Source organism: Rhizobium sp. SRI_017, assembly GCF_057586295.1.
Genome location: NZ_JBYCZP010000003.1, coordinates 55967 through 112290 on the forward strand (window position 1 = coordinate 55967; position 56324 = coordinate 112290).

Below are 56324 nucleotides of genomic sequence, written 5' to 3' on the forward strand. Positions count from 1 at the left end.
TGCAAGCGTGCCGTAATAAGCACGCGCATAGGGATCGGCGAGCAGCTTGTTGGGATTGAAACGATGGCCGTTTTCGGGATCGAAGGGGCCATAGGCGCGGAAGCCATAGAGCGCACCGGCCGAGAGGCCGGGGACGAAGCCGTGGAAAATCTCATGCGTATTTTCCGGCAAGGTGATCCGTTGCATCTCGATCGTGCCGGATGGGTCGAACAGGCAGAGTTCGATGCGCTCCGCATGCGCTGAGAAGACCGCGAAATTGACCCCACCATCGACAAGCGTCGCGCCGAGCGGGCCTGATTGACCGGCTTGAACTGAATATTGCGACACCTTGGCGTCCATCTGCATCCCCTGGAATATTGCGCTGCGCAATAACGGCGGGGTGGGCCAGCTGGTTCCAGGGCATCGCTCGATAACAGACTGAGGACGGGAGCTAGCGCCCATCCTGTAGCCGAGTCTTCTGCCGGCGCAGGCGCTGCGCCGGGTAGGGTTCCGATATCGCCGCGATCAGCGATCGCCGTGATATTTTTTGTCGACGTCATTGATGGCGTTGACGTTTCCTGCCGATCGTCCGTTCTCGTCGAAGGTCTGAGCGAGAAAGGCATCGGCGATCGCCTTGGCGAGTTCCGGGCCGATGACCCGCGAGCCCATGGTGATGATCTGCGCGTTGTTCGACAGGGCCGCTCGCTCGGCCGAATAGGTGTCGTGGGTCAGCGCCGCTCGGATGCCCGGCACCTTGTTGGCCGAGATGCAGACGCCGATGCCGGTCCCGCAGACCAGGATCGCCCGGTCGTATTCGCCCTTGAGGACAGCCGAGCCGACGCGGTCCGAGATATTGGCATAGAAGGCGTCCGGTCCGGCATCGGTGCGCGAGACTTCATGCACTTCGTGGCGGTCCTTGAGGTGATCGGCGAGGATTTTGGCCAGGCCTTCGCCTGCACTGTCTCCGGCTACAGCGAGTTTCATTGTCGTGTCCTTTCAAATCGTTGCGGCGCAGCGCGCCAGGATGTCCAGATAGCCTTCGACCTTCCAGGCCGAACGACCGATGAAGAGCCCGTCGATATGATCGCAGGCGATGAGTTCTTCGCAGTTTTGCGGATTGACCGAGCCACCATAGAGAATGGGGATGCGGCGGCCGAGTATGTCTTCCGCTACCTTGGCGATCTCGGCGTGGCGGGCATCGGCATAGTCGGACTTCGCCGGGATGCCGCGTTCTCCGATCGCCCAGACCGGCTCATAGGCGAGCAGGATGGGTGCTTGTTTTTGATCTCCGGTCAGCTTGCCGAGCGCACCGCGGACCCCCCTGGCCAGCACCTCGTCCGCCCGTCCGCTCTCGCGGTCTTCCAGGGTTTCGCCGATGCAGATCAGCGGCACGAGGCCATGGCGGACAGCGGCTTCGGTCTTGAGGCCGACGGTCTCGTCTGTCTCGCCGAAGAACTCGCGGCGCTCCGAATGACCGAGTTCGACGAGATCGAGGTTGCAATCCCTGAGCATCAGCGGCGAGACCTCACCAGTCCAGGCGCCTTCGTCGGCCCAGTGCATGTTTTGGGCACCGACCTTGACGGATGTGTCCTGCAACATCGCCTTCACTTCCCGGACGGCAGTGAACGGCGGAACAACGAAGCGCTGGATGCGGGGATCGCGTTTGCCATCGGCCGCCTTTAGTCCCTCGGCGAAGGCCTTCGCCTCTGCGAGGGTCTTGTTCATCTTCCAGCTGGTACCGATCCAGACGTGGCGCTTGGTGGTCATGTCGTTTCCTCGTTCGATGCAATTCTTATCAGGGTGCCGTCGTCCCTGATCTCCACGGATGTCTCATGCGGCAGCGGCCTGTCGGAGATAACGGTGTCGAACTCCTTGAGATCCGCGAGAACATGCAGCGCCGTGTGGCCGAACCGCCGGCTGTTGATGAGCAGGCAGCTCTGGCGGCACGACGCCATCATCGCCCGCTTGGTCCGCACCACCGCTTCGTCCATGTGATAGGCGAGGCGGCCGGAGACGGCAGGCGCCGAGATGAAGGCGATGTCGGCGCGCAGGCGAGACAGGGCCCCTTCGGTGACGATACCGAAATAGGCATTGAACTTCGACGAATAGAGGCCGCCGAGGCCGATCAACGTCACGCCGCTCTCGCCCTTGCTGCGTTCAAGGATCGCCGCATTGTTGGTGATGACGGTGACATGTTTGCGGCGCGCCAGCACATCACCCAGCACCGATGCCATCGAGCCGTCATTGATCATCACGGTCATTCCCGGCTCAACGAGCTCGGCCGCAGCCTCGGCGATGGCGCGTTTGACATCGGCCTCCTGCAATTCGCGGAAGCGGAAATCGCTCTCGAACTGCGTGCCGGCGTCGATCGTCGCGCCACCGCGCACCTTGCGCAGCACGCCGGCCTGTTCGAGATCGTCGAGATCGCGATGGATGGTCATCCGGGACACCGCGAAACGCGTGGCGAGATCGTCGAGATCGACGGCGCGGCTCTCGATGAGGAGATTTATGATGGCCTGTCTGCGGTCTTCGCGCTTCATCGGTGCGCCCATGGCGGGTCGGGTCGGATGCTCCTATAACAACAATCGATCGCGAATGTAACATGAATCATGTGATATTGTGATTTTCTTCTGCTCGATCGGCGGCGTTGACAACTTTGTCGATATTGCTTCTTCTGGCCCGGAGCAGCGTTGCCGTGGAGGGCGAGCCGCCGGTGGAGGAGTGGGATGACCAAGATCGTCGACGATCCGGAAACATTTGCGTCTTCGGCGCTTGCGGGCTTCGCGCGGGTCTATGAGCGCTATGTCCGGCTGGTGAAGGGCGGCGTGGTGCGGTCGACGAAAGTGCCTGGTGGCAAGGTCTCTGTCATCGTCGGCGGCGGTTCGGGTCACTACCCGGCCTTCGCCGGTTATGTCGGTCCTGGAATGGCGGACGCGGCGGTGGCGGGAGAGATTTTTGCCTCGCCCTCAACGGCGGCTGTGGCGCGGGTTTGCCGCAATGCCAGCTATGGCGGCGGCATCATTCTCGGCTTCGGTAACTATGCCGGCGACGTGCTGAATTTCGGCGTGGCGGCGGAGCGGCTGCGCGCGGAGGGCATAGACGTCCGCATCGTGACGGTGACAGACGATGTCGCGAGCGGCCCGGCGGACAAGCATTTGCAGCGCCGCGGCATTGCCGGCGATTTCGTCGTCTTCAAGGTGGCGGGGGCTGCGGCCGAGGCTGGTCTTGCGATCGACGATGTCGAGCGGCTGACCCGGCATGCGAACGACCGGACTTTCTCCTTTGGCGTGGCCTTCGGCGGCTGCACGCTGCCGGGTTCGACAGAACCGCTCTTCACGGTTCCCAAGGGCATGATGGCGCTCGGCCTCGGCATCCACGGTGAGCCGGGCATTCGCGATACGGAAATCGCAACGGCAAGCGAGCTTGCGAAGCTCCTGGTTGACACGGTGCTCGCCGAACGCCCGGACGGCGCACGCCGTGCCGGTGTGCTGCTCAATGGCCTGGGTACCACGAAGTATGAAGAGCTCTTCGTGCTCTGGGGTGCAGTCGAGAAACAATTGCAGGCGGCGGGCGTCGATCTCGTGGCGCCGGAATGCGGGGAGTATGTCACCAGCCTCGACATGCAGGGCTGCTCGCTGACGGTCATGTGGCTCGACGAGGAATTGGAACGATTCTGGCTTGCGCCTTGCGATACGCCGGTCTTCCGGCGAGGGGCGACGTTCGCAACCGAGCCCACGGGCTTTGTGCCTGGACCCGATGACGCGGAGCCAACCTTCGGACCAGCATCTCAGGGCTCGCGCAAGGGTGCCCAATGCCTGTCCGGTGTGATTGACGCCCTCGTCGAGACTCTTTCCAAGGCGGAGACCGAACTCGGCCACATCGACGCCTTTGCAGGCGACGGCGACCATGGCCAGGGCATGCGCCGCGGCGCCACCGCCGCGCGTGAGGCGATCCATCAGGCTGTGTCAAAGGGGGCCGGTGCCCGAAGCGCGTTGGCCGCGGCGGGTGATGCCTGGGCCGATCGCGCAGGAGGTACATCCGGTGCCATCTGGGGCCTGATGCTGCGTTCCTGGAGTTCGGCCTTCTCGGATGAAGCGCCGATCGAGGATGCCGATATCGTCCGAGGCGCACGGTTGGCGCTCGATGATGTCATGCGCCTCGGCGGCGCAAAGCCAGGCGACAAGACGCTGGTCGATTCCTTCGTGCCCTTCGTCGAAGCACTGGAGAAGGAACTGGGCGAGGGTGCACCGATCGCGAAGGCTTGGTCGAAGGCGGCCGAGGTCTGCGAAGAGGCGGCACGGGCCACGGCGCCGCTCAGGCCACAACTCGGCCGGGCGCGCCCTCTTGCAGACCGGAGCGTTGGCCATCCTGACGCGGGCGCGACGTCGCTGGGCATGATTGCTAAGACGATCGCCGGGCTGCTCTGAGATCTGTGTTGCCAAGCTGAACACTGCCCCTCATCCGCCTGCGTTTCCGCATTTCCAAGCAATCATGATTTTCAACCGTCCGATCCATCGGGTCGGATCGATATCGCGCGATCCTCTGTGATAATCACATTGGATATCACATAACTACAGAAATAGTCATTGACATGTTATACCAGTTGCGTTTTATGACGACCCCATGAATGATGATACTCTCCGTCTGCGGCGCTTGGCGCCGGGGACGGATATAGGGAGGTCTTAGATGACATCGATCGCGCTGTTCGGCGCCGGCGGCAAGATGGGCTGCCGGCTGGCCAAGAACCTCAAGGGCTCGCGCTACGACGTGCGCCATGTCGAGGTCAGCGACGCGGGCAAGGCTCGCCTTCAGAACGAACTCGGCATTTCCACCGTCGATGTCGACACGGCGCTCAACGGCGCCGATGTCGTCGTTCTCGCGGTGCCAGATACGGCGATCGGCAAGGTTGCGGCGTCGATCAATGACAAGCTGAAGGCCGGCATGATGCTCGTGGCGCTCGATGCAGCCGCGCCCTTCGCAGGCCACTTTCCGGATCGACCGGACCTCACCTATTTCGTGACCCATCCCTGCCACCCGCCGATCTTCAACGACGAGACCGACATGGCGGCGAAGAAGGATCACTTCGGCGGCATCCATGCCAAGCAGCACATCGTCTCCGCCCTGATGCAGGGTCCGGAAGAGGCCTATGCCGTCGGCGAGGAGATCGCCAAGACGATCTGGGCGCCGGTCATGCGCTCGCATCGCGTCACCGTTGAACAGATGGCGCTGCTCGAGCCGGGCCTCTCCGAAACCGTCTGCGCGTCGCTGCTCGTCGTCATGCGCGAAGCCATGGACGAATGCGTGCGCCGCGGCGTGCCGAAGGAGGCCGCCCGCGACTTCCTGCTCGGCCATATGAACGTGCTCGGCGCCGTGATTTTCGAGGAAGTCCAGGGTGTGTTTTCGGATGCCTGCAACAAGGCGATCGAGTTCGGCAAGCCCGTTCTGATGAAGGACGACTGGAAGCGCGTCTTCGAACCCGAAGAAATCGCCGCCAGCATCCAGCGCATCACCTGATTGCATGGTGGCGAAGGCCGCCCATCCCGGGTCCTGACCCGCACATTTCGAATTGCACCGGATCGGTCGTTTCAGTGGAGAGGCGCCCGGAGGGTTCCTGTGCCTTACAAGGAGGAGAAAAGCATGAACATTACTCGTAGACTGACGATCGCCGGTTTCGCCGCCATCATGGCCGCCAGCGTCGCGATGCCGGCCTTTGCCGCCGACCTTATCGCCATCATCACGCCGAGCCACGACAACCCGTTCTTCAAGGCCGAGGCTGTCGGCGCCGAGCAGAAGGCCAAGGAACTCGGCTACGAAGTTCTGGTCCTCGTTCACGATGACGATGCCAACAAGCAGAGCCAGCTGATCGACACCGCGATCGGCCGCGGCGCCAAGGCCATCATCCTCGACAATGCCGGCGCTGACGCGTCCGTCGCTGCCGTGCAGAAGGCCAAGGACGCCGGCATTCCGTCCTTCCTGATCGACCGCGAAATCAATGCCAGCGGCGTCGCGGTTTCCCAGATCGTCTCGAACAACTACCAGGGTGCGCAGCTCGGTGCCGAAGAATTCGTCAAGCTGATGGGCGAGAAGGGCAATTATGTCGAGCTCGTCGGCAAGGAATCCGACACCAATGCCGGCATCCGCTCCAAGGGCTATCACGACGTTATCGACGAATATCCTGATCTGAAGATGGTCGCGCAGCAGTCGGCCAACTGGAGCCAGACCGAGGCCTATTCGAAGATGGAAACTATCCTCCAGGCCAATCCCGACATCAAGGGCGTGATCGCCGGCAATGACACGATGGCCATGGGCGCGATCGCGGCACTCCAGGCCGCCGGCAAGAAGGACGTGATCGTCGTCGGCTTCGACGGTTCCAATGACGTTCGCGACTCGATCAAGGCGGGCGGCATCAAGGCGACCGTCCTGCAGCCGGCATTCGCCCAGGCGCAGATGGCAGTGCAGCAGGCCCATGACTTCATCACCACGGGCAAGAAGCCGGCCGAAGAGAAGCAGCTAATGGATTGCGTGCTCGTCAATGCCGACAATGCCGGCAAGCTCGAGACCTTCGCGCTGAGCGAATAATCCTCCCGAGGGATGGCGCGAGGCAGGGTCAAACCCGGCCTCGCGTTTGACTGGTGTCGATGGAGACTGGAATGCCTCACTTCAAGGCCGCCGCCGCGGTCGCGCTCGCGAGCCTGCTTGGCCTGTCCGGTTGCAAGTTCATCAAGACTGCCGACCAGGAAAAGGAAGCGGCCGCGGGCGCATTTGATCCCGACAAGCGGGTCGCCGAGATTTGGGACGCCAAGGTTGTGGCCTATCTTGACCAGCGCGCCGGGGCTTTCAAGGATGTCGCGGCCCTCGTCGCCTCCGACGTCGACGCGGCGGGTGCGAAATACGGCCACAAGGAAAAGGAAGGCAATGCGCCCTGGACCTTCGTCGCCAAGGTCGATGGCACAATCGTTGCCGAGGAGACCAAGTCGCGCGCCGCTTATGTCGATGTGGATGTCGACGGTGACAGTAAAGCCGATGTCCGCGTCTCGATCGGCCCCGCGATCCGCGGCACGGCGTTGCGGGATAGCCTCGACTTCGTGACTTTCAACGAGTTCAAGAACCAGATCGAGTGGGCGCAGTTCGGCAAGTCGTTCAACACGCATGTCAACAAAACGCTGCTCGAGAAGCTACCGCGCGAGGGCCTGACCGGCAAGAAGCTCACGGCGACCGGGGCCTATCCGTTGCCATCGAAGGGCCAGCTGCCGCAATTCGTCCCAGCCACGATCACGATCGGGGGATGACCATGGCGGAGACCGACGACAGCGACGTCATTCTCGAACTCAAGGATATCACCAAGGCCTATTCCGGCATTGTGGCGCTGAAGAAGGCCGACCTCAAGCTCAGGCGCGGCGCGGTCAATGTGCTGGTCGGCGAGAATGGCGCCGGCAAGTCGACGATGATGCGCCTCATCGCCGGTGTCGAACAGCCGACGTTGGGCGAAATCTGGATGGAGGGCGAGCGCATTCATCTCGACAGCCCGGCGGATGCGGTGCGCCATGGCATCGGCATCGTCTTCCAGGAGCTCAACCTGTTCGGCAATCTCTCGGTCGCCGAGAACATTTTTGCGACGCGCGAGATCACCCGTGGCATCAGGGGCATCGACCACAAGGCCCAGGTCGAGAAGGCCAATGAATTTCTCAATCGTCTCGAAGCGGGCATCTCGGCCGACACGCTGGCCGAGGACCTGCCGATCGGCCAGCAGCAGCTCGTCGAGATCGCGCGTGCTGTGTCCCTCGACACGAAGATACTGATAATGGACGAGCCGACTTCGGCGCTATCGGCGGCCGAGGTCGATATCCTGTTCCGCGTCATCGCCGATCTCAAGGCGAGGGGAGTCGCCATCGTCTATATCTCGCATCGCCTGGAAGAGCTGATGCGGATCGGCGACTACATAACGGTGTTGAAGGATGGCCAGATCACCGGTCATGCCAAGGTGAAGGACATCGACACGCGCTGGATCGTGCGCTCGATGATCGGTTCCGACGCCAAGGATTTCGCCAAGCAGGGTGAACACGCGGTGGGCGAAGAGGTGTTCCGCAGCGAGGATATCTCCTTGCCGCGCGCCCAGGGCGGCTACGCGGTCGATCACGTGTCGCTCTCGGTCCGCAAGGGCGAGATCCTCGGCATCTATGGCCTGATGGGCGCCGGGCGTTCCGAATTCTTCGAATGCGTGATGGGCCGGCACGAGCATTCCACAGGCAAGGTCTTCGTCGAAGGCAAGGAACTGAAGGGGCGCGAGACGACGCGGCGGATCCGCGAAGGCCTGTCGCTGATCCCCGAGGACCGGCAGCGCGAGGGTTTGGTGCAGTCCATGTCGATATCGAGCAATCTGTCCATGGCGAGCCTTGGCCAGTTCGTGAAGGCCGGTTTCCATATCGATCTCTCCCGCGAAAAGCAGGCGGTCGCCGATGCGATCAAAAACCTGTCGATCAAGGCGAGGAACCCGGAGCTCGACGTCACCTCCATGTCCGGCGGCAACCAGCAGAAGGTGGTGATCGGCAAGGCGTTGATGACCGGGCCGAAGGTGCTGCTGATGGACGAGCCGAGCCGCGGCATCGATGTCGGCGCCAAGGCCGACGTCTTCCGCACCATGCGCCGGCTTGCGGGCGAGGGGCTCGCAATCCTGTTTTCCACATCCGACCTCGAGGAGGTCATGGCGCTCTCCGACCGCATCGCCGTGATGAGCAACGGCAGGCTGGTCATAACAGTCGACCGGAAGGATGCCACCGAAGAGATGATCGTCTCGGCCTCGGCCGAAGGCCACAAGACCAGAAGGATATCCGCGTGATGACGACAGCAACACAAACTGTTGGCCCCGAGCGCCTCAATAGTGGATCGATCCTCCTTACGCTGATGAAGCTTCGCACCTTCATCGCGCTTTTCGCCGTCATCATCTTCTTTTCGATCTTCGCGCCGAATTTCCTCTCCACGGCGAACATGATCCTGATGTCGAAGCACGCGACGCAGAATGCGTTCCTCGCGATCGGCATGACCTTCGTCATCATCACCGGCGGCATCGACCTCTCGGTCGGCTCGATCGTCGGCCTCTGTGGCATGATCGCCGGCGGGCTCATCATGTACGGCATTGCATTGCCGATCGGCTACACGGTTTATTTCAACATCGTCGAGGTCGCGGTCATCGTCGCCATCGTCGGCATCGTCATTGGCGCCATCAACGGGCTGCTCATCACCCGTCTCAACGTCGCGCCCTTCATCGCCACGCTCGGAACGCTCTATGTCGCCCGCGGTGCGGCGCTGCTCTATTCCGACGGCCAGACGCTGCCCAATCTCACAGGTCGGGAAGACTATGGCAATCAGGGCTTTGCCTGGTTTGGCTCGGGTACGATCCTCGGCCTGCCGGTCTCGGTGTGGATGCTGGTCGTCGTGGCACTCGGTGCAGCCTACTTCGCCCGCTTCGTGCCCCTCGGCCGGCATATCTTCGCCGTCGGCGGCAACGAGCGGGCGGCGCGCATGTCGGGCATCCGCGTCAACCGCGTGAAAATGTTCGTCTACATGTTCTCCGGCTTCTGCGCGGCGATCGTCGGCCTGGTCATTTCCTCGGAACTGATGGCCTCGCATCCGGCCACGGGCACCAACCTGGAACTGAACGCTATCGCGGCAGCCGTCCTCGGTGGTACATCCATGTCGGGAGGACGTGGCACGATCGGCGGCACGATCATCGGTGCCTTCGTGATCGGTATTCTCTCCGATGGGTTGGTCATGATGGGCGTGAGTTCGTTCTGGCAGATGGTCATCAAGGGTCTCGTGATCATCGTGGCCGTCGTGGTCGACCAGGCGCAGCGGCGGCTGCAGCAGCGGGTGACGCTGATGCAGATGGCCAAGGCGGGTTGAGTATATAGTTTCACTCCTCACCAAGCGCGTCCAGCGACAGGCTGCGCCTCTCGCGGACTTGCTATCCTCTCCCACAAGGGGAGAGGTAAAGGGGAGGCGGGCGTCGCAATTCTACCTCTCCCCTTGTGGGAGAGGATATTAAGGTCGAACGAACGCAGTGAGTTCTTGGCCGAAGTTGGTGAGGGGTAAGGCCCTGTCGATCGCAGGCTGTGGGAGAGGATCGAATGACAATGTTCAAAGGCGCTCTGATCGGCTGCGGCTTCTTCGCGGTCAACCAGATGCATGGCTGGAAGGATGCCGAAGGCGCGGAGATCGTGGCGATCTGCGACCGCGATCCCGAACGGCTCCGGATCGTCGGCGACCAGTTCGGCGTGGCGCGACGCTATCAGTCGGCCGAAGAGATGTTTCTCGCAGGCGGCTTTGATTTCGTTGACATAGCCACCACCGTCGGCAGCCACCGGCCGCTGGTTGAACTTGCGGCGCGCCACAAGGTGCCTGTCATCTGCCAGAAGCCATTCGCGCTCAATCTCGATGACGCGAAGGCCATGGTGAAGGCCGCCGACGATGCCGGCGTGTCGTTGATGGTGCATGAGAATTTCCGCTGGCAGACGCCGCTGATGGCCGTCAGGGAGGCGCTCGACAGCGGCGCGATCGGCCAGCCCTTCTGGGGCCGCGTGTCGTTCCGCTCTGGTTACGACGTGTTTGCCGGACAGCCCTATCTCGCCAAGGGCAAGCGCTTCATCGTCGAAGACCTCGGCATTCATGTCCTCGATATCGCGCGCTACCTGTTCGGCGATGTCGACCGGCTGACCGCGCGCACGGTGCGGGTCCGGCCGGACATAGCTGGCGAGGACGTGGCGACGATGCTGCTTGATCATGCGAACGGAATCACATCGGTTGTCGATTGCAGCTACAGCACCTTCCTGCCCGAGGAGCAGTTTCCGGAAACCTTTGTCGAAATCGACGGCACGGAAGGCACGATCCGTCTTACGAAGGATTACAAGTTGGTCGTGCATGGCAAGACCGCCGGCACTGTCAGGCGCGACGTTGAGCCCGAACTGCTGCCCTGGGCGAGCAAGCCCTGGCACAATATCCAGGAAAGCGTGGCGAATATCGAAAAGCACTGGATCGAGAGCCTCGCCGCAGGCACCGAACCTGCGACCTCCGGTCACGACAACCTCAAGACCTTCGCGCTTGTGGATGCGGCCTATCTCAGCGCCGAGACCGGCAAGACCATCGACCTCAAGGATCTGCTGGGATGAGCGACGACGGCTTTCGGCTTTACGGCACCCATGAGCGCGAACCTGAAAGCCGCATTCTCACAGCCGGTCCGCTTGCGGTGACGCTTCAGGACGGCAATCTCCGCATGCTTCGTTTTCACGGTCACGAAGTGCTGCGCGCGGTGTCGTTCCTGGTCCGTGACAAGGATTGGGGCACCTGTGCCGCCGATATCGCAAATCTCGCCATAGACGGCGGTACCAGCAGCTTTTCTGTCTCCTACAAGGCCCGCTTCACGGCTCCCGATGGCGCCAATCTTGATTGTACATTCGCCATTTCGGGCACCCCCGATAGCCTTGGTTTCTCCGCCGATTGTGTGAGCGATGCCGATTTTGAGACCGCGCGCGCGGGCTTTGCCGTCCTGCATCCTTTGGTCGGTGTTGCCGGCCAACCTGTCGAAGTTCGCCATTCGGACGGCAGCGTAGAGCAGGCACGTTGGCCCTATGGCATCGAGCCTTGGCAGCCGTTTCAGGATATTGCATTGCTCATTCATCGTGTCGCGCCCGGCATCGCCGTCGCGACAGCGTTCGAAGGCGATGTCTTCGAGATGGAGGACCAGCGCAATTGGACGGATGGTTCCTACAAGACCTATGTCCGGCCGCTGGCCTTGCCGTGGCCCTATCGGATCAAGAAAGGCGAGATGTTCAGCCAGCGCATAACAGTGACCATCTTCGGTGCTGCCGATGCGCCAGCCGCGCGGGTCGCTACGGACGCGGTGGCGCTGAATATCACGCCGACAGCGCTACGGATGCCGGAAATTGGCGTCGGCCTGAGGCCCGAATGCTTTCCGGAGGAAGGTACCGCGCTTCATAACCTGGCGAGAATCGGCGCGAAGCATCTGATCGCGCATTTCGATCCCGTGGCCGGGCACGGTTTGCCAGCGCTCCAAGGCTTTGCCGACATTGCTGCGAGGTCCGGGCTCAAGGTCACGCTGGAACTCGCCGTTCCATGCCGCCGCCCACTGGGTGAGGAACTGTCGGAATATGCCGGCCTGGTGAAACGGGCCGGGCTGATGCTCGATACGCTATTCGTCTGCCCCTCAGTCGATCGTCAATCTACCCCGCCGGGTAGTAAGTGGCCGGAATGCCCGCCGCTTGAGGATGTCTATACCGCAGCGCGTGCTGCTTTCCCCGGCGTGCGGCTCGGCGGCGGCATGATGAGCTACTTCACCGAGCTGAACCGCAAGCGCGTGCCCGGCGACCTCATCGATTATGTCAGCCACTGCACGAACCCGATCGTGCATGCGGCGGATGACCTCTCGGTCATGCAGACCTTCGAGGCGCTTCGCTTCGTGACCGCCTCGACGCGCGCGATCTATGGCGACACGCCCTACCGCATCGGTCCCTCTACCATCGCCATGCGGCAGAACCCTTATGGCAGCGCCACGAAGGATAATCCCGGCCTGTCGCGCATTCCCATGGCCAATGTCGATCCGCGCCACAACGGGCAGTACGGTGCGGCGTGGACGCTGGCTTATGCGGCGACGGTGGCTTCGGCCGGGCTCGAAGTGCTGACACTCTCGACTCTAGCCGGCTCATCTGGACTGATTGCAGGCGAGAGGGAGCCCGCGGCAGCAGGCGAGTTCCGCCCGCTCGCGCATGTCATCGCGCGGCTCGGTGCTTTGTCGGGCAAAGCCTATCATGCGGTGGAAACGTCGCGGCCTGATGCTGTATTGGGGTTGGCCGCACCCGGACGGCTGCTGCTCGCCAATATCACGCCGGAGAACCAGACCGTGGCGCTTGGCGTGAAAGCCCGGTCGATCACCCTGCTTTCGGCCGTGCCGCGAGATATTCCGGCGGCCGATATGCTTGACCTCGGCGCCTATGGCTGCGCCGAGATCGTGTTCGAGTAGGTTTTCGAACTACTCATAGCGCGCGGCGTACCATGCCTTGAACAGCGCATACTGGTTCTCCAGATGCTTCTGCTGCGAAGCGCTCAGCTTGTCCGTCTCGTTGAAATGCAGCGTGTATTCCGCATCGCCATTCAGCACCATCAGATGCTTGTAATGCAGCACGAGGTCGGGACCCTCGTCATAGGTCGAGAGCACCGTCAGCGCCTCCTCCAGCTCCAGCGCCTCGCGGCGGGCCTTGGCGTCGCCTTTGGCGGCCTTCTCGCAGAGAGAGACGAGGTGCAGCACTTCCTTGGGCAGCGCATTGCCGATGCCGGTGATCGCGCCGCCGGCGCCGCAATTGACGAAGCCGTGATAGACGCCGGTGTCGACGCCGACCATCAGCGTGAGGCTATCGTCGCCCGAGGTGATGTTCTCGGCCGCGTAGGTCATGTCCTTCTTGCCGCCGAACTCCTTGAAACCGATGAGGTTCGGGAAGCGCGCGCGCAGGTCGAAGAACAGGTCGGCGCGGGTGGCGAAGCCGTAATAGGGGCTGTTGTAGATGACGGCGGGCAGGCCCTTTGCGGCTTCGAGGATCGCCGAGAAATGATCGCGCTGGGCGGAGACCGACGAGCCGCGCGAGAGAACGCGCGGGATGACCATCAGGCCCTTGGCGCCGACCTTGGCCGCATGCGCCGCATGGCTGGCGGCCGACTTGGTGTTGATCGCGCCGGTGCCGACGATGACCGGAACGCCAGCTTCGCAAAGCCTGCGCACGCCTTCCTGCCGCTCTTCGTCTGTCAGCAGCGGCCAATCGCCCATCGAGCCGCAATAGACAACCGCCGACATGCCGGCGGCGATCAACTCCTTGCCCTTCTTGACCAGCAGGTCGAAATTCGGCGTGCGGTCGGCATTGCAGGGCGTCATCAGCGCCGGGATGCAGCCAGTGAAAACAGATTCTGCCATGGAATTCTCCTGATCTCTGAACCGGCCAGTCGGCCATCTCTGCGGAATGCATCTGATATATCAGATGGAATTTGCGCTGTCGATGGGAAAAATACTGCAGCATGAAAAATGCTGACAACGCGAGATTATCAGCTTCGCTCGAACTCAGCGCGCAGATATTTCAGAAGGGGGGTCAGCTCTTGTTGTTCTTCAACGCATAGAGTGCGCGCGACCGTTCGAGATGCTTGATCATCGCCTTTTCGGCGAGATCGGCGTCACCCTTCTCGATCATTCGGATGATTTCCTCATGCTCGGCGAGCGTGAAATTTTCGCGCCCGGTCCAGATCAGCATTTCTGTGTGATAGGATTTGAGCCAGCCCAGCATCGCTCCCGAGACGGCAGCGAAGATCGGGTTGCCCGAGATCTGGGCGATCTTCTGGTGGAAGGCCATGTCGGCATCGATGAAGAGTTCGGAATCGCCGATATTACGGCTCTGTTTCTCGACCAGTTCGCGGAGTTCAATGATGTCCTGCGCCGTTGCCCTGGCCGCCGCCTCGCGCACCATGCCGCGCTCGAAGAAGATGCGGGCGCTCTTGAGATATTCGAGCGAATCCGACGATCCCGACAGCATCAGCTTGGCCGGCAGGTCGACCTGGCGGAAGATCGATTCCGCCGTGACCTGCAGCACCTTGGCGCGTTCGCCGTGGGAGATTTCCACCAGTCCCTTGCCGGCGAGTGCCTGCATCGCCTCACGGATCGCGGGGCGGCCGACGCCGAAGCGTTCCATTAACTCGCGCTCCGAGGGCATGTCGTCGCCGGCCTTGAGTTCACCATTCTCGATGAGAGCTTTGAGGCGGGAAAACACCTCGTCGGACAGTTTTGTGCGGACGATGCGCTCGTTCGGCAGACTCATGGGCCCCTCGAATTCTTCCCGGCGTAGTTATGCATAGAAAATGCCGCTGCCAATGCAATTCCGCGGAAATGGGCACTTGTTTTGACTTGAATACTCATTATACCAGTGGCCAGAAATTGACAAGCCGCGCCTATTGGCGGCCGGAGGAAAAACGGTGATCCGCCTGACCTACAGGATCGAAACGCCGGGGTCCGTGGAGGCCATGGCGACGAAGATCGCAAGCGACCAGTCGACGGGCACCTTCGTGGCATTGCCCGGCGAGACCGAAGAGCTAAAGGCGCGGGTCGCGGCCCGCGTCTCCGGTATTCGCGCGCTGCCGCCGACCGATCACGCCTCCTTCCCGGACGAGGCAGGCAGCGCCACGCACTTCAATCGCGCCGATGTCGATATCGACTTTCCGATGGATGCCGTCGGCACCGATTTCGCAGCTCTGATGACGATCGCCATCGGCGGCGTGTTCTCGATCAAAGGCATGACCGGCATCCGGATCGTCGACATGAAGCTGCCGCGGGAGTTCGCGGCGGCGCATCCCGGTCCGCAATTCGGCGTTCCCGGCAGCTTCGCGTTGACCGGCGTCAGGGAGCGGCCGATCATCGGCACCATCGTCAAGCCGGCGCTCGGCCTCCTGCCACATGAAACGGCCGAGATGGTCGGCGAACTCATCGAAGCCGGCGTCGATTTCATCAAGGACGACGAGAAGCTGATGAGCCCGGCTTATGCGCCGCTCAGCGAGCGGGTGAAGGCGATCATGCCACTCATCCTCGATCACGAACAGAAGACCGGCAAGAAGGTCATGTATGCCTTCGGCATCAGCCATGCCGACCCGGACGAGATGATGCGGAACCATGACATGGTGCTGAAGGCCGGCGGCAATTGCGCCGTGGTCAACATCAATTCGATCGGTTTCGGCGGCATGTCCTTCCTCCGCAAACGGTCGGGGCTGGTGCTGCACGCCCATCGCAATGGCTGGGATATCCTGACCCGTCATGCAGGCCTTGGTTTCGAATTCTCCGTCTGGCAGCAGTTCTGGCGCCTGCTGGGCGTCGACCAATTCCAGATCAACGGCATCGGCGTGAAATACTGGGAGCCGGACGAGAGTTTTGTTCGGTCCTACAAGGCGGTGACCACGCCGGTGTTTTCGGACAGGGACGTGGCACTGCCGGTGATCGGCTCCGGGCAGTGGGGCGGGCAGGCGCCGGATACGATCAAGGCGACAGGCGGTTCGACCGATCTGCTCTATCTCTGCGGCGGCGGCATCGTCAGCCATCCCGGAGGTCCGGGCGCCGGCGTGAAGGCGGTGAAGCAGGCCTGGGAGGCGGCGGTGGCTGGGATTGCGCTCGAGGACTATGCGCGGGAGCATGTCGAACTCAGGCAATCGATTGAGAAGTTTGCGGATGGCAAGGGGGCTTGACAGCAAGACCCCTCCCAAACCCTCCCCACAAGGGGGGAGGGCTTAATTGGCCGCACCCTCGTTGCCCTCGCTCAAGCGCACAGCGAGCCGAGACGATGATGGAGCTGAATGCGGGTGACCTAGGTTAAGCCCTCCCCCTTTTGGGGAGGGTTTGGGAGGGGTCTCGGCACAACAGATAACGACTGAACGGGATTCAACAGTGCCCAAACCCCTGATCAGCTACTATGGCGACGACTTCACCGGCTCCACTGACGTCATGGAGGCATTGGCCTCGAATGGCGTCCAGACCGTGTTGTTCCTGAAGAGGCCGGACGACGCCTTGCTTTCCCGATTCTCGACCGCCCGCGCTTTCGGCCTCGCCGGCACGAGCCGAAGCGAGATGCCGGATTGGATGGATGTCCACCTCCGCGAAGCCTTTGCCTGGCTGAAGACGCTCGACGCCGAACTCTGCCATTACAAGGTCTGCTCGACCTTTGACTCTGCGCCCCATGTCGGCAGCATCGGCCGTGCCATCGAGATCGGCAGGGCGGTCTTCGGCGAGGCGACCGTACCGCTGATCGTCGGTGCGCCGCAGATCCGCCGCTACACCGCGTTCGGCCAGCTCTTTGCCGCCTATCAGGGGCGCAACTACCGCATCGACCGGCATCCGGTGATGTCGCGCCATCCGGTGACGCCGATGGATGAAGCCGATGTCTTGACGCATCTCGCGCTGCAGTCCGAACTCTCTTCAGCGCTGATCGACAATATCGCCATCCTGGGGGACCCGGAGATCGGCGACGCCGCGATCCTCCTACTCGATGTGCTTGACCAGGTGACGCAGGCTGCTGCGGGCAAACTGCTTTGGCAGCGGCTGCGGCAGGGCGGTCGGTTTGTTTGCGGCTCCTCGGGCGTCGAATATGCCCTCATCCATGCCTGGCGCGATGCCGGGCTGATTGGCAAGAAGCCAAGTTTCGCCGTCGCTGGCCCCGTCGACCAGATCGCTGTCGTCTCCGGCAGTGTCTCTCCGACCACCGAGCGGCAGATCCGGCATGCGCTGGCCAACGGTTTCGATGGCATCACGCTAGATCCGCTGGCGCTCACCGGCGACGAGGGAGGCTCGATGGTCGATGACGCAGTGGCCGCCGGCCTCAAGGTTCTGGGCGAGGGGCGGAGCGTGTTGTTCTATACCGCGCTCGGCCCGGCGGCGGATCGTGGCGCGGCGCTTGATGGCATGGCGCGCCAGCGGCTTGGCCGTGCGCTCGGAAAAATCCAGAGCCAGCTGGTCGAGCGGGGAAAGCTCAAGCGCGCCGTCGTGGCGGGCGGGGATACGTCGAGTCACGCGCTGGGGGAGATGGGGATATCGGCCCTGACATTGAGCATGCCCTTGCCGCAAACGCCGGGTTCTCCGCTCTGCGTCGCTCATGGTGGGGCCGCCGATGGCCTTCAGATTGCGCTCAAGGGCGGCCAGGTTGGCGGCGACGATTATTTCTCGATGATACGTGCCGGGCGGCCCTGACGCTTTCGACGGACCGCAATACTATTCAGGCGGCGCAGAGATTCTCGCTTGCCCTGCCGCGACGACGGGCATGGTCCGGCCGCGTCTCAGACTGTATTTTATTCGATTTACGTCGCGAATTCTGAACAGAAAGCGTCGCGTGTCGCGCAGGGCGCAGGTTTTTCGATGATACGCTTCTAATATGCAGGCGGGAGGGCCTGGCCAATCGGGAGCGAGGAATGACGTCATCCAGCGCAGGCGATGCTGTTGGGCGGGTGCTGATTGCGGAACGCAATCCGCTCGTCGTGGCGGCCTTGCGCGGATTGTTCGCGCAACATCCGAGATTTGTTATCGCTGATACCGCCCGGACCTCGAAGGAGCTCTGCGCAAAACTGGCTTCGACCAAGGCAGATTGCGTGCTGCTCTCCTGGCAGCTTGATGATGCTGAAGCACCCGACGTGCTCACCGATCTCGGGCGGTGCGGGCTCGATCCCCGGATCGTGCTCTTCGCCGACACCAACACGCCGTCCGTCGTCAACGAGACGATTCGCATGGGCATTAACGGGCTGTGCTATCAGTTCGAAGACCCGGAAATCCTCTTCACGACACTGACCGCAGTGATGAATGGCCGGATGTGCATTCCCTACACGGTGCTGTCGAAAATCTCCCACTCACCGTTCCAGCATCTCACGTCGCGTGAGACGGAGTTGCTCGGCATGCTCGCCAACGGCTGGTCGAATACGCAAATCGCCAGCCGCACAGGCATTTCCGAGAATACGGTGAAGTATCACCTCAAGAATCTCTATGAGAAGCTCGAGGTGCGCAACCGCGCCATGGCCGTCGTTCTCTACGCCAAGGAGCGTCGGCGCAAGCTCAGCTGAAGCTCCCAAAACTGATCGAATTTGCCCTCTGGAAATCGACATCTCCGGAGTGTGACCGCAGGCTTTCTTGATCGCACTACGGGTAGGTCCCGACTACCCGTTTCCTCAAACCCGCTACCCGTCAGCGACGACAGCCCACCACCCGACGGGCATTCTTTTCTGCCCGGGCGAGTGTGGCGGAGCGCTTTTCTCGAGCGCAGTCTTGGCGTCGAGGAAATGTCCGTTCGCGGACCGCATGTTCAGGAGGAAACCATGCCAGGCTACAATCATCTCTTCATTCCCGGCCCCACCAACATTCCCGAACAGGTCCGCCAGGCAATGAACCTGCCGATGGAGGACATGCGGTCCCCCAGCTATCCGGAACTGACCCTGCCGCTCTTCGACGATGTCAAGAAGGTCTTCAAGAACCAGAACGGTCGCGTCTTCATCTTCCCGTCCTCGGGTACCGGTGCCTGGGAAGCGGCGATGACCAATGTGCTCTCGCCCGGCGATCATCTGCTGATGAGCCGCTTCGGCCAGTTCTCGCATCTCTGGGTCGACATGGCCGAGCGGCTCGGCTTCGTGGTCGATTGCCTCGACATGGAATGGGGCACCGGCGTGCCCGTCGAGCTCTATGCCGAGAAGCTGGCCGCCGACAAGGAGCATCAGATCAAGGCCGTGTTCGTCACCCAGAACGAGACCGCAACCGGCGTGACCTCCGATGTCGCCGCTGTCCGCGCCGCGCTCGACGCGGTCGGCCATCCCGCGCTGCTCTTCGTCGATGGCGTCTCCTCGATCGGTTCGATCGATTTCCGTCAGGACGAATGGGGCGTCGATTGCGCCGTCTCTGGTTCGCAGAAGGGCTTCATGCTGCCCGCCGGCCTCGGCTTCCTGTCGGTCAGCCAGAAGGCGCTCGAGGCCTCGAAGACCGCCAAGCACATGCGCTGCTACTTCTCCTTCGAGGACATGATCAAGACCAACGACACGGGCTATTTCCCGTACACGCCGCCGACCCAGCTGCTGCGCGGCCTTCGCACCTCGCTCGACATGATCTTCGCAGAGGGCCTCGAAAACATCTTCGCCCGCCACCATCACTTGGCGAATGGCGTTCGCGCTGCGGTCTCGGCCTGGGGCCTGAAACTCTGTGCGACCGAACCAAAGTGGCATTCCGACACGGTTTCGGCGATTCGCCTGCCTGAAGGCGTCGATGGCGTTCAGCTGATCAAGCACGCCTTCAGCACTTACAACACCTCGTTCGGCAGCGGTCTCGCCAAGGTCGCGGGCAAGGTGTTCCGCATCGGGCATCTCGGCTCGCTCAATGAAGGCATGGTGCTCGCAGCCCTCGGCGTCGCCGAGCTGACGCTGCTTGATTGCGGCGTGAAGATCGAGGCTGGTTCGGGTGTCGGCGCTGCGATCGGCCAGTTCCGCTCCGCGACGGCGGCCACGATGGCCAAGGCGGCTTGAGAGACAAAGGGGAGGACGAAAATGAGCCATACGATCAATCACCTCAGAAAGCTTCGCCTGCAGCGCAGCGAGCTCGCCGTGCCGGGTTCCAACCCCGAGATGATACAGAAGGCGGCGAGCTCCGACGCCGACTATATCTTTCTCGACATCGAGGACGCGGTGGCGCCGCCGGACAAGGAGCGCGCCCGCGCCAATATCGTCCAGGCGCTCAACCAGATCGACTGGCGTGCCCGCGGCAAGACCATCTCTGTCCGCATCAACGGCCTCGACACCCATTACATGTATCGCGACGTCGTCGACCTCATGGAGCAGGCGGGCAACCGCATCGACACGATCCTGGTGCCGAAGGTCGGCGTGCCAGCGGACCTCTACATGGTCGAGGCCATGGTCAACCAGATCGAGATCGCCAAGGGATATGAGACCCGCGTCGGCCTTGAGGCGCTGATCGAGACGGCGCTTGGCATGGCCAATGTCGAGGCGATCGCGTCCTATGGCGGCCGGCTGGAAGCACTGCATTTCGGGGTCGCCGACTATGCTGCGAGCCTCAAGGCCCGCACCGTCAATATCGGCGGCCTGAACCCGGATTATCCCGGCGACCAGTGGCATTTCGGCCTGTCGCGCATGACGGTTGCGTGCCGCGCCTATGGCCTACGCGCCATCGACGGGCCGTTCGGCGATTTCTCCGACCCGGATGGCTACAAGGCCGGTGCGCGCCGTGCCGCCGCCCTCGGCATCGAGGGCAAGTGGGCGATCCATCCAAGCCAGATCGCACTTGCCAACGAGGTCTTCTCGCCGCCGGAAAAGGAGGTCGACCGCGCCCGCCGCATCATCGATGCGCTTAAGGTCGCCGAAAGCCAAGGCAAGGGTGCCGCATCGCTCGACGGCAAGATGATCGATGCCGCATCGGAGCGCATGGCGCGCAATGTGCTCGCCACCCACGACGCCATCACATCCGGCCGCTGAGAGGAGCACGCTATGGACATTCATGAATATCAGGCCAAGGAACTTCTCTCGCGCTACCAGATCCATATTCCGCGCGGCGGGCTGGCCTACAGCCCCGAGCAGGCGGCTTATCGCGCAAGCGAGATCGGTGGCGACCGCTGGGTGGTGAAGGCGCAAATCCACTCCGGCGCGCGCGGCAAGGCGGGCGGCATCAAGCTCTGCTCTTCGGATCACGAGATCGTCGAAGCTGCCGACGCCATGCTCGGCCGCAAGCTGGTGACGCACCAGACCGGCCCCCAGGGCAAGCTGGTCAGCCGTCTCTATGTCGAGGAAGCCATGGATATCGATCGCGAGATCTATCTCGGCTTCGTGCTCGACCGGAAGTCCGAGCGGATCATGATAGTCGCCTCGTCCTCCGGCGGCATGGAGATCGAAGAGATTGCCGAAGCCGAGCCGGATTCGATCATCCGCGCAACGGTCGATCCCGGAGTCGGCATGGCTGATTTCACCGCCCGCGAAATCGCCTTTGGCCTCGGTCTCGACAATGCCTTGATCGGCCGTGCAACACAGACGCTGCTCGGCTGCTACCGCGCTTTCGTCGAATACGATGCCTCGATGCTGGAGATCAATCCGCTTGTCGTCACCAAGCGCGGCGACCTCGTGGCGCTCGATGCCAAGATGAGTTTTGACGAGAATGCGCTCTTCCGCCGCCCGCATATTTCCGAGATGCGCGACAAGAGCCAGGAAGACCCGCGCGAGACCTTTGCCTCCGACCGCGGCCTGTCCTATGTCGGCCTCGACGGCAATATCGGCTGCATAATCAATGGCGCCGGCCTCGCCATGGCGACCATGGACATGATCAAGATCGCCGGCGGCGAGCCCGCGAATTTCCTCGATATCGGCGGTGGCGCGTCCCCCGAACGCGTGGCCAAGAGCTTTCGCGCGGTGCTGCGCGACAAGAATGTCGAGACCATCCTCGTCAACATCTTCGCCGGCATCAATCGCTGCGACTGGGTGGCCGAGGGCGTGATCAAGGCGTTGCGCGAAGTCGGCGTGCCCGTTCCGCTCGTCGTGCGCCTGTCCGGCACCAACATGGAGGAGGGTCGGCGCATTCTCGCTGAATCAGGCGAAGACATCATCGTCGCGGAAACGTTGGCCGAGGCTGCCGCCAAGGCCGTCGGGGCGTGGCGTACATTCACTGCAAACAAGGCTGCTTGAGGAGGATCACCAGATGTCCATTCTGCTCGACAAGAACACCCGTGTCATCGTCCAGGGCTTTACCGGCAAGATCGGCAGCTTCCATGCCGAGGATATGAAGCGCTATGGCACCAACGTGGTCGGCGGTGTCACCCCCGGCAAGGGCGGCCAGACCCATCTCGGCATGCCGGTCTTCAATACGGTCAAGGGCGCTGTGCAGGAGACTGGGGCGGACGCCTCGATCGTCTTCGTCCCGCCGCCCTTCGCGGCCGATTCCATCATGGAAGCAGCGGATGCCGGCATCCGGCTCTGCGTCTGCATCACCGACGGCATTCCCTCCCAGGACATGATCAGGGTCAAGCGATACATGAAGCGTTACCGCTTCGATGATCGCATGACCCTGATCGGGCCGAACTGCGCCGGCATGATCACGCCCGGCCAGGCGATGACGGGCATCATGCCGGGTTCGATCTACCTGGCGGGCCGCATCGGCATCGTCGGCCGTTCGGGTACTCTCGGTTATGAAGCCGCGAGCCAGATGAAGGCGCTCGGCATCGGCGTCTCGACTTCCGTCGGCATCGGCGGCGATCCCGTCAACGGCTCCTCCTTCAAGGACATGCTGGAGCTGTTTGAGAAAGATCCCGGCACCGACGCGGTGTTGATGATCGGTGAGATCGGCGGTCCGCAGGAAGCCGAAGCCGCGCTCTGGGCGCGGGACAATATGAAGAAGCCGCTGATCGCCTATATCGCAGGTCTCTCGGCGCCGAAGGGTCGCCGCATGGGTCATGCGGGCGCGATCATCTCGGCCTTCGGGGAATCTGCGCAGGAGAAGGTTGAGATCCTCAAGGGAGCCGGCGTGACCATCGTGCCGACGCCGTCCTCCTTCGGCGAGACGGTGGCGGACGTTCTGTCGGCCATGCGCAAGGCTGCGTGAATGGCAAAGCCACACGTGCTCGTGACCCGGCGCTGGCCGGAAGACGTGGAGCGCGTGCTGAGCGCGCGCTTTGACACCACCCTGAATGAAAGCGATCGCCCGCTCGCAGAGACGGACTTCGTCTCGGCGATGCGGGATTTCGACGCCGTCCTGCCGACCGTCAGCGACAAGTTGCCGCCAGGACTGTTTGCCGAGCCGGGCATCCGGGCGAAAATCCTTGCCAATTTCGGCGTCGGCTTCAATCACATCGATATCGCGGCTGCCAGGGCGGCTGGCATCGTCGTCACCAACACGCCGGGCGTTTTGACCGACGCCACGGCCGACATCGCGCTGACGTTGATGCTGATGGTCGCGCGGCGGGCAGGCGAGGGTGAGCGGCAGCTGCGTGCCGGTGCATGGAAGGGCTGGTGTCCGACCCACATGCTGGGCCGCGAACTCAGCGGCAAGACACTGGGGGTCATCGGCATGGGGCGGATCGGCAAGGCCACCGCCCGCCGGGCGCATTTTGGCTTCGGCATGAAGATCGTCTTCTTCAACCGCTCGATCGTTGACGATGACGAGATGCGCGCGATGAAGGCAGAGCAACTGGCGTCGGTCGACGCGGTCGTATCGTCCAGTGATTTCGTCTCGCTTCATTGCCCTGGCGGTGCCGAGAACCGGCATCTGATCGATGCGCGTCGACTTGGGCTCATGAAATCCGATGCCTTCCTGATCAACACCGCCCGCGGCGACGTCGTCGATAGCGCAGCGCTGGCGGACGCATTGAATGCGCGCTCGATCGCCGGCGCCGGGCTCGATGTCTATGAGGGTGAGCCAGTCATTCCGGCCGGGCTGACCGATCTCGAAAATGCAGTCCTCCTTCCGCATCTCGGTAGCGCGACATCGGAGACCCGGACGGCCATGGGCATGAAGGTGGTCGAGAACATCACCGCCTTCTTCGACGGCCATGATCCGCCGGACAGGATCGCATGACCGGGCAGGCGGCCGATCCCGGGATCGGCCGCGCTCATGTTCGACCGCGCCGGCCGAAACTCAAATCCCGCTAAAATGCGCGGCCAAAATGTCAAAAAAATATCAGCCACGAGCCTGAAACGTGGTGGCGCGATCCCGCCACCCGGCGTAACCTTTCCTTCATAAAGAAGCCGGAAGTACCGGTTTTCGAGGAGGAAATGGCTGGAAGCACCTCGCGTGCATCCTGCCAGGAGGAGACGGACATGAGGCCGGATCTCGAGGTCGTGCAGATACGTGAAGGCGAGTCCTTCAAGGCCTGGTCGCATGGCTATCCGTTCCATACCGTGCGCTGGCACTTCCATCCCGAATACGAAATTCATCTCATCCATGCGACGACCGGTCGTTATTTCGTCGGCGATTTCATCGGCGAATTCGAACCCGGCAACCTCATCCTGACCGGACCGAACCTGCCGCACAATTGGGTCAGCGACGTCCCCAAGGACGTCACGGTTCCGCTGCGCTGCCGTATCATCCAGTTCAGCGAGGAATTCATCGGCGGCGTCATGGGCGTGTTCCCGGAACTTGCCGCGCTAGGTCCGGTGCTCGAAGCCTCCCGGCGCGGCCTGCGGTTCCCCGAGGAGACGGCACGGTCTATCGCGCCGATCATGGAAGAACTGATGACCGCACAGGGCGTGCGCCGCATTGAACTCTTCATGCTGATCGCAGGCGCCTTGAGCCGAGCGCAGGGCGCCGAGATGCTCGCCAGCGCCGGCTACCTGCCGGATCCGTCGGGCTATATGTCTGCGGGCATGAACAAGGCGCTCGCCTATATCCGGGAGAACCTGACGGTGCCTTTCACCGAAGCCGATCTCGCGGAGATCGCCGGGCAATCGACCAGCGCGTTTTCGCGCGCCTTCCGCCGCCACACCGGCATGTCGCTGGTGCAATATGTGAAGCGGCTGCGCATCAATCTCGCCTGCCAGATCCTGATGAGTGACGAGCAGGCTTCGATCACCGACATCTGCTTCGAGGTCGGGTTCAACAATCTTTCGAACTTCAACCGGCAGTTCCTGGCGGAAAAGGGCATGCCGCCCTCGCAGTTTCGCAGGCTGCTGGTCGAGAACATAAGCGCGGCGAAGGCCGCATAGAGGGAGGACAAGGGAGGAGCCACATCGAGAGAACGGAACGACGCGGGCGCGAGGAGCCGCCTGTGACAGGAGGCGCTTGTCCAAAATTCTGGAAACGGGGTGTTCGTGGCGGAGGAGCTGCGGGCTCCGCAGGTGGAACTTTGCGCTGACACTAGCAATGCAAACAACGACTGACAACCGTATCGTCAAAGGGAGTAGACGACATGACAATGATTTCCTTCAAGCGCGCCGGCCTTGCCGCTCTGGCACTGACCCTTCTCAGCGGCGCTTCCGCCTTCGCCCAGTCCAAGGTGGAGAATGCCACCGTGGCCTTCCTGATGCCCGACCAGGCGTCGACCCGATACGAAGAGCACGACTATCCGGGCTTCAAGGCCGAGATGGAAAAGCTCTGCCCGACCTGCACCGTGCTCTACCAGAATGCCGATGCCGACGTGTCGCGCCAGCAGCAGCAGTTCAATTCTGTCATCTCGCAGGGCGCCAAGGTGATCGTGCTCGATCCGGTCGATTCGAGCGCCGCCGCCTCGCTGGTCAAACAGGCCCAGGCGCAGGGCATCAAGGTCATCGCCTACGACCGCCCGATCCCGGATGCGGTCGCCGATTACTACGTCTCCTTTGACAACCAGGGCATCGGCAAGGCCATTGCCGACTCGCTCATCGCCCATCTCAAGGCGTCTGGCGTGACCCCGGGCGAAGGCCAGGGCATCCTGCAGATCAACGGCTCGCCGACCGACGCGGCCGCCGGCCTGATCAAGAAGGGCATCCATGAGGGTATCGACAATTCGGGTTATCCGCTGCTCGCTGAATTCGACACGCCGGACTGGGCGCCGCCGAAGGCGCAGCAGTGGGCGAGCGGTCAGGTAACCCGCTTTGGCAAGAACATCCTCGGCGTCGTGGCCGCCAATGACGGTACGGGCGGCGGCGCGATCGCAGCGTTCAAGGCGGCAGGCATCGACCCGGTTCCGCCGGTCACGGGCAATGATGCAACCATCGCCGCCCTCCAGCTGATCATCGCTGGCGACCAGTACAACACGATTTCCAAGCCCTCGGAAATCGTCGCGGCTGCGGCAGCCAATATCGCGATCAAGTTCCTGTCGGGCGAAACCCCTGAAGCCAAGACGACGCTCTACAATACCCCCTCGGAGCTCTTCGTGCCGGCTGTCGTCACCGCCGAGAACCTGAAAGCCGAGATCATCGACAAGAAGATCAATACGGCGGAAGAACTCTGCGTCGATCGCTATGCCGAAGGTTGCAAGAAGCTCGGAATCATCCAGTAACCTCCCGAGGGCGTTGCCCGGCCGTATTTACCTCGCGGCCGGGCGGCACCATCACGAAAGGGCCTGTCCCATGACAGACACGCAGCACGGCTCCCACTCGCGCGAACTGGTTCTGAGCCTGCGCGGCATTTCCAAGAATTTTGGCGCGGTCTCTGCCCTGACCAATATCGATCTCGACGTGCATGCGGGTGAAGTCGTGGCGCTGGTTGGCGACAACGGTGCCGGCAAGTCGACCCTAATCAAGGTGCTGGCCGGCGTGCACCAGCCGAGTTCAGGGACGATCCAGTTCCGCGGTGATACGGTGACGATGGCTGATCCGAGTGCTGCGCTCGCGCTGGGCATCGCCACCGTGTTCCAGGATCTGGCGCTGTGTGAGAATCTCGACGTCGTTGCCAATATTTTCCTCGGCCGCGAACTCAGCCCCTATCGGCTCGACGAGGTCTCAATGGAGATCAAGGCCTGGAAGCTGCTCAACGAACTCTCGGCGCGTATCCCCAGCGTCCGCGAGCCGATCGCCTCGTTGTCAGGTGGCCAGCGCCAGACGGTCGCCATCGCCCGGTCGCTGCTGCTCGATCCCAAGCTGATCCTGCTCGACGAACCCACCGCAGCGCTCGGCGTGGCGCAGACTGCCGAAGTGCTGGATTTGATTGAACGAGTCCGCGACCGCGGGCTCGGCGTCATCATCATCAGCCACAATATGGAAGACGTCCGCGCGGTCGCCGATCGCATCGTCGTGCTCCGGCTCGGCAAGAACAACGGCGTCTTCACGCCTGATGCATCCAACCAGGAACTGGTGAGCGCCATAACCGGTGCCGACAACAACTCCGTATCCCGGCGCGCAAGCCGCCGCGGCGCGCAGCGCGAGCAATCCCCGGAGGCGAGGCCATGAGCGATGCAGGCGGAAACAGTGCCGCGCCGCTGCTCGACCGCAGCGATGAGCGCGTCAAACATGCCGAGGGCCTAGGTGGCACGATCAGCGCCTTCTTTGACCGTGTACGTTCGGGCGATCTTGGCTCGCTGCCGGTGGTCGTCGGTCTTGCCATCATCTGGACGGTGTTCCAGACGCTGAACCCGGTCTTCCTCGCGCCGAACAATCTCGTCAACCTGCTGTTCGATTGCTCGACGGTCGGCATCATTTCGCTCGGCATCGTCTGTATTTTGATGGTCGGGGAGATCGACCTCTCGGTCGGCTCGGTCAGCGGCTTTGCCTCCGCGATCGTCGGCGTGCTCTGGGTCAACCAGGGCTGGCCTGTCGGCTTCGCAATCATCACCGCGATGTTCTTCGGCGCCGTGGTCGGCATGCTCTACGCCTTCCTGTTCAACAAGTTCGGCATGCCTAGCTTCGTCTCGACGCTGGCCGGTCTGCTCGCGGTGCTTGGCCTGCAGCTCTATTTCCTGGGCTCTACCGGTTCGATCAATCTGCCCTATGGTTCGACTCTGGTGGATTTCGGCCAGACCATGGTGATGCCTGACATCGTGGCCTATGTCCTCGTCGCGGCCGCCGGCCTCGGCATCTTCCTGACCGGCTATCGGACGGCCGCGCGACGCAGGCAAGCAGGGCTTTCCTCGCCGTCACTGGGCGGTCTGGCGCTTAAGGCCGTGGCCATCACTGTCGTCCTCGAGGGCGTGGCGCTCTATCTCAACACGGATCGCGGCGTGCCCTGGATGTTTGGCCTGTTTGTGTTCCTGACCATCGGCATGAACTACGCGCTGACACGCACCCAATGGGGCCGCATGATGCAGGCCGTGGGAGGCAACAGGGAAGCGGCGCGCCGCGCCGGCATCAATGTCCGCTTCATCTATACGACGGCCTTCGTCGCCTGCTCGATCTTCGCGGCCACCGGCGGCATCCTGGCCGCATCTCGCCTTGCCTCCGCCAGCCAGCAGGCCGGCACCGGCGACGTCAACCTCAATGCGATCGCGGCAGCCGTCATCGGCGGCACCAGCCTGTTCGGCGGACGCGGCAGTGCGTATTCGGCGCTGCTCGGGATCATCGTGATCCAGTCGATTGCGAGCGGGTTGACCTTGCTCGATCTGTCGTCGTCGCTTCGCTACATGATCACCGGCGCGGTGCTTGCCATTGCCGTGATCGTCGACTCGCTCGCCCGGCGCTCGCGTGTTTCCCACGGCCGTGCTTGATCCCAACCCGAACCAGAGAATTGATATGAGTGAGCAACTTGCCGGAAAGGTCGCGGCCATCACAGGCGCCGCGTCCGGGATCGGACTGGAATGTGCCCGGATCATGCTAAAGGCGGGTGCGACCGTCGCCCTTGTCGACCGGGCCGAGGAGAGTCTGAAGTCGATCTGCGCCGAGCTCGGCCCAAGGGCGATCCCTGTTGTGGTCAACCTAACGGATCCGCAGAGCGTGGCTGGCATGATGCCGCAGATTCTCGGCAAGGCCGGGCAGCTCGACATCTTCCACGCCAATGCAGGCACCTATGTTGGCGGCGAGGTCGCGACGGGTGATCCGGATGCCTGGGATCGCCTGCTGAACCTCAATGTGAACGCGGCCTTCCGATCGGTTCAGGCCGTGTTGCCGCATATGATCGAGCGCAAGACGGGCGACATCATCATGACGAGTTCGATCGCCGGCCTCGTACCCGTGGTGTGGGAGCCTATCTACACCGCTTCGAAATTCGCCGTGCAGGCCTTCGTGCATACGGTGCGGCGGCAGGTGGCCAAGCACGGCATTCGTGTCGGTGCTGTGGCGCCGGGTCCGGTGGTTACCGCGCTGATCAGCGACTGGCCAAAGGACAAGCTCGAGCAAGAGCTTGCGGCGGGCGGCCTGATGGAGCCGATCGAGGTGGCCGAGGCGGTGCTCTTCATGCTAACACGCCCCAGGAACGTGACGATCCGCGACCTCGTCATACTGCCGCAGAGCAATGATCTCTAAGCATACGGAACAGCGCCATGGCTGAGCATTTCCTTGGTATCGATGTCGGCACGGGCAGCGCGCGCGCCGGCGTGTTCGATGCTTCCGGCAACATGCTGGGCTCTGCCAAGCGCGATATCCAGGTCTGGCGAGAGGTCGGCGATGTCGTCGAACAGTCGAGCGAGGATATCTGGCAGGCGGTGTGCGACAGTGTGCGCCGGGCGGTCGCCGACGCCGGCATCGATCCAGTCTCTGTCGCCGGCATCGGCTATGACGCGACTTGCTCGCTGGTCGCCCTGGGCGAGGGCGGTGGGCCGTTGACAGTCTCGCCGTCAGGAGACCCTGAGCGCAACATCATCGTCTGGATGGACCATCGCGCGATGGATCAGACACGGCGGATCAACCGGTCTACCGAGCGTGTGCTGGACTATGTCGGCGGCACGATCTCGCCCGAAATGGAGACGCCGAAGTTGCTCTGGCTGGCGGAGCAGAAGCCGGCGACCTTCGGCAGCGCCTGGCAGTTCTTCGATCTGACCGACTATCTGACATGGCGATCGACCGGAAGCCTGGCGCGCTCGGTCTGTACCGTCACCTGCAAATGGACCTATCTCGCGCATGAAAATCGCTGGGACGACGGCTATTTCCGCAAGGTCGGGCTTGGCGCGCTTGCGGATGAAGGCTTCCGCCGCATCGGCACCGAGATCGTTCCTGCTGGTACGCCGCTCGGCGGAGGACTGACAGCGGAGGCCGCTGCCGACCTTGGCCTCAAGCCTGGCACGCCGGTCGCGGCCGGCCTGATCGATGCTCATGCCGGCGGTGTCGGAACGGTGGGCGCGCGGGGCGACGCCGGCAGCGTGTTGACGCGCATGGCCTATGTCTTCGGCACCTCCGCCTGCACGATGACCACGACCCGGGAACCGGCCTTCGTGCCTGGAGTCTGGGGGCCGTATTTCCAGGCCATGGTGCCCGGTTTCTGGCTCAATGAAGGCGGCCAGTCCGCGGCGGGCGCGGCGATCGATCACCTCGTGCGCATGCATCCGGCGTCATCGGAAGCATCAACCCTGGCCAAGAATGCAGGTATGAGCCTGAGTGGCTGGCTGTCGCGTGAAGCCGAGAGCAACGGTGGTGCTGCGGCCACCAAGGCGCTGGTTGGCGAGCTGCATGTCGTCCCGGAATTCCTCGGCAACCGTGCGCCCTTCGCCGACCCCGACGCGCGGGCTCTGGTGGCCGGCATCGGTATGGAGACGGATATATCGAGCCTCGTCGGTCTCTACGTTGCCGGTGTCTGCGGGCTTGGCTATGGCGCCAGGCAGATCGTTCTAGCGCAGCAGGACAAAGGTATTCCGACCGATACGATCGTGGTCAGTGGCGGTGCGGGGCAGAGCCCCTTGGTACGGCAATTGCTGGCCGACACGACAGGGCTGGCGGTGGCCGCCTCTACGTCTCCGGAGCCGGTTCTGCTCGGGTCGGCGATCCTCGCGGCCGTCGCGGCTAGACGTTATGCCGATACGGCCGCCGCCATGTCAGCGATGTCCGAGATCGGCGAAGTCTATCAGCCGCAGCCCGAACTCATATCCTGGCATGCTAAGCGCTTTGCAGCCTTCGAGAACCTGCAGGCCGCTGCGCGCAGTATCAGATAGGTTCGGCGCGACGGAGGATGCCGGTTCTCGCCAAAGACGGAGAGCCTCGCTAAGATAGTCTCCTCGATTAGCCATCCCGGAGCCTTGCGTTGAGACTTGCCGCCTTGATCCTGTTGTTCTTTGCCTGTGCGGCCGCGAACGCGCTCGCACATCGCACAGACGACCGGCCACGCGATCTCTCGGGCATTCAGATAACTTCCATTACACATGGCGAGATGGCAATCATCGACCGGCATGTCGGCGATATCTTTACGCTGTCAGACCATGTCCGAAACGCCGACCAGACGTTCCTGACGCTTACGCGCTATGCGCAGCTCCAACATGCCGACTGTCTCTGGGGTCTCGTGCCGACCAGCATTTCGGATGAGGAGAGCCCGTTCAACGAATGCAGCCATGCCTATCTCGCGGCCGCCAAGGAAGTGCTGCTGAAGATGCGGGACATGCCCGGTGTCGCGCACGAAGCGAATGAAATCACCTCGCGCATCAGCTATGAGGCGGCGCTGGAAGGCTCCGCCTTTGTCGGCTGCATCTATAGCGGCGAGGGGTTCAACACGGCGGACCGGGTGCGGCCGCAATGGCATGATGTACCGTTCCATCCGCCGACACTGCTGGCGCTTGCCGGTGCCTTTGGGTTCCTTCCCTTGATGGCCTTCGTTGGATCAACATTGCTCCGGCGCAAGGATGAGCCGCTGGCTCAAACCTCGGGCTGACGCGATCAGCGACGAAGAGGCGCTGCAGCGGCGTCGGTTTTATCCATTTCGTAGCTGTAAGCGCCGAGCATTTCCAGCGCACGTTCGCTCGCTTCGATCTGCTTGGCAGAATCCTGTACAGCCTTGGCGATCGCATCGATGCGTGCCCGGAGCATATAGCCAAGCACGTCGGTGCCCGGACCGCGCCCCAGGCGGGTGAGATGGCGGCTCACGCGGGCGCCATGCCCCTCCATCTCCCGCATATGGAAGCGGGCCTTGAGGATATCGTTGATCAGCGTCGCGCGCATCTTTTCGAGGGGATCGAACGTGCCGGGTTCGCGCTCGTCGAGAACGACATCGTTGACCAGCTTTTCAATCAGCATCAGGCCCTGGATGTCGCGCGCATCGGCGAGCTCGGGATCGTAGCCTGTGGCGTCGAAGACTTTGCGGCGCAGCGGATCGAGCAACAAATCCTGCGCCTTCTGGCCGAGCACGAATGTTTCCGCGTCCCCGCCGGAATCGGGATGGGATTCCTTGGCGAGTCGGCGGTAGGCGGCCCGGATCGCGGCGTCGTCGGCGTCGCGGCCGACGCCCAATATGTCATAGGGATCGTTCACGGATTCGGTTTAGCCTCAAGCGCCCAGCTTGTCCATTCGCTGAGTGGCCCTCGGGTTGACCTCGATCAATGCACATGATCCGAGACCGCGCTCTTATGGCGATGCCAATGACGGATCGCCGCCTTGGGCCTTGATGGCTCCGAGGCGCCGTTCCAGGACATAGAGGAGAAAGATCATGAACGAGAATGTCTCCAAGCTCCCCGTCGAAAAGGAAACGAAGGCTGCCGTATCCAACTGGGCGCCTTTCGAGTCGCTCCGCCAGGAGATCGACCGACTATTCGACGACTTCCATCCCTTCGGTCCTCGCCGGCCGCTCGCACGCGCCTTTCAATCGGCCGCGTGGTCTGTTGCGCCAGCCGTTGACCTGGTCGAGAAGGACGGCCAGTTCGAGATTACCGCCGAACTCCCGGGCATAGACGAGAAGAACGTCGAGGTGAAGGTCGCCAACGGCGTCTTGACCATCCGCGGCGAGAAGTCGGAAGAGAAGAAGGAGGAACGGAAGGACTATCATTTGTCCGAGCGCAGCTACGGTTCGTTCCAGCGCAGCTTCCGACTGCCGGACAATGTCGACGCCGACGAGATCGAGGCTCATTTCGCTAAGGGTTTGTTGAACGTGACTTTGCCCAAGACGGCAGCGGCTGCCGGCAACGAGAAGAAGATTGACATCAAGGCAGCATGATCCGTTCCGGGGGGGGGGCGCGCGCAGCCGGCGGCTGACGTTGCTGTCGGCTGCGCCATCCGCCGGGAGGCTCGCCTATGCGTGCCTTGAAGAACCGCGAGAAATAGGCCGCGTCCTTGAGGCCGAGTTCATAGGCAATGTCTTCGACGGGGCGCACGGTGAAGAGCAGCAGGCGCTTGGCCTCGAGCAATCGCCGTTCGCCGATGAATTCCTTCGGGGGAACGCCGAAGGCGCCATGGCACGCCTTGGCGAGCAGGTGTCCGGTCGTGCCGAGTTCCTTCTCATAGTGTTCGATCGGCCAGTTCTCACGGAAATGCCGATCGACCAGCCGCCGGAATTCGCGGGCAAGCACCGTTGGGCCAGCCGGGGCCATGAGCGCCGGTGCCTCATGCGCGAGCCGTGCGATGTCCGTGAGCGCAACGCTGACCAGCGCTGAAAGCGTCCTGTCCATGCCCGGGCGCCCTTCACTGTATTCCATTTCGATCCGTCGCATGACCATGTCCAGGCCGCGCCAGAGAAGGTTGTCAGGCGCATTGGCGATCATCATGGGTGCGCCGAGCGGCAGGATGGTTTGCGCCTGGATGGCAAGGAGAGCATCATCCGCGATGGATACCACAATCGCATCGGACTCCGCTGGCTCGACCTTGAAGCCATGGACGACCCCGCTCGGCATGAAGCTAATGGCCGGTGCCAAAAAGTCCAAGGACGTGTCTTCATAGAAGTAGCGTCCGCGACCGCGGGTCCAGTAGGTGATCTGGGAGAGGTGATCGTGCCTGTGTGCTGTGACCTCGCCAAGGTGCAAGCTCTTTCGCGCCATGACTGTTTCGACATGCATGAATCCCACGTCGAGCGAGCGTTCGGACTCGCCATAGACGAAGAAGCTTGGCACCGCGCCGGTCATGGGCCTACCGTGAAAAGTACAATCGATTTTGTCATTCTGTACATGGTACACACGTTAAGCAAGGACTATCCTCTTGATCAACGTCAAAGGAGGAGTCCATGAATATTCACGACCAAGCTCAATTCGGCCTGCCGGAAGACGTCAGGGCGGACAAGACCCGACCCTTCACCGGGGCGGAATACATGCAGTCGCTGCGCGATGGCCGCGAGGTCTATATCAATGGCGAGCGCATCGCGGATGTGACCACCCATCCGGCGATGCGCAATTCGGTGCGATCGCTGGCGCGGATGTACGATGCGCTGCATGACGAGAAGACCAAGGGTCGGCTGACATCGCCGACCGACACGGGCAGCGGTGGCTATACGCACAAATACTTCCGGGTCGCCCGCTCGTCGGAGGATCTTGTCGCACAGCAGGGCGCGATCGCCGACTGGGCGCGGATGTCCTATGGCTGGATGGGCCGCACGGCCGACTACAAGGCGGCGTTGATGAATACGCTCGGCGCCAATGCCGACTGGTACGGGCAGTTCAAGGACAATGCGCTCGCCTGGCACAAACGGGCGCAGGAATCCGTGCTGTTCATGAATCACGCGATCGTCAACCCGCCGATCGACCGCCACAAGCCGGCGGATCAGGTCAAGGATGTCTTCGTTCACATCACCAAGGAAACAGATGCCGGCATCTATGTCTCGGGCGCAAAGGTGGTGGCCACCTCGTCGGCGCTGACGCACTACAACTTCCTCGCCCAGAGCTCGGCCACAGTCACCGAGGATCCGTCGCTCTCGGTCATGTTCATCGTTCGGATGAATGCGCCGGGCATCAAGATGTTCTGCCGCGTCTCCTACGAGGAGACTGCCAACCGGGCCGGCAATCCCTACGACTACCCGCTCTCCTCTCGCTTCGACGAGAACGATGCGATCCTCGTCCTCGACAATGTCTTTGTGCCCTGGGAGGACGTTCTTGTCCTGCGGGATGCCGCGAAGATCCTGTCCTTCCACCCGGCCTCGGGCTTCATGCACGGCTATTGCTTTCAGGGCTGCACCCGCCTTGCGGTCAAGCTCGATTTCCTTGCCGGCTTGCTCGCCAAGGCGCTGCGCGCCACCGGCGGGGACGCCTTCCGCGGCAACCAGGCCTTGCTCGGCGAGGTGATCGCCATTCGCCACCAGTTCTGGACCTTCTCCAACGCAATGGCTTACAATCCGATCCCCTGGGCCAACGGCGCCGTCCTCCCCAATCTCGAGGCCGCGCTCTGCTACCGCACCTTCATGTCGGACGCCTATCCCAGGGTCATCGACATCGTCCGCCGCACGGTCGCCTCGGGCCTCATCTACCTTCCGTCCTCGGCCAAGGATTTCGGCAATCCCGAGATCGACCGTTACCTCGCGCAATATGTTCGCGGCTCCAACGACATGGGGCATATCGAGCGGATCAAGATCATGAAGCTGCTCTGGGATGCGACCGGCACCGAATTCGGCGGCCGCCATGCTCTCTACGAACTCAACTATGCCGGCGCGCCCGAGGAGGTGCGGTTGCAGGTGCTGAAGGGCGCCGAACGAACCGGACGGCTGCGCGATATGGAAGCCCTGGTCGACCAGTGCATGAGCGACTACGACGAGAACGGCTGGACAGGCGATACCTGGCTTCCGCCGCTGAACGGCTGAGGAGGATCAGATGGAGGAGGCTGTTTCGAAGACCGTGTTCCGTGACGCCATGGCGCGGGTCTGCGCGCCCGTCAATGTCATCACGACCAATGGACCGGCGGGACGCGGTGGCTTCACGGCCACCGCCATGTGCAGCGTCACGGACGAGCCGCCAACGCTGCTCGTCTGCATGAACGGCAAGTCGGCGCAATGCGCCCTGTTCCTCGAGAACCGGCGCTTCTGCGTCAATGTCCTCGCTGACGATCATCAGGAACTGGCAGGCTACTTTGCCGGAAGGCAGGCCGATATGTCGGCGCGCTACGCGGCTGCCAAATGGGTCGATATGCCGTCAGGCAGCCAGGCGCTGGCCGATGCCATGGTCTCCTTCGATTGCCGGCTCGCCGAAGCGCGACTGGTCGGGACGCACCATATCTTCATCGGACAGGTCATCGGCATCCGGTCGAGGGCCGACGGCAATGCGCTGCTCTATTTCGATCGGAGTTATGTTCACGTTCCCAGCCAGGTCGGCAGCTTCGGAGGGTAGCCGCGAGGCGGCAGCGGTTGTCGGTCAGGTGGAACAGAGGTCCGGCCTCTTGGCGAAATCCAGAAGTTCCGCCGAATTCGGGCAGAACGACGTCAGCAGCGCCGCCGCCGTGCCATCGGCCAAAGTATGGCGGCAGACGCTCTTATCGGCGCAGGTGGCGCAGGTGATCCGCATATCGCGCATCGTCGCCGGATGCACGGACTGAACGGCGGCGGGATCGATGTCGAGGGCCGCCATCATCCGGTCCATCTCGGCCGCGCCCTCCGGGCCCGCTCTGACGAGCGCCTCAAGTTGTCCGCGGCTGAGGCCCATCTCGCCGCTCAGCGCCTCGATCTCTTGCGGGCTCATCGCGCGCAGCGCTTCGATGTCGCGGAGTTTTTCACGTTGGACCTGCCACCAGTGGGCGAGTTCTGCGGCGTAGCTGTTGAGGGAAGAGGCGAGTGTCATGGCAATCCTCCTGATTTGCTGCATCATACCGCGTCGGAAGTGCTTCTCTGTTGATCTGAATCAACTCGGTGCGGGCGGCGCGGTTGATTTGCGTCAAGGTCTGGAAAGCGGCGGGCAGTACGGTCGCATTGATGATCCAACAGCGAAGGCGGCACCTGTTCCAACCGCTGATGACCTCGTCTGGCAGTCTTTCAGGGGTGCCGGTAAAGCGAAGAAAGCGCTTGACGTCGAGTCGCGATATCATTAACATGTTAAATATATCAAGAAGACTGCCAGGAGGAGAAATGCCGCATTTCACGATGGAGTATTCGTCCAATCTCGACGGCGTCGTGGATTTCCCCGGTCTCTGCCGGGCGGTGCACGCCACGATCATGGAATCCGGCCTCTTCGAACTCGGCGCTGTCAGAGTGCGCGCTCTCCGCTCGGAGGCCTACGCCGTGGCCGACTTGCTGCCGGAGAATGGCTTCATCGACATGTCGTTCCGGGTCGGCAAGGGCCGCAGTGAGGAGGAGAAGCGCCTCACGGGCGAGGCGATCTTCACCACTGTGACCAAGTTCCTCACGCCGCTGTTCGAGACCCCGCATTTCGCGCTGACGCTGGAGATTCGGGAAATCGATCCGGATCTGAGCTGGAAGAAGAATGCCATCCACCCGCGGCTGCGCCAGAAGACCTGACGACCCCATCCCTCCCAGGATGCCAGCGCGGGATTTAACGCGCGGGCGACCGTCCCCTTACGGAGAATAGAATGTCGAAGCTCGACGAAAACGTTGCAAAAGCAAAGGCCTATCTGGCGAAGTTCGAAAACGGAGTCATGAACCGCGTCAACGGTGAAGATGTCTGGGCCGTCGATGGTTCGACCTATGAGACGATTTCGCCCGTCGACCTGAAGCCGCTGGCCAAGGTGGCGCTCGGCAAGGGCGCCGACATCGACCGCGCGGCCAAGGCTGCGAAGGCCGCATTCCCCGCCTGGGCCGCGATGGATGGCACGGCACGCAAGAAGCTGTTGCACAAAATCGCCGATGCCATCGTGGCGCGCGCGGAAGAAATCGCCTTCGTCGAATGCATGGATACCGGACAGTCGCTGAAATTCATGGCCAAGGCCGCTCTGCGTGGCGCCGAGAATTTCCGCTTCTTCGCCGACCGGGCGCCGGAAGCGCGCGATGGCAGAACGCTGCGCGGTCCGGGCCAGGTCAACATGACGACACGCGTGCCGATCGGCCCGGTCGGCATCATTACGCCGTGGAATACGCCGTTCATGCTGTCGACCTGGAAGATCGCGCCGGCACTGGCGTCCGGCTGCACCATCGTCCACAAGCCGGCCGAGTTCTCGCCGCTCACGGCGCGGTTGCTCGTCGAAATTGCGGAAGAGGCCGGCTTGCCCAAGGGCGTCTGGAACCTCGTCAACGGCTTCGGCGAAGATGCCGGCAAGGCGCTGACCGAGCATCCCGATATCAAGGCGATCGGCTTCGTCGGCGAGAGCCGCACCGGCTCGATGATCATGAAGCAGGGCGCGGATACGCTCAAGCGCGTGCATTTCGAGCTCGGCGGCAAGAACCCGGTCGTGGTCTTTGCGGATGCCGATCTGGAGCGCGCGGCGGATGCGGCCGTGTTCATGATCTACTCGCTCAATGGCGAGCGCTGCACCTCGTCCTCACGGTTGCTGGTCGAGGAGAGTGTTTACGACAAGTTCACCGCGATGGTCGCCGAGAAGGCCAAGCGCATCAAGGTCGGCCATCCGCTCGACCCGGAAACCGTAATCGGGCCGCTGATCCATCCGGTGCATGAAAAGAAGGTGCTGGAATATATCGAGATCGGCCGAGGCGAGGGCGCCACGGTCGCGGCCGGCGGCGCCAAGTTCGATGGTCCCGGCGGCGGCTGCTATGTGTCTCCGACGCTGTTCACCGGCGCCAACAACCAGATGCGGATTGCCCAGGAAGAGATTTTCGGCCCTGTTCTGACCGCCATCCCGTTCAAGGACGAGGCGGAAGCGCTCGCCTTGGCCAACGACGTGCAATACGGCCTGACCGGCTATCTCTGGACCAATGACGTCACACGCGCCTTCCGCTTCACCGATGCGCTGGAAGCCGGCATGATCTGGGTGAACTCGGAAAATGTCCGCCACCTGCCGACCCCGTTCGGCGGCGTGAAGAGCTCCGGCATCGGCCGCGACGGCGGTGACTGGTCCTTCGATTTCTACATGGAAACCAAGAACATCGCCTTCGCGAATACCGCGCATGCGATCCAGAAACTCGGTGGCTGAGGCGGGCCCTTGACGCCCGTATCGCCGCCCGCACCACTCTGAGGAGGAAAGAATGCCCCTGCCGACACCCAATCTCTATCCGCCCTTCAACATCGTGCGGCTCAGCCATGTCGAGTTGGCTGTGACGGATCTGCAAAAATCCCGCGCCTTCTATGTCGACACGCTCGGCCTGCAGGTGACCGACGAGACCGCGCACACCATCTATCTCCGGGCATTGGAGGAGCGCGGCCATCATTGCATCGTGCTCAAGAAGTCTGCGACAGCAGAAGCGCGCGATCTCGGCTTCAAGGTCTTTTCGGAAGAGGATCTCGACAAGGCCGAGCATTTCTTCAAAGGCAAGGGTCTGCCGGTGGATTGGATCGAGCGGCCCTACCAGTCGCGCACCTTCCGCACCCGCGACCCGCACGGCATTCCGCTCGAATTCTATTCGAAGATGGACCGCCTGCCGCCGATCCACCAGCAATATGCGCTCTACAAAGGCGTGAAGCCGCTCCGGATCGACCATTTCAACTGCTTCTCGCCCAATGTCGACGAGAGCGTGGCCTTCTACAACGAGATCGGCTTCCGCGTGACGGAATATACCGAGGATGCCGAGACCGGCCGGCTCTGGGCCGCATGGACGCATCGCAAGGGCGGCGTGCATGACATCGCCTTCACCAATGGCCGCGGTCCGCGGCTGCATCACACCGCCTTCTGGGTGCCGACGCCGCTCAACATCATCGACCTGCTCGATCTGATGTCGACGACGGGTTGGCTGGCGAATATCGAGCGCGGCCCGGGCCGTCACGGCATCTCCAACGCCTTCTTCCTCTATATCAGAGACCCGGACGGCCATCGCATTGAAATCTACTGCTCGGACTACCAGACGGTGGACCCAGATCTCGAGCCGATAAAATGGGACCTCAAGGACCCGCAGCGCCAGACGCTCTGGGGTGCGCCGGCGCCGAAATCCTGGTTCGAGGAGGGCAGCTTCTTCTGGGGTGCCGAGGTCCGGGACTCCGTGCTCAAGGCCCAGCCGATCGTGGCGCCTTGATATTTTCCGCCACCGGCCTTAGCCGATAGGGCCAACGACGGAAGAGCATGGAAAGGCTGGGAAACATGAACGGCGAGGAATTCAGGCATTGGTCGCACAAGGCGGCCGACTGGGGCGCGGACTATCGCGAGACGCTGCGCGAGCGGCCGGTGCGCGCCCAGACGAAGCCGGGCGACATCGCCCGGCAGATCGCCGACGCCGCGCCCGAGACCGGCGAGGCGATGGATGCGATCTTCGCCGATTTCGAGCGGATCATTCCCGATGGTTTGACCCATTGGCAGCATCCGCGCTTCTTCGCCTATTTCCCGGCCAATGCCGCGCCGGCTTCCGTCATCGCCGACTATCTGGTCACCTCGATCGCGGCGCAATGCATGCTGTGGCAGACCTCGCCGGCGGCGACGGAGCTCGAGATCAAGGTCGTCGACTGGCTGCGCCGGGGGCTCGGCCTGCCGGATGGATTCTCCGGCCTGATCCAGGATTCGGCCTCGACGGCGACGCTGGCCGCGGTGCTGGTGATGCGCGAGAAGGCGTTGGCCTGGAAGGGTAATGCCGATGGCCTGGCGGCCCATGCCGCCGTGCGTGTCTACGCGTCAAAGCAGGTCCATACGTCGATCGACCGGGCGATCTGGATCTCAGGAATCGGCGAGGCCAATCTCGTCCGCATCCCGACAAAGGGTCCGCTCAACGGCATGGACCCGGACGCGCTCGACGCCGCAATCCGCGCCGACCGCGAGGCCGGCCTGATCCCGGCCGGCGTCATCGCCTGCACCGGCGGCACGTCGATCGGTGCGTGCGACCCGATCGATGCGGTCGCCGAGGTGGTGAAGCGCCATGGCCTCTATCTGCATGTCGACGCCGCCTGGGCCGGCTCGGCGATGATCTGCCCGGAATTCCGCACCCTCTGGACGGGCGTGGAGGCGGCGGATTCGATCGTCTTCAATCCGCACAAGTGGCTCGGCGCGCAGTTCGACTGCTCGGTGCAATTCATCCGCAATCCCGAGGATCAGGTGCGGACGCTGGCGATCCAGCCGGAATATCTCAAGACGCATGGCCATGACGGCATCATCAATTTCTCCGAATGGTCGGTGCCGCTCGGCCGCCGCTTCCGGGCACTGAAGCTGTGGTTCCTGATGCGGTACCATGGGCTCGAGGGCCTGCGGGCCGTGATCCGCAACCATGTCGCCTGGGCGGTCGAGCTCTGCGAGCGGCTGCGTGCCGAGCCCGATTTCGAGATCGTCAGCGAACCGGTGCTGTCGCTCTTCTCCTTCCGGCACACGTCCGGCGGCGACCCCGACGAGCACAACATCGCGCTCGTCAACGCCATCAATGACGACGGCCGCATCTATCTCACCCAGACCCGCGTGGACGGGCGGATCGCGATCCGCTTCCAAGCGGGACAGTTCGACATGACGCGCGAGGACGCCGACGCGGCCTTCGACGTGATCACGGACGTAGCCCGCAAACGCGCCTGAAGCTCGCAAAGGAAGACCGCATGACAGACAGACCCCGCTTCGTCAGCTATTCGCAAGGTGGCACCCTGAAATATGGGCTCGTCAAGGGTGATGGCGTGGTCGATCTGTCGGCGCGGCATGGCGCCAAATGGCCGACCCTGCGCGACGTGATCGAGGCCGGCGCGCTGGCCAGGTTCGCGGATGAATCGGCGGTGTTGCCTGCGGATGTCTCGCTCTCCGACATCCGCTACGAGATCCCGATTCCGGCGCCGGAGAAGCTGATCTGCGTCGGCGTCAACTTCCCGGATCGCAACGAGGAGTACAAGGACGGGCAGGCGGCACCGCCCAATCCGTCGCTGTTCATCCGCTTCCCGCGCTCATTCACCGGCCACGACCAGCCACTGATCCGGCCGCCGGAGAGCCCGCAGCTCGATTACGAAGGCGAGATCGTGATCGTCATCGGCAAGGGCGGCCGGCGCATTCTGGAGGCCGACGCGCTTGGCCACATCGCAGCACTGTCGCTCTGCAACGAGGGCACGATCCGCGATTGGGTGCGGCATGCCAAGTTCAACGTCACCCAGGGCAAGAATTTCGACCGCACGGGCTCGATCGGCCCTTGGCTGGTGCCCTTTACCGACGAGGCGCAACTGGCGGATATCCAGCTCACGACGCGGGTGAATGGCGAAGTCCGCCAGCAGGATCGCACCAGCCGGATGATCTTCTCCTTCCGCAAGATCATCAACTACATCTCCACCTTCACGACGCTGGTCCCGGGCGATGTCATCGTCACCGGCACACCGACCGGCGCCGGCGCACGCTTCGATCCTCCGATCTGGCTGAAGCCGGGCGATGTCGTCGAGATTGAGGCCGATGGGCTCGGCATCCTGCGGAACACGATCGAGGACGAGGCATGACCACGCTGACATCGGATGAAATCAAGGCTGCGGCCGCTGCACTCGACGGTGCCGAGAAGAGCCGCAAGCAGATCGGACTGCTGTCGCTGAAGCATCCCGGGGCCACCATGGATGATGCCTATGCGATCCAGGATGCCTGGGTGAAGGCGAAGATCGCTGCTGGCCACACGGTGATGGGCTGGAAGATCGGGCTGACCTCCAAGGCAATGCAATATGCACTCAACATCGCCACGCCGGATTCCGGGGTGCTCTTCGACGACATGCTGTTCGAGGATGGCGCAACCATCCCCGGCGATCGCTTCATCCAGCCGCGCATCGAGGCCGAAATCGCCTTCGTGATGAAGGCGCCGCTCAAAGGCCCCAATGTCAGCATCTTCGATGTGCTCAATGCCACCGATTATGTGACGCCGGCGCTCGAAATCCTCGATTCGCGCGTGCTGCGCGTCGACCCTGATACCAAGAAGGCGCGCACTATCGTCGACACGATATCAGACAATGCCGCCAATGCCGGCATCGTCATCGGGGGCCGGCAGATGCGGCCAGATGCGGTCGACATGCGCTGGATGGGCGCCATCGTCTCGCGCAACGCCGAGGTCGAGGAAACCGGACTTGGGGCAGGGGTGCTGAACCATCCGGCCCGCGGCATCGTTTGGCTGGCGAACCGCCTGGCTCAGTATGGCGCGGGCATCGAGGCGGGGCAGATCGTGCTGGCCGGCTCGTTCATCCGCCCGATCGAGGCCCGGCACGGCGACACCATCACCGCTGATTTTGGGCCTTACGGCACGATTTCCTGCTTCTTTCGATGAGGCCGACATGCCCGCACCCGTAAACAGCTTCAAGGCGGCGCTTAGGGAAGGCCGCACCCAGATCGGCCTTTGGGTCGCGCTGACCAGCGCTTACACCGCGGAAATCTGCGGCGGAGCCGGCTACGACTGGCTGCTCGTCGACGCCGAACATGCGCCGAATGATATCCAGACGCTGGTGGCTCAGTTGCAGGGCCTGTCGAAATATCCGGTCCATCCGATCATCCGTCCGCCGATCGGCGAGGCCTGGATCATCAAGCAGATCCTCGATATCGGCGCGCAGACGATCCTGGTTCCCATGGTCGAGACCCGGGAACAGGCGCAGGCGATGGTCCGTGCCGTGCGCTATCCGCCGCATGGTATCCGCGGCGTTGGTGCGGCGCTGGCCCGCGCCTCGAATTTCAACCGCATCCCCGATTATCTCCAGACCGCCAATGACGAGGTCTGCCTGCTGCTGCAGATCGAGAGCCGGTCGGGCCTCGCCAATCTCGATGCGATTGCTTCGACCGAGGGCGTCGACGGCGTCTTCGTCGGCCCGGCCGATCTTGCGGCGGATATGGGTTTCCTCGGCAAGCCTGGCGCGCCGGAGGTGCAGGCGGCGGTGGAGGATGCGCTCACCCGAATTCAGGGCCATGGCAAGGCGGCGGGCATCCTGACCGCTGACCAGGCGCTCGCCCGCCGCTATCTCGAGATCGGCGCGACCTTCGTCGGCATCGGCAGCGATGTCGGGCTGTTCGTGAATGCAACGTCGAAGCTGATCAGTGATTTTCGCGGGAATGCAGCGGCGGCGGCGAAGGGCGGCGGGCAGGTGTATTGAGGACTGCAAGACGGCGGCTTAGGCGGCATCTGAAATTACCATCCAAGGATCGAGTTTGGGTCGGCCTTGAACTCCGCGACCTTGCCCGCGAGCCAGTCGGCGAAGATGCGGGCCGGGGGGAAATCCAGCTTGTGGCGCGGGCGGACGAGATAGTAGGCGCTCTCGCTCTCGACCGCCCAGTCGAAGGCGCGCACCAGCCGGCCGCTCATGAGCTCCGGCTCGATCAGGAATTGCGGCATCAGGGCGACGCCAAGGCCGGCGAGGCAGGCCTGGGTGACATTGGAGAACTGCTCGAACACCATGCCCTCGGGGTGATGCCCTGTGACGCCGAGACTGCCGAACCAGTGGCGCCAGGCCCCGGGGCGTGAGGCCATCTCCAGCAGCGGCAGGTCGAGCAGGTCGGCAGCCGCCGTGATCGGATGAGCCATGAGGAACTCGGGCGTGCAGACCGCGACGACCGTCTCGTTCATCAGGAAGCGGCAATCGGCATCCGGCCAGTCCGGCCGACCGATATGGATCGCGGCATCGATATTCTCCGCGCGGAAATCGAACTGGCCGATGCGGGTCGCGAAACTGATGGTGATGCCGGGATTCTTCTGCACGAAATCGGGCATGCGCGGCATCAGCCAGCGTGTACCGAAGGTCGGCAGAATCGCGAGGCGGAGCCGCATCTCCTCATTCGCCGACATAGCTTCGAGCGACAAGCTCCTGATCTTGGACAGTATTTCTGCAACACCTTCGGCATAGGCGCGACCCTTGTCGGTGAGTCGAACGCCGCGCGCCTCGCGCTGGACAAGTGTGACCCCGAGCTGTTCCTCGAGCTGAGCGATCTGGCGGCTGATCGCGCCTTGCGTAAGGTCAAGCAAGGTGGCTGCTGCGGTGAAGCTGCCCGTCCGGGCAACGGCGTCGAAGGCCGCGAGCGCGGCGGTCGAGGGCAACAGGCGGCGGGCGGTGATCTTCATGCGAGCCATGAGTAAAGCTCATGGCTTGATGAGTAAAGATGGTTTGTGATCTCCCGCCGTTTGGGGCATTCTCCACACCATCAAATCCAGGAGTTGATCATGGCCGCCGCATCCTTTGTCTGGGACGATCCCTTTCTCATCGAAGACCAGTTGAGCGAAGACGAGCGGATGATCCGCGACTCCGCCAAGGCGTTTGCCGAAGCTGAATTGCTGCCGCGCATCGAGGAAGCCTATCTCGAAGAGACCACCGACCCCGGCCTCTTCAAGCTGATGGGCAATGCGGGTCTGCTTGGCGTAACCATCCCGGAAGAGTTCGGCGCAGCCGGCGCCAATTACGTGGCCTACGGCCTCGTCGCCCGTGAGGTCGAGCGCATCGACTCCGGCTATCGCTCGATGATGTCAGTACAGTCCTCGCTGGTCATGTATCCGATCCATGCCTATGGCTCGCCCGAGCAGCACAAGAAATACCTGCCGGGCCTCGTCTCCGGTGACCTGATCGGCTGCTTCGGCCTGACCGAGCCGGATGCCGGCTCCGACCCCGGCGGCATGAAGACCCGCGCAGAAAAGATCGCCGGCGGCTACCGCCTGCGTGGCGCCAAGATGTGGATTTCCAACGCGCCGATCGCCGATGTCTTCGTCGTCTGGGCCAAGTCCGAGGCGCACAACAACGAGATCCGCGGCTTCATCCTCGAAAAGGGCATGAAAGGCCTCTCCGCCCCGAAGATCGGCGGCAAGCTGTCTCTGCGCGCTTCGATCACCGGCGAAGTGGTGATGGAAGGCGTCGAGGTCGGCGAAGATGCGCTTCTGCCCAACGTGTCCGGCCTCAAGGGCCCGTTCGGCTGCCTCAACCGCGCCCGCTACGGCATTTCCTGGGGCGCGATGGGTGCTGCCGAGGATTGCTGGCACCGCGCCCGCCAGTATGGCCTCGACCGCAAGCAGTTCGGCAAGCCGCTCGCCGGCACCCAGCTCTACCAGAAGAAACTCGCCGACATGCAGACCGAGATCGCGCTCGGCCTGCAGGCTTCGCTTCGTGTCGGCCGGCTGATGGACGAGCATCGCTTCGCGCCCGAGATGATCTCGATCGTCAAGCGCAACAATTGCGGCAAGGCGCTCGACATCGCCCGCCAGGCCCGCGACATGCATGGCGGCAACGGCATCCAGATCGGCTACCACGTGATGCGCCACGCGCAGAACCTCGAGACGGTCAACACCTACGAGGGCACGCACGACGTCCATGCGCTGATCCTCGGCCGGGCACAGACCGGCATTCAGGCGTTCTTCTGAGGGCCATCGCGATGATGGTCGTCCTGCGGTTCGCCGCCCTCTATGTGGCCATCGTCTTTGCCTTCGGCTTCGGCCTCGGGGCAGTCCGCACCCTGTTTGTCACCCCGGTCACCGGCGAGCTTGTTGCGGTTCTGATTGAATTGCCGGTGATACTGGTCCTGTCCTGGATCGTCGCGGCCCGGATTTTTCCGGGGCGGGGGCTCACGCCGAGCCAGGGGATCGAGATAGGCCTGACCGCGTTTATGCTGCTGCAGATGGCCGAGAGCCTGCTCTTCGGCGCCTTCGGCCCCTACCGCTATCTCGACAACGTTCTCTATTATCTGGGCGATCTTTCGCCCGCCCGTTTGGCCGGCCTCATCGGCCAGATCCTGTTCGCCGCCATTCCCTTCATCCAGATCGTAAGGTCCCGATCATGACCGCTGACAGCCCGCTTGCCGGCATCAAGGTGCTCGAACTCGCCCGCATCCTGGCCGGCCCGTGGTGTGGCCAGACGCTGGCTGATCTCGGCGCCGACGTGATCAAGGTCGAGAGCCCCGAGGGTGACGATACCCGCAAGTGGGGCCCGCCCTGGATCGAGCGCGAGGGCGAGAAGGCGGCTGCCTATTACCATGCCACCAATCGCGGCAAGCGATCGGTCACTGCCGACTTCACCAAGGACGAGGGCAGGGCGCTGGTGCTCGATCTTGCCCGCGAGGCCGACGTCCTGATCGAGAATTTCAAGGTCGGCGGTTTGAAGAAATACGGCCTCGACTATGAGAGCCTCAAGGCTGTCAATCCGAAGCTGATCTATTGCTCGATCACCGGCTTCGGCCAGGACGGCCCCTATGCGGCGCGCGCCGGCTACGATTTCATGATCCAGGGCATGAGCGGCATCATGGACCTGACAGGCGATCCCGCGGGCGAACCGCAGAAGATCGGCGTCGCCTTCGCCGATATCTTTACCGGCGTCTATTCGGTGGTCGCCATCCAGGCGGCGTTGATTGCGCGGGCACGGACAGGCGAAGGGCAGCATATCGATATGGCGCTGCTCGACTGCATGACCGGCGTCCTGGCCAACCAGGCGATGAATTTCCTCGCCTCCGGCAACGTGCCGAAGCGGCTCGGCAATGCGCATCCCAACATCGCGCCCTACCAGACCTTCGCCGTCGCCGACGGCCATCTGATCGTGGCCTGCGGCAATGACGGTCAGTTCGTGCGGCTGGCCGAGATTCTCGGCCTCGCCGAGATGGCCGCCGATGAGCGCTTCAGGACCAATCCGGCGCGTGTGGCCAACCGGGCGCTGGTGACCGACATGATGGAAGCGAAGACCAAGATATGGCAGCGCGACGATCTGCTCGCCGCGCTGGAGAAGGCCGGCGTACCCGCCGGGCCGATCAATTCGGTCGCCGATGTGTTCGAGGATCCGCAGTTCGCCCATCGTGGCATGAAGATCACGCCGGACGGCGTGCCGGGAATACGGACGCCGATCACCTTTTCGGGGACGCCGCTCGCGCTTGATCGGCCCTCGCCGAAGCTCGGTGAGCATGACGGGGCGAGGTTCGAATAGAGGCGGGCTTGCCGCCTCGAGAAGCCTTTGGCGCGGCGGTCAGGCCGCGGCGGGAATGCGAGCGATCACCTTGATTTCGAAATCGAAGCCGGCCAGCCAATTGACGCCGATCGCTGTCCAGTTCGGATAGGGCTTGCGGGGAAAGATATCCTGTTTGACGGCCATGAGTGTTCCGAATTGGTTTTCCGGATCGGTATGGAAAGTCGTCACATCGACGATGTCATCGAGAGTGCATCCTGCCGCCTCGAGCGTGGCCGTCAGATTCTGGAAGGCTTGGCGCACCTGGCGTTCGAAATCGGGCTCGGGCGTTCCGTCCTCGCGGCTGCCCACCTGCCCGGAGACGAACAGGAGATCGCCGGATCGAATGGCGGCGGAATAGCCATGCGCCTCATAGAGGCTGTGCCGGTTGGCGGGGAAGATTGCCTCGCGCTGGGTCATTTGGTTCTCGCTTTCAAAGAAATGAAGTCTGGAGCTATGCTTCACAGCGTTAGCTCTTTTTGGTATACGACGCGTATCTGAAATAGCGATGCTCAATGCGTATGTCAATTCCAAATACGTGTCGTATCTGAAATTGAGGATTTGATGGTCAAGCCACGCAGTGAATCGATGCGGGAAAACCGCGCCAAGCTCATTTCGGCGGCGCGGAAGGCCTTTGCGGAAAGTGGCTATGCCGAAGCCTCCATGGACGAACTGACGGCGCGCGTCGGATTGACGCGCGGTGCGCTCTACAAGAATTTCGGAGACAAGCGCGGGCTTCTCGCGGCTGTTGTCGAGCAGATCGACACCGAAATGGCGTCCCGCGCCCAGGAAATCGGCGCGCAGGCCGGCGACGGCTGGGAGGCGCTGCTGGCCGAGGGGGCTGCCTATATCGAGATGGCCCTTGACCCTGAGGTTCAGCGGATCGTTCTTCTGGATGGCCCGGCCGTGCTGGGAGATCCGTCGCTCTGGCCGAGCCAGAACAGTTGTCTGCAAGTGACCAGAGGTGCGATCGAGCAACTCATGGAGAAAGGCATACTCAAGCCTCTCGATGCAGAAGCGGCCGCGCGGCTCGTGAGTGGCGCGGCGCTCAATGCTGCGCTTTGGATCGCGGCGAGCGAGAATCCTCAGGCGGTGCTCCCGAAAGCCATTGCGGCTTTCCAAGCCATGGCGGAAGGGCTGCTGCTAGCGGCAGCCCCCAGCCGGTAACGCGTGGCTCACTTGCCCTTCCATACCGGATCGCGCTTCTCCGCGAACGCGCGTGCACCTTCCAGATTGTCCTCGCTGCCGTAGAGAATATCCACGGTCTTGAGCTGGCGCCGCGTGATCTTGTTCATCGTGTCCTGGAACTTGCTGCCCTCGGCCTCGCGCACGACTTCCTTGATCGCGGCATAGACCAGCGGCGGGCCGCTTTCCAGCAGGCGGGCGAGTTCCCAGGCGCGGTCCATCAGCTTGTCGGCGGCGACGATCTCGTTGACGAAGCCCCAGCGATGCGCCTCCTGCGCGTCGAGCCAGCGGCCGGTCAGCAGCATGTCCATGGCGATGTGATAGGGGATGCGCTTGGGCAGCTTGATGGACGCGGCGTCAGCCACCGTGCCGGATCGGATTTCCGGCAGCGCGAAGGTTGCGTGCTCGGCGGCGAGGATCATGTCGGTCGAGAGTGCGATCTCAAGGCCGCCGCCGCAGCAGATGCCGTTGATCGCCGCGATGATCGGCTTGTTCAAATCGCGCAGTTCCTGCATGCCGCCGAAGCCGCCGACGCCGTAATCGCCGTCGACCGCGTCGCCGGCGGCAGCGGCCTTTAGGTCCCAGCCGGGGCAGAAGAATTTCGGGCCGGATCCGGTGATGATGGCGACGCGGAGGCTCTCGTCGTCGCGGAAATCCTGGAAGATCTTGCCCATGATGCGTGATGTGATCAGATCGATCGCATTGGCCTTGGCGCGGTCGATGGTGACTTCGAGAATGCCGCCCTCGCGGCGGGTCTTTATGGGTTCGTCGGACATGGTTGCTCCCTCTGTCTATTTGATTGAGGGATCACCCCTCGCCAACTTCGGCCAAGGGTTCGCGTATCGCTCACCCGGCCTTCGTATCCTCTCCCACAAGGGGAGAGGTAAACTCGCGGCATCGCCTCGCCACAAGCGAGGCTGCAATTGCGGCACCTTTACCTCTCCCCTTGTGGGAGAAGATAGCAAGTCCGCGAGAGGCGAAGCCGATCGCTGGACGCGCTTGGTGAGGGGTAAGCCTCCATCACCTAATCGCGAATTACTTCCGCATCCGCACCAGCGCATCCGCCGCGACCACGCCCTGGCCCTCCGGCAGCACCATCAGCGGATTGATGTCCAGTTCCTCGATATCAGCCGACTTGGCGATCACGAATTCGCCAGCCGCGTAGACGGCATCGACCAGCGCCGAAATGTCGCCCCTGGCCTGACCACGATACCCATTGAGTAGCTTAGTAATCTTTAGCCCGTTGATCGCCTTGCGGATATCCGACTTGGTCGTCGGTAGCGTGATGACGGCGGAATCATCCATCAACTCAACGAGGATGCCGCCTGCGCCGATGGTCAGGACCGGGCCGGCGACGGGGTCGCGCAGCGCGCCGACGATCAGTTCGGCAACCGGCTTGGCCGCCATCTTCTCGACGAGATAACCCTTGGCGACGCCGGACATGGCGGTCGCTGCTTCCAGAACCTCGGCCTCGGAACTGAGGTTGAGCTTCACTGCGCCGGCTTCGGTTTTGTGGGCAACGCCGGAGCCCTTCAGCGCGACCGGGAAGCCAATTGCGGCGGCGGCCTTGGCGGCCTCGCCGGCCGTGGCAACATGACGCCCATCCGGAACCGGCAGGCCGAAGGGTTTTACGACTGCCTTCGATTCATGCTCGCTCAGGGTTACGGCTTCGCCTTCGGATACTGAAGCCTTCAGCAGCGGCGCGGGCGCGGGGGCCGCCCAGGCAACATGGATAGCGTGCGCAGTCTCGGCAGCGACCAGCGCCTCGTCGATGCCCATGAAGGGCGTAACGCCGTTCTCGACCAGCGTGAAGGCGACGTTCTCGGGCAGGTTCTCGCCCATCGAGGCGACGACGCCGGCATTGGCGCCGGTGGCCCTTTTCGCCGCGATGATGGCGTTGACCGTGGTCATCCAGTCGGCCGGGTCGCAGCGGTCGGAGCGGGGGAAGTCTAGGATGACGAGGTTCAGCGCATAGTCGCCCTGCATCATTGTGGTGAAGGCCGTCGTCTGCTTCTCGCCATTGCCCCAAACAAAGGTGTGGTAGTCGAGCGGGTTGGAGAGCGTCACCATCTGCCCGAGCGTCTCGCGCAGCACTGGCAGCTGTTCGGGCTTCAGGTCACGGAAATCGACCTTGCGGCCGACGGCGCTGTCGGCGATCAGCGAAGCCTCGCCGCCGGAGCAGCTCATCGAGGAGAGCGCGTTGGTGGTGAGCGGGCCGGAGACATGCAGCAGTTTTAGCGTTTCAAGCAAGGCAGGCAGCGAGTCGACGCGGCCGATGCCGAGGCGTTCGAGCACCGCACCCGAAACCTTGTCATTGCCGGCGAGCGAGGCGGTGTGGGAGACCGTCGCCTTCTGCGCGGCTTCCGATTTGCCCATCTTGAGCGCGACCACCGGTTTTTTCAGTTCGCGGCCGCGGCGGGCGAGGAGCTCCAGCGTCTCGATGTCGTCGAAGCCTTCGATATGCAAGCCGACGGCGGTAACACGGGGGTCCTCGAGCGCGGCGACGGCCAGCGCCGAGAGGCCAGTCTGGGCCTGGTTGCCGGCAGTCATGAGATAGGCGAGCGGCAGGCCGCGCATCTGCATCGAGATGTTGCAGGCGATGTTGGACGACTGGGTAAGGACCGCGACGCCGCGCTCGGTGCGGATCATGCCGTGCTGGTCGGGCCAAAGGAGCGCGCCGTCGAGCATGTTGATAAAGCCGTAGCAATTCGGGCCAACCACGGCCATGTCGGCGGCGGCCTCGACCAACTGTGCCTGGAGGTCATGGCCGTCGGCGAGCTCGGCGACGGCTTCGGAGAAGCCCGAGGCATAGCAGATCGCACCGCCGGCGCCCTTGTCGCGCAGCTGGCGCATGATCTCGATGGTGAGATTGCGGTTGACGCCAACGAAGGCCGCATCGGGAGCGGCGGGCAGGTCGGCGACGGAGCGGTAGCATTTATAGCCGTGCACCTCGTCCTTGGTCGGATGGACCGGCCAGATCTCGCCGGTATAGCCCATCTTTTTGCACTGCTCGACGACGCGGCCGGCCTCCTTGCCGCCGAATGTGGCGATGGATTTCGGGCGGATCAGGCGGGAGAGGGAATTGGGGGAAAGGGTTTTCATGAAATCCTCGTCGTAATCTCACGTGAGGATTTACCCCTCACCAACTTCGGCCAAGCGATCGCTGCGCTCTCGCGGCCTGCGTATCCTCTCCCACAAGGGGAGAGGTAAACTCGTGGCGCTCTCGGTGCCTCAAGAGGAGGGCGGGAGCGGGGCACCCTACCTCTCCCCTTGTGGGAGAGGATAGCAAGCCCAGCTGAGCCAAAGGCGAAGTCTTGGGCGCGCTTGGTGAGGGGTGAGCTGCACCGCGAATGCACAACCTTTACGCCCCAAACGGCCTTAGCAGATCGCGGCTGATAATGTGCCGCTGGATTTCGCTCGTCCCATCCCAGATCCGCTCCACCCGCGCATCCCGCCAGAATCGGGCAATCGGGAGGTCGTCCATCAAGCCCATGCCGCCGAAAATCTGGATCGCCTCGTCGGTGACGCGGGCGAGCATTTCGGACGCGTAGAGCTTGGCCGAGGCGATTTCGCGGTTCGACGGCTTCTTCTGGTCCAGCAGCCAGGCGCCGTGCAGCGTCAGCCAGTCGGCGGCGTCGATCTCGGTGATCATGTCGGCGAGCTTGAAGGAGACGCCCTGGTTGGCGCCGATCGGCTTGCCGAACTGCTTGCGCTCGGCGGCATAGGGGAGCGCCATATCGAAGACGCGGCGGGCGCGGCCGACGCAATTGGCGGCGACGGTAAGGCGGGTGCCGTAGAGCCAGTCATTGGCGAGGTCAAAGCCTTTGTGTGGCTCGCCGAGGATCTGGGCCGAGGACAGGCGGCAGTCGTCGAAATTGAGGATGCAGTTCTTGTAGCCGCGATGCGAGACCGAATTGTAGCCCTCGCGAATCTCGAAGCCCGGCGTGCCGCGGTCGACAAGGAAGCAGGTGATCAGCTTTTTCGGGCCGCGCGGCGTCTCTTCCTCGCCGGTGGCGATGAAGACGATGACGAAATCGGCAATATTGGCATGGCTGATGAAGTGCTTGGTGCCGTTGACGATCCAGTCCGAGCCGTCCTGGCGGGCAAACGTCTTCATGCCGCGCACATCAGAGCCGGCGCCCGGCTCGGTCATGGCGAGCGCGTCGAACTTCTCGCCCTTGGTCGCAGGGATCAGGTAGCGTTCGCGCTGCTCTTCATTGCAGCCCATCAGGATGCCGGACGGGCGGCCGAAGAAGACGGTGAGCGCCATCGAGCCGCGGCCGAGCTCGCGCTCGACCAGCGCGAAAGTCAGGTGGTCAAGGCCGGCACCGCCGGCATCCTCCGGCATGTTGCAGCCAAAGAAGCCGAGGTCCTTGACCTTTTTCGCGATGTCCTGGCCCATTTCCGGCGGCACGTAGCCGAGGCGTTCGACTTCGTCCTCGAGCGGATAAATCTCCGTTTCGACGAAGCTCCGCACGGTGTTGACGATCATGTCCTGTTCGTCGGTCAATCCGAAATTCATGGAGTTGTCCTCCCATAAGCGTTGTCAATGGAGGGTTGGAACCCCTCATCCGGCGCATGCGCGCCACCTTCTCCCCAAGGGGAGAAGAGGGCGATTGCCGCGCCCTCTCGGCTTGTTGTCGACGTCCGCGATTCCATCCGAGCGCTTAAGGCAGGCTCCCGCTTCTCCCCTTGGGGAGAAGGTGGCCGAAGGCCGGATGAGGGGTTCTCACCCCCGAATAGCTTTAGGCTCTCTTCTGGCCCACAACCCGCCTCGCATTCGCCGGCACAGCCAACCCCGCATGCGCATCCGCCAACGGTTTGAACTTCGCCAGCACTTCCGGCAGCGGCGGCACGGCCTTGCCTTCCTTGGACGACACATGCAGCATCAGGTGCTCGCAGGTCGCCAGAAGCGCGTCGTCGGACGCGCGGTGCAGCCACATGTAGGTGTGGATCTTCTTGCCATCCGAGGGCAGGATCTGCGCCTTCACATAAAGCGTGTCGCCGAGCTTGGCCTCGTCGAGCCACTGATTGTGCGCTTCGACGGTGTAGTAGCTATGACCCGCGGCGACATAGTCCATGTCGACACCGATCAGGCGCAGCAGTGCGTCGGCGGCATCGGCGAAGCACTGGCTGTAGCGGAACTCGGTCATGTGGCCGTTATAGTCGACCCAGGACGGATGGACCTTCGGTTCGAGCAGGCGGAGCGGCTCGGCGCTGGCCTTGGCTTCCGGCTTCGGCGCGTTCTTCCAGAGATGCGCCTCGAATTCGGTGAGCAGCTTGCCGGCGCCCCAGCCCTTGCCGCCGTCAGAGCCCTTCAGCGTCTGCATGATGCCGACAAGGTTCTCGTCGCGGATACGCTCGAGTTCGCGGAAGCCGTAAGCACCCGACTGGGCATCCGACTGGCTGGCGATCTTGTCGACCAGTTCGTCGGTGAGGTCGACGACATCCATCAGCTTGGTCCAGGGCCAGGAGAGGCAGGGACCGAACTGGGCGATGAAGTGGCGCATGCCGGCTTCGCCTCCGGCGATGCGGTAGGTCTCGAACATGCCCATCTGCGCCCAGCGCATGCCGAAGGAATAGCGGATCACGTCGTCGAGCGTTTCGGTGTCGCAGATGTCGTCCTGGATCAGCCACAGGCCTTCGCGCCAGACGGCTTCGAGCAGGCGGTCGCCGACGAAGGCTTCGATTTCCTTCTTGAGGATGACGCCCTTCATGCCGATCGGCGCAAGACGGGCCTTGGCGAGTTCGAGCGTTTCGGGCGAGGTCTTCTCGCCGCCGACGAGTTCGGCGAGCGGCAGCAGATAGACCGGGTTATAGGGGTGCGCCACGAACATGCGCTCGGGATGCTTCATGTCGCGCTGCAGCTCGGTCGGCATGATGCCCGAGGTCGAGGAGCCGATCAGCGCCTTGGGGTCGGCGCTCGCATCGATCTGGGTGATGACACTACGCTTGAGTTCGATGCGCTCCGGCACACTTTCCTGGATCCAGTCGGCGCCGTCGACGGCTTCCTCGACGGTCTTGACGAAAGTCAGCTTGCCCTTCTTGGGCAGCGGCGCCATGGTCAGCAGGCCATAGGCGCGCTCGGCATTGGCCATGACTTCACCGACGATGCGCTCGGCTTCCGGATGCGGGTCGAACATCTTGGTGTCGATGCCGGCAAGCACGAAACGGGCAGCCCAGGCTCCACCGATTACGCCACCGCCGATGCAGGCTGCCTTGTTGATTTTGGTCATTGTTCCACCTTTAGGAATTCTGTGTCGCGCCTGATTGGGCGGCGAATTACCCCTCACCAACTCCGGCCAAGGGTTCGCTTCGCTCTCCCGGCCTTCGTATCCTCTCCCACAAGGGGAGAGGTAAACTCGTGGCTCTCCTCCTGCTACCTCAAGTAAGGCCGAGAGCGTGGCACTCTACCTCTCCCCTTGTGGGAGAGGATAGCAAGTCCGCGAGAGGCGCAGCCGATCGCTGGACGCGCTTGGTGAGGGGTGAGCCCCTTACCGCTTTTTCAGCTTCAGCTTCTCACGCACCTCTGCCGGCCCAATAATTTGGGCGCCCATGCCTTCGACCACCTGGACCGCCTTTTCGACCAATTGCGCATTGGTTGCGAGCTGGCCCTTGCCGACATAGAGATTGTCCTCGAGGCCGACGCGGACATTGCCGCCGCCGAGGATGGCCAGTGCCGGATAGGCCATGGCGTTGCGGCCGATCGAGAAGGCGGAATAGGTCCAGTTGGCGGGCACGTTGTTGACCATCGCCATATAGGTGTTGAGATCGTCAGGGGCGCCCCACGGCACGCCCATGCAGAGCTGGACGAGCACCGGATCCTCGATCAGGCCTTCCTCGACCAGCTGCTTGGCAAACCAGAGATGGCCGGTGTCGAAGGCTTCGATCTCCGGGCGGACGCCGAGGTCCGTCATCTTCTTGGCCATGGCACGCAGCATCGAGGGCGTGTTGGTCATCACATAGTCGCCGAGCGAGAAATTCATGGTGCCGCAATCGAGCGTGCAGATCTCGGGCAGGCATTCGGCGACGTGGGAGACGCGCTCGGTGGCGCCGGCCATGTCGGTGCCGACGGGGTTCAGCGGCAGCGGCTGCTCGACGCCGCCGAAGATCAGGTCTCCGCCCATGCCGGCGGTCAGATTCAGCACCACATCTGTGTCGGACTGGCGGATGCGGTCGGTGACTTCCTTGTAAAGGTCGTTGCGGCGCGACGGAGCACCGGTCTCGGGATCGCGGACATGGCAATGGACGATTGCGGCACCCGCCTTGGCTGCCTCGATCGCGGACTCGGCGATTTCCTTCGGGCTGCGCGGCACGTGGCGCGACTTGCTCGCGGTGTCGCCCGAGCCGGTCACGGCGCAGGTGATGAAGACGTCTCGGTTCATATTGAGCGGCATTGGAATGACCCTCCCTTTGGGAATTGTTGGACCTAGTCTGAGCCAGCCTAGACGAACATGCTTTGCATTTTCGGCAGAATTCTATACATTTTCGGAGGAGACGGAGCGGATCATGTTTGATGCGACA

Annotated in this window: 55 protein-coding genes (2 of these 55 running past the window's edge); 39 read left to right on the forward strand and 16 right to left on the reverse strand. The window is 62.9% G+C overall.

Annotated elements, in window-relative coordinates:
• From glgX to AC2YI2_RS08020, 4 genes are all read right to left on the reverse strand, one after another.
• On the reverse strand, positions 1-339 hold the 5' end (the start) of the coding sequence (glgX, locus tag AC2YI2_RS08005) for a glycogen debranching protein GlgX (protein ID WP_487385932.1). Its footprint begins 1746 nt before the window's first position; the window shows 339 of its 2085 coding nt (coding positions 1-339); its start codon is at positions 337-339; its stop codon lies off the left edge, out of view.
• A gap of 165 nt (positions 340-504) precedes the next feature.
• The gene (gene derI / locus AC2YI2_RS08010) at positions 505-963 is read right to left on the reverse strand and encodes a D-erythrulose-4-phosphate isomerase (protein ID WP_487385933.1); all 459 of its coding nucleotides are present in this window, start codon (positions 961-963) and stop codon (positions 505-507) included.
• Positions 964-975: 12 nt separating this feature from the next.
• The gene (locus AC2YI2_RS08015; protein ID WP_487385934.1) at positions 976-1746 is read right to left on the reverse strand and encodes a triose-phosphate isomerase; all 771 of its coding nucleotides are present in this window, start codon (positions 1744-1746) and stop codon (positions 976-978) included.
• Positions 1743-2519: a DeoR/GlpR family DNA-binding transcription regulator gene (locus tag AC2YI2_RS08020; RefSeq protein WP_487385935.1), complete on the reverse strand. Its 777-nt coding sequence runs from the start codon at positions 2517-2519 to the stop codon at positions 1743-1745. Before AC2YI2_RS08020 ends, AC2YI2_RS08015 begins: the two co-directional genes overlap by 4 nt.
• Before the next feature lie 186 nt (positions 2520-2705).
• On the opposite strand from AC2YI2_RS08020, the gene AC2YI2_RS08025 reads away from it, so the two are divergent.
• From AC2YI2_RS08025 to apnL, 8 genes are all read left to right on the forward strand, one after another.
• Positions 2706-4406, forward strand: coding sequence for a dihydroxyacetone kinase family protein (locus tag AC2YI2_RS08025; protein ID WP_487385936.1), 1701 nt, complete (start codon positions 2706-2708; stop codon positions 4404-4406).
• Between the two features lie 259 nt (positions 4407-4665).
• Positions 4666-5493 carry a phosphogluconate dehydrogenase C-terminal domain-containing protein gene (locus AC2YI2_RS08030; RefSeq protein WP_487385937.1) on the forward strand — a complete coding sequence of 276 codons (828 nt, stop codon included), beginning with the start codon at positions 4666-4668 and terminating at the stop codon, positions 5491-5493.
• A 123-nt stretch (positions 5494-5616) separates the two neighbouring features.
• Positions 5617-6558, forward strand: coding sequence for a substrate-binding domain-containing protein (locus AC2YI2_RS08035; protein ID WP_487385938.1), 942 nt, complete (start codon positions 5617-5619; stop codon positions 6556-6558).
• A gap of 71 nt (positions 6559-6629) precedes the next feature.
• Positions 6630-7268, forward strand: a complete 639-nt coding sequence (locus AC2YI2_RS08040) for a DUF2291 family protein (protein WP_487385939.1) — start codon at positions 6630-6632, stop codon at positions 7266-7268.
• 2 nt (positions 7269-7270) lie between these two features.
• The gene (locus AC2YI2_RS08045; RefSeq protein WP_487385940.1) at positions 7271-8815 is read left to right on the forward strand and encodes a sugar ABC transporter ATP-binding protein; all 1545 of its coding nucleotides are present in this window, start codon (positions 7271-7273) and stop codon (positions 8813-8815) included.
• Positions 8815-9879: an ABC transporter permease gene (locus AC2YI2_RS08050; RefSeq protein ID WP_487385941.1), complete on the forward strand. Its 1065-nt coding sequence runs from the start codon at positions 8815-8817 to the stop codon at positions 9877-9879. Before AC2YI2_RS08045 ends, AC2YI2_RS08050 begins: the two co-directional genes overlap by 1 nt.
• A 224-nt stretch (positions 9880-10103) precedes the next feature.
• Complete coding sequence (locus AC2YI2_RS08055; RefSeq protein WP_487385942.1) at positions 10104-11141, forward strand: Gfo/Idh/MocA family protein; 1038 nt, start codon at positions 10104-10106, stop codon at positions 11139-11141.
• Positions 11138-13009, forward strand: a complete 1872-nt coding sequence (gene apnL / locus AC2YI2_RS08060; RefSeq protein WP_487385943.1) for a D-apionate lactonase — start codon at positions 11138-11140, stop codon at positions 13007-13009. Before AC2YI2_RS08055 ends, apnL begins: the two co-directional genes overlap by 4 nt.
• Before the next feature lie 9 nt (positions 13010-13018).
• Here apnL and AC2YI2_RS08065 read toward each other — a convergent pair whose 3' ends face one another.
• Both AC2YI2_RS08065 and AC2YI2_RS08070 read right to left on the reverse strand, forming a co-directional pair.
• Entirely contained in the window at positions 13019-13951 is a 933-nt protein-coding gene (locus AC2YI2_RS08065; RefSeq protein WP_487385944.1) for a dihydrodipicolinate synthase family protein, read from the reverse strand.
• 172 nt (positions 13952-14123) lie between these two features.
• Positions 14124-14843: a transcriptional regulator NanR gene (locus AC2YI2_RS08070; protein WP_487385945.1), complete on the reverse strand. Its 720-nt coding sequence runs from the start codon at positions 14841-14843 to the stop codon at positions 14124-14126.
• A gap of 154 nt (positions 14844-14997) precedes the next feature.
• On the opposite strand from AC2YI2_RS08070, the gene oiaX reads away from it, so the two are divergent.
• From oiaX to AC2YI2_RS08145, 15 genes are all read left to right on the forward strand, one after another.
• The gene (gene oiaX / locus AC2YI2_RS08075; RefSeq protein WP_487385946.1) at positions 14998-16254 is read left to right on the forward strand and encodes a 3-oxo-isoapionate-4-phosphate decarboxylase OiaX; all 1257 of its coding nucleotides are present in this window, start codon (positions 14998-15000) and stop codon (positions 16252-16254) included.
• Positions 16255-16453: 199 nt separating this feature from the next.
• Positions 16454-17749 (forward strand): four-carbon acid sugar kinase family protein, encoded by a 1296-nt coding sequence (locus AC2YI2_RS08080; protein ID WP_487385947.1) that lies wholly within the window; start codon positions 16454-16456, stop codon positions 17747-17749.
• A 218-nt stretch (positions 17750-17967) separates the two neighbouring features.
• A complete protein-coding gene (locus tag AC2YI2_RS08085; protein WP_487385948.1) occupies positions 17968-18609 on the forward strand; it encodes a LuxR C-terminal-related transcriptional regulator in 642 nt (213 codons plus the stop codon).
• A 252-nt stretch (positions 18610-18861) separates the two neighbouring features.
• Positions 18862-20052, forward strand: a complete 1191-nt coding sequence (locus AC2YI2_RS08090) for an aminotransferase class V-fold PLP-dependent enzyme (RefSeq protein ID WP_487385949.1) — start codon at positions 18862-18864, stop codon at positions 20050-20052.
• A 21-nt stretch (positions 20053-20073) separates the two neighbouring features.
• Positions 20074-21015, forward strand: a complete 942-nt coding sequence (locus AC2YI2_RS08095) for an HpcH/HpaI aldolase/citrate lyase family protein (protein WP_487385950.1) — start codon at positions 20074-20076, stop codon at positions 21013-21015.
• A 12-nt stretch (positions 21016-21027) separates the two neighbouring features.
• Positions 21028-22212, forward strand: a complete 1185-nt coding sequence (locus tag AC2YI2_RS08100; protein WP_487385951.1) for a malate--CoA ligase subunit beta — start codon at positions 21028-21030, stop codon at positions 22210-22212.
• 13 nt (positions 22213-22225) lie between these two features.
• Complete coding sequence (gene sucD, locus AC2YI2_RS08105; RefSeq protein WP_487385952.1) at positions 22226-23125, forward strand: succinate--CoA ligase subunit alpha; 900 nt, start codon at positions 22226-22228, stop codon at positions 23123-23125.
• Positions 23126-24097 carry a 2-hydroxyacid dehydrogenase gene (locus AC2YI2_RS08110; RefSeq protein ID WP_487385953.1) on the forward strand — a complete coding sequence of 324 codons (972 nt, stop codon included), beginning with the start codon at positions 23126-23128 and terminating at the stop codon, positions 24095-24097.
• A 242-nt stretch (positions 24098-24339) separates the two neighbouring features.
• Positions 24340-25224 (forward strand): AraC family transcriptional regulator, encoded by an 885-nt coding sequence (locus AC2YI2_RS08115; protein WP_487385954.1) that lies wholly within the window; start codon positions 24340-24342, stop codon positions 25222-25224.
• Between the two features lie 203 nt (positions 25225-25427).
• A complete protein-coding gene (locus tag AC2YI2_RS08120; RefSeq protein ID WP_487385955.1) occupies positions 25428-26498 on the forward strand; it encodes an ABC transporter substrate-binding protein in 1071 nt (356 codons plus the stop codon).
• Between the two features lie 70 nt (positions 26499-26568).
• The gene (locus tag AC2YI2_RS08125; RefSeq protein ID WP_487385956.1) at positions 26569-27387 is read left to right on the forward strand and encodes an ATP-binding cassette domain-containing protein; all 819 of its coding nucleotides are present in this window, start codon (positions 26569-26571) and stop codon (positions 27385-27387) included.
• Complete coding sequence (locus AC2YI2_RS08130) at positions 27384-28637, forward strand: sugar ABC transporter permease (protein WP_487385957.1); 1254 nt, start codon at positions 27384-27386, stop codon at positions 28635-28637. Before AC2YI2_RS08125 ends, AC2YI2_RS08130 begins: the two co-directional genes overlap by 4 nt.
• 25 nt (positions 28638-28662) lie before the next feature.
• Positions 28663-29391 carry an SDR family oxidoreductase gene (locus tag AC2YI2_RS08135; protein ID WP_487385958.1) on the forward strand — a complete coding sequence of 243 codons (729 nt, stop codon included), beginning with the start codon at positions 28663-28665 and terminating at the stop codon, positions 29389-29391.
• Positions 29392-29408: 17 nt separating this feature from the next.
• A complete protein-coding gene (locus tag AC2YI2_RS08140) occupies positions 29409-31010 on the forward strand; it encodes an FGGY-family carbohydrate kinase (RefSeq protein WP_487385959.1) in 1602 nt (533 codons plus the stop codon).
• Positions 31011-31099: 89 nt separating this feature from the next.
• A complete protein-coding gene (locus AC2YI2_RS08145; RefSeq protein ID WP_487385960.1) occupies positions 31100-31720 on the forward strand; it encodes a hypothetical protein in 621 nt (206 codons plus the stop codon).
• 5 nt (positions 31721-31725) lie between these two features.
• Here the strand turns inward: AC2YI2_RS08145 and AC2YI2_RS08150 are convergent, their stop codons facing one another.
• Entirely contained in the window at positions 31726-32316 is a 591-nt protein-coding gene (locus tag AC2YI2_RS08150) for a DnaJ domain-containing protein (RefSeq protein WP_487385961.1), read from the reverse strand.
• Positions 32317-32491: 175 nt separating this feature from the next.
• Here AC2YI2_RS08150 and AC2YI2_RS08155 point away from each other — a divergent pair, with 175 nt between their 5' ends.
• Positions 32492-32995, forward strand: a complete 504-nt coding sequence (locus tag AC2YI2_RS08155; protein WP_487385962.1) for an Hsp20/alpha crystallin family protein — start codon at positions 32492-32494, stop codon at positions 32993-32995.
• Here AC2YI2_RS08155 and AC2YI2_RS08160 read toward each other — a convergent pair.
• Positions 32982-33896 carry a helix-turn-helix domain-containing protein gene (locus tag AC2YI2_RS08160; protein WP_487385963.1) on the reverse strand — a complete coding sequence of 305 codons (915 nt, stop codon included), beginning with the start codon at positions 33894-33896 and terminating at the stop codon, positions 32982-32984. The genes AC2YI2_RS08155 and AC2YI2_RS08160 overlap by 14 nt on opposite strands.
• A gap of 98 nt (positions 33897-33994) precedes the next feature.
• Here AC2YI2_RS08160 and AC2YI2_RS08165 point away from each other — a divergent pair, with 98 nt between their 5' ends.
• Both AC2YI2_RS08165 and AC2YI2_RS08170 read left to right on the forward strand, forming a co-directional pair.
• Entirely contained in the window at positions 33995-35557 is a 1563-nt protein-coding gene (locus AC2YI2_RS08165) for a 4-hydroxyphenylacetate 3-hydroxylase N-terminal domain-containing protein (RefSeq protein WP_487385964.1), read from the forward strand.
• 10 nt (positions 35558-35567) lie between these two features.
• On the forward strand, positions 35568-36080 hold the full coding sequence (locus tag AC2YI2_RS08170) for a flavin reductase (RefSeq protein WP_487385965.1): 513 nt from the start codon (positions 35568-35570) through the stop codon (positions 36078-36080).
• A gap of 24 nt (positions 36081-36104) precedes the next feature.
• Here AC2YI2_RS08170 and AC2YI2_RS08175 read toward each other — a convergent pair whose 3' ends face one another.
• Positions 36105-36527: a DUF6455 family protein gene (locus AC2YI2_RS08175; RefSeq protein ID WP_487385966.1), complete on the reverse strand. Its 423-nt coding sequence runs from the start codon at positions 36525-36527 to the stop codon at positions 36105-36107.
• On the opposite strand from AC2YI2_RS08175, the gene AC2YI2_RS08180 reads away from it, so the two are divergent.
• The 8 genes from AC2YI2_RS08180 (at position 36526) to hpaI (ending at position 43805) form a co-directional block, all read left to right on the forward strand.
• Positions 36526-36774, forward strand: coding sequence for a hypothetical protein (locus AC2YI2_RS08180; RefSeq protein ID WP_487385967.1), 249 nt, complete (start codon positions 36526-36528; stop codon positions 36772-36774). The genes AC2YI2_RS08175 and AC2YI2_RS08180 overlap by 2 nt on opposite strands.
• Before the next feature lie 37 nt (positions 36775-36811).
• Positions 36812-37201, forward strand: coding sequence for a 5-carboxymethyl-2-hydroxymuconate isomerase (locus tag AC2YI2_RS08185; RefSeq protein ID WP_487385968.1), 390 nt, complete (start codon positions 36812-36814; stop codon positions 37199-37201).
• Positions 37202-37272: 71 nt separating this feature from the next.
• Positions 37273-38787: a 5-carboxymethyl-2-hydroxymuconate semialdehyde dehydrogenase gene (gene hpaE / locus AC2YI2_RS08190; protein WP_487385969.1), complete on the forward strand. Its 1515-nt coding sequence runs from the start codon at positions 37273-37275 to the stop codon at positions 38785-38787.
• Between the two features lie 52 nt (positions 38788-38839).
• Complete coding sequence (gene hpaD, locus AC2YI2_RS08195) at positions 38840-39820, forward strand: 3,4-dihydroxyphenylacetate 2,3-dioxygenase (RefSeq protein WP_487385970.1); 981 nt, start codon at positions 38840-38842, stop codon at positions 39818-39820.
• Between the two features lie 65 nt (positions 39821-39885).
• The gene (locus tag AC2YI2_RS08200) at positions 39886-41292 is read left to right on the forward strand and encodes a pyridoxal phosphate-dependent decarboxylase family protein (protein ID WP_487386348.1); all 1407 of its coding nucleotides are present in this window, start codon (positions 39886-39888) and stop codon (positions 41290-41292) included.
• A 20-nt stretch (positions 41293-41312) separates the two neighbouring features.
• Positions 41313-42185, forward strand: a complete 873-nt coding sequence (locus tag AC2YI2_RS08205; protein ID WP_487385971.1) for a fumarylacetoacetate hydrolase family protein — start codon at positions 41313-41315, stop codon at positions 42183-42185.
• On the forward strand, positions 42182-42991 hold the full coding sequence (hpaH, locus tag AC2YI2_RS08210; protein WP_487385972.1) for a 2-oxo-hept-4-ene-1,7-dioate hydratase: 810 nt from the start codon (positions 42182-42184) through the stop codon (positions 42989-42991). The genes AC2YI2_RS08205 and hpaH overlap by 4 nt, the downstream gene beginning before the upstream one ends.
• A 7-nt stretch (positions 42992-42998) precedes the next feature.
• Entirely contained in the window at positions 42999-43805 is an 807-nt protein-coding gene (hpaI, locus tag AC2YI2_RS08215) for a 4-hydroxy-2-oxoheptanedioate aldolase (RefSeq protein WP_487385973.1), read from the forward strand.
• A 35-nt stretch (positions 43806-43840) separates the two neighbouring features.
• Here hpaI and AC2YI2_RS08220 read toward each other — a convergent pair whose 3' ends face one another.
• Positions 43841-44767 (reverse strand): LysR family transcriptional regulator, encoded by a 927-nt coding sequence (locus AC2YI2_RS08220; protein WP_487386349.1) that lies wholly within the window; start codon positions 44765-44767, stop codon positions 43841-43843.
• Between the two features lie 99 nt (positions 44768-44866).
• Between AC2YI2_RS08220 and AC2YI2_RS08225 the strand changes: the two genes are divergently transcribed.
• From AC2YI2_RS08225 to AC2YI2_RS08235, 3 genes are read left to right on the forward strand one after another with little or no spacing between them, the layout of a single operon-like run.
• A complete protein-coding gene (locus tag AC2YI2_RS08225; RefSeq protein ID WP_487385974.1) occupies positions 44867-46051 on the forward strand; it encodes an acyl-CoA dehydrogenase in 1185 nt (394 codons plus the stop codon).
• A gap of 11 nt (positions 46052-46062) precedes the next feature.
• Positions 46063-46467, forward strand: coding sequence for a hypothetical protein (locus AC2YI2_RS08230; RefSeq protein WP_487385975.1), 405 nt, complete (start codon positions 46063-46065; stop codon positions 46465-46467).
• Positions 46464-47597, forward strand: coding sequence for a CaiB/BaiF CoA transferase family protein (locus tag AC2YI2_RS08235; protein WP_487385976.1), 1134 nt, complete (start codon positions 46464-46466; stop codon positions 47595-47597). Before AC2YI2_RS08230 ends, AC2YI2_RS08235 begins: the two co-directional genes overlap by 4 nt.
• Positions 47598-47636: 39 nt before the next feature.
• On the opposite strand, the gene AC2YI2_RS08240 is transcribed toward AC2YI2_RS08235, so the two are convergent.
• Positions 47637-48035: a RidA family protein gene (locus tag AC2YI2_RS08240; RefSeq protein ID WP_487385977.1), complete on the reverse strand. Its 399-nt coding sequence runs from the start codon at positions 48033-48035 to the stop codon at positions 47637-47639.
• A gap of 144 nt (positions 48036-48179) precedes the next feature.
• On the opposite strand from AC2YI2_RS08240, the gene AC2YI2_RS08245 reads away from it, so the two are divergent.
• Positions 48180-48782, forward strand: coding sequence for a TetR/AcrR family transcriptional regulator (locus AC2YI2_RS08245; RefSeq protein WP_487385978.1), 603 nt, complete (start codon positions 48180-48182; stop codon positions 48780-48782).
• Between the two features lie 8 nt (positions 48783-48790).
• Here the strand turns inward: AC2YI2_RS08245 and AC2YI2_RS08250 are convergent, their stop codons facing one another.
• From AC2YI2_RS08250 to bcoG, 5 genes are all read right to left on the reverse strand, one after another.
• Positions 48791-49576 (reverse strand): carnitinyl-CoA dehydratase, encoded by a 786-nt coding sequence (locus tag AC2YI2_RS08250; protein WP_487385979.1) that lies wholly within the window; start codon positions 49574-49576, stop codon positions 48791-48793.
• A gap of 259 nt (positions 49577-49835) precedes the next feature.
• Complete coding sequence (locus AC2YI2_RS08255) at positions 49836-51902, reverse strand: acetate--CoA ligase family protein (RefSeq protein ID WP_487385980.1); 2067 nt, start codon at positions 51900-51902, stop codon at positions 49836-49838.
• A 259-nt stretch (positions 51903-52161) separates the two neighbouring features.
• Complete coding sequence (locus AC2YI2_RS08260; RefSeq protein ID WP_487385981.1) at positions 52162-53322, reverse strand: acyl-CoA dehydrogenase family protein; 1161 nt, start codon at positions 53320-53322, stop codon at positions 52162-52164.
• Positions 53323-53545: 223 nt separating this feature from the next.
• Complete coding sequence (locus AC2YI2_RS08265; RefSeq protein ID WP_487385982.1) at positions 53546-55036, reverse strand: carnitine 3-dehydrogenase; 1491 nt, start codon at positions 55034-55036, stop codon at positions 53546-53548.
• 258 nt (positions 55037-55294) lie between these two features.
• Positions 55295-56197, reverse strand: coding sequence for a 3-dehydrocarnitine:acetyl-CoA trimethylamine transferase BcoG (gene bcoG, locus AC2YI2_RS08270; protein WP_487385983.1), 903 nt, complete (start codon positions 56195-56197; stop codon positions 55295-55297).
• Positions 56198-56309: 112 nt separating this feature from the next.
• Here bcoG and AC2YI2_RS08275 point away from each other — a divergent pair, with 112 nt between their 5' ends.
• On the forward strand, positions 56310-56324 hold the 5' portion of the coding sequence (locus tag AC2YI2_RS08275) for a GlxA family transcriptional regulator (protein ID WP_487385984.1). It continues 936 nt past the right edge of the window; the window shows 15 of its 951 coding nt (coding positions 1-15); its start codon is at positions 56310-56312; its stop codon lies off the right edge, out of view.

Excerpts from the sequence above, each read along its gene's own strand:
- derI (WP_487385933.1), bottom strand. The coding sequence starts at position 963 with ATGAAACTCGCTGTAGCCGGAGACAGTGCAGGCGAAGGCCTGGCCAAA.
- AC2YI2_RS08015 (WP_487385934.1), bottom strand. The coding sequence starts at position 1,746 with ATGACCACCAAGCGCCACGTCTGGATCGGTACCAGCTGGAAGATGAAC.
- AC2YI2_RS08020 (WP_487385935.1), bottom strand. The coding sequence starts at position 2,519 with ATGAAGCGCGAAGACCGCAGACAGGCCATCATAAATCTCCTCATCGAG.
- AC2YI2_RS08025 (WP_487385936.1), top strand. The coding sequence starts at position 2,706 with ATGACCAAGATCGTCGACGATCCGGAAACATTTGCGTCTTCGGCGCTT.
- AC2YI2_RS08030 (WP_487385937.1), top strand. The coding sequence starts at position 4,666 with ATGACATCGATCGCGCTGTTCGGCGCCGGCGGCAAGATGGGCTGCCGG.
- AC2YI2_RS08035 (WP_487385938.1), top strand. The coding sequence starts at position 5,617 with ATGAACATTACTCGTAGACTGACGATCGCCGGTTTCGCCGCCATCATG.
- AC2YI2_RS08040 (WP_487385939.1), top strand. The coding sequence starts at position 6,630 with ATGCCTCACTTCAAGGCCGCCGCCGCGGTCGCGCTCGCGAGCCTGCTT.
- AC2YI2_RS08045 (WP_487385940.1), top strand. The coding sequence starts at position 7,271 with ATGGCGGAGACCGACGACAGCGACGTCATTCTCGAACTCAAGGATATC.
- AC2YI2_RS08050 (WP_487385941.1), top strand. The coding sequence starts at position 8,815 with ATGACGACAGCAACACAAACTGTTGGCCCCGAGCGCCTCAATAGTGGA.
- AC2YI2_RS08055 (WP_487385942.1), top strand. The coding sequence starts at position 10,104 with ATGACAATGTTCAAAGGCGCTCTGATCGGCTGCGGCTTCTTCGCGGTC.
- apnL (WP_487385943.1), top strand. The coding sequence starts at position 11,138 with ATGAGCGACGACGGCTTTCGGCTTTACGGCACCCATGAGCGCGAACCT.
- AC2YI2_RS08065 (WP_487385944.1), bottom strand. The coding sequence starts at position 13,951 with ATGGCAGAATCTGTTTTCACTGGCTGCATCCCGGCGCTGATGACGCCC.
- AC2YI2_RS08070 (WP_487385945.1), bottom strand. The coding sequence starts at position 14,843 with ATGAGTCTGCCGAACGAGCGCATCGTCCGCACAAAACTGTCCGACGAG.
- AC2YI2_RS08085 (WP_487385948.1), top strand. The coding sequence starts at position 17,968 with ATGACGTCATCCAGCGCAGGCGATGCTGTTGGGCGGGTGCTGATTGCG.
- AC2YI2_RS08090 (WP_487385949.1), top strand. The coding sequence starts at position 18,862 with ATGCCAGGCTACAATCATCTCTTCATTCCCGGCCCCACCAACATTCCC.
- AC2YI2_RS08095 (WP_487385950.1), top strand. The coding sequence starts at position 20,074 with ATGAGCCATACGATCAATCACCTCAGAAAGCTTCGCCTGCAGCGCAGC.
- AC2YI2_RS08100 (WP_487385951.1), top strand. The coding sequence starts at position 21,028 with ATGGACATTCATGAATATCAGGCCAAGGAACTTCTCTCGCGCTACCAG.
- sucD (WP_487385952.1), top strand. The coding sequence starts at position 22,226 with ATGTCCATTCTGCTCGACAAGAACACCCGTGTCATCGTCCAGGGCTTT.
- AC2YI2_RS08110 (WP_487385953.1), top strand. The coding sequence starts at position 23,126 with ATGGCAAAGCCACACGTGCTCGTGACCCGGCGCTGGCCGGAAGACGTG.
- AC2YI2_RS08115 (WP_487385954.1), top strand. The coding sequence starts at position 24,340 with ATGAGGCCGGATCTCGAGGTCGTGCAGATACGTGAAGGCGAGTCCTTC.
- AC2YI2_RS08120 (WP_487385955.1), top strand. The coding sequence starts at position 25,428 with ATGACAATGATTTCCTTCAAGCGCGCCGGCCTTGCCGCTCTGGCACTG.
- AC2YI2_RS08125 (WP_487385956.1), top strand. The coding sequence starts at position 26,569 with ATGACAGACACGCAGCACGGCTCCCACTCGCGCGAACTGGTTCTGAGC.
- AC2YI2_RS08130 (WP_487385957.1), top strand. The coding sequence starts at position 27,384 with ATGAGCGATGCAGGCGGAAACAGTGCCGCGCCGCTGCTCGACCGCAGC.
- AC2YI2_RS08135 (WP_487385958.1), top strand. The coding sequence starts at position 28,663 with ATGAGTGAGCAACTTGCCGGAAAGGTCGCGGCCATCACAGGCGCCGCG.
- AC2YI2_RS08140 (WP_487385959.1), top strand. The coding sequence starts at position 29,409 with ATGGCTGAGCATTTCCTTGGTATCGATGTCGGCACGGGCAGCGCGCGC.
- AC2YI2_RS08155 (WP_487385962.1), top strand. The coding sequence starts at position 32,492 with ATGAACGAGAATGTCTCCAAGCTCCCCGTCGAAAAGGAAACGAAGGCT.
- AC2YI2_RS08160 (WP_487385963.1), bottom strand. The coding sequence starts at position 33,896 with ATGACCGGCGCGGTGCCAAGCTTCTTCGTCTATGGCGAGTCCGAACGC.
- AC2YI2_RS08165 (WP_487385964.1), top strand. The coding sequence starts at position 33,995 with ATGAATATTCACGACCAAGCTCAATTCGGCCTGCCGGAAGACGTCAGG.
- AC2YI2_RS08170 (WP_487385965.1), top strand. The coding sequence starts at position 35,568 with ATGGAGGAGGCTGTTTCGAAGACCGTGTTCCGTGACGCCATGGCGCGG.
- AC2YI2_RS08180 (WP_487385967.1), top strand. The coding sequence starts at position 36,526 with ATGGCAATCCTCCTGATTTGCTGCATCATACCGCGTCGGAAGTGCTTC.
- AC2YI2_RS08175 (WP_487385966.1), bottom strand. The coding sequence starts at position 36,527 with ATGACACTCGCCTCTTCCCTCAACAGCTACGCCGCAGAACTCGCCCAC.
- AC2YI2_RS08185 (WP_487385968.1), top strand. The coding sequence starts at position 36,812 with ATGCCGCATTTCACGATGGAGTATTCGTCCAATCTCGACGGCGTCGTG.
- hpaE (WP_487385969.1), top strand. The coding sequence starts at position 37,273 with ATGTCGAAGCTCGACGAAAACGTTGCAAAAGCAAAGGCCTATCTGGCG.
- hpaD (WP_487385970.1), top strand. The coding sequence starts at position 38,840 with ATGCCCCTGCCGACACCCAATCTCTATCCGCCCTTCAACATCGTGCGG.
- AC2YI2_RS08200 (WP_487386348.1), top strand. The coding sequence starts at position 39,886 with ATGAACGGCGAGGAATTCAGGCATTGGTCGCACAAGGCGGCCGACTGG.
- AC2YI2_RS08205 (WP_487385971.1), top strand. The coding sequence starts at position 41,313 with ATGACAGACAGACCCCGCTTCGTCAGCTATTCGCAAGGTGGCACCCTG.
- hpaH (WP_487385972.1), top strand. The coding sequence starts at position 42,182 with ATGACCACGCTGACATCGGATGAAATCAAGGCTGCGGCCGCTGCACTC.
- hpaI (WP_487385973.1), top strand. The coding sequence starts at position 42,999 with ATGCCCGCACCCGTAAACAGCTTCAAGGCGGCGCTTAGGGAAGGCCGC.
- AC2YI2_RS08220 (WP_487386349.1), bottom strand. The coding sequence starts at position 44,767 with ATGAAGATCACCGCCCGCCGCCTGTTGCCCTCGACCGCCGCGCTCGCG.
- AC2YI2_RS08225 (WP_487385974.1), top strand. The coding sequence starts at position 44,867 with ATGGCCGCCGCATCCTTTGTCTGGGACGATCCCTTTCTCATCGAAGAC.
- AC2YI2_RS08230 (WP_487385975.1), top strand. The coding sequence starts at position 46,063 with ATGATGGTCGTCCTGCGGTTCGCCGCCCTCTATGTGGCCATCGTCTTT.
- AC2YI2_RS08235 (WP_487385976.1), top strand. The coding sequence starts at position 46,464 with ATGACCGCTGACAGCCCGCTTGCCGGCATCAAGGTGCTCGAACTCGCC.
- AC2YI2_RS08240 (WP_487385977.1), bottom strand. The coding sequence starts at position 48,035 with ATGACCCAGCGCGAGGCAATCTTCCCCGCCAACCGGCACAGCCTCTAT.
- AC2YI2_RS08245 (WP_487385978.1), top strand. The coding sequence starts at position 48,180 with ATGGTCAAGCCACGCAGTGAATCGATGCGGGAAAACCGCGCCAAGCTC.
- AC2YI2_RS08250 (WP_487385979.1), bottom strand. The coding sequence starts at position 49,576 with ATGTCCGACGAACCCATAAAGACCCGCCGCGAGGGCGGCATTCTCGAA.
- AC2YI2_RS08255 (WP_487385980.1), bottom strand. The coding sequence starts at position 51,902 with ATGAAAACCCTTTCCCCCAATTCCCTCTCCCGCCTGATCCGCCCGAAA.
- AC2YI2_RS08260 (WP_487385981.1), bottom strand. The coding sequence starts at position 53,322 with ATGAATTTCGGATTGACCGACGAACAGGACATGATCGTCAACACCGTG.
- AC2YI2_RS08265 (WP_487385982.1), bottom strand. The coding sequence starts at position 55,036 with ATGACCAAAATCAACAAGGCAGCCTGCATCGGCGGTGGCGTAATCGGT.
- bcoG (WP_487385983.1), bottom strand. The coding sequence starts at position 56,197 with ATGCCGCTCAATATGAACCGAGACGTCTTCATCACCTGCGCCGTGACC.